This window comes from Silvanigrella aquatica, assembly GCF_001907975.1.
GTDB classification, from domain to species: domain Bacteria; phylum Bdellovibrionota_B; class Oligoflexia; order Silvanigrellales; family Silvanigrellaceae; genus Silvanigrella; species Silvanigrella aquatica.
Genome location: NZ_CP017834.1, coordinates 1988023 through 2045693 on the forward strand (window position 1 = coordinate 1988023; position 57671 = coordinate 2045693).

General features: G+C 33.8%; 52 protein-coding genes (2 of these 52 only partly in view). 30 read left to right on the forward strand and 22 right to left on the reverse strand.

Annotated elements, in window-relative coordinates:
• Positions 1-403, forward strand: the 3' portion of a protein-coding gene (locus tag AXG55_RS08205; protein ID WP_148697639.1) for a substrate-binding periplasmic protein. 386 nt of this gene lie to the left of the window's left edge; only the last 403 of its 789 coding nucleotides appear in the window; its start codon lies off the left edge, out of view; its stop codon occupies positions 401-403.
• 16 nt (positions 404-419) lie between these two features.
• Here the strand turns inward: AXG55_RS08205 and rlmN are convergent, their stop codons facing one another.
• The 6 genes from rlmN to lspA form a co-directional block, all read right to left on the reverse strand.
• Complete coding sequence (rlmN, locus tag AXG55_RS08210; protein WP_148697640.1) at positions 420-1541, reverse strand: dual-specificity RNA methyltransferase RlmN; 1122 nt, start codon at positions 1539-1541, stop codon at positions 420-422.
• 9 nt (positions 1542-1550) lie between these two features.
• On the reverse strand, positions 1551-2453 hold the full coding sequence (locus AXG55_RS08215) for an alpha/beta fold hydrolase (RefSeq protein ID WP_148697641.1): 903 nt from the start codon (positions 2451-2453) through the stop codon (positions 1551-1553).
• 13 nt (positions 2454-2466) lie between these two features.
• Positions 2467-3408 carry a ribose-phosphate diphosphokinase gene (locus tag AXG55_RS08220; RefSeq protein ID WP_148697642.1) on the reverse strand — a complete coding sequence of 314 codons (942 nt, stop codon included), beginning with the start codon at positions 3406-3408 and terminating at the stop codon, positions 2467-2469.
• A 308-nt stretch (positions 3409-3716) separates the two neighbouring features.
• Positions 3717-5216 (reverse strand): carboxypeptidase M32, encoded by a 1500-nt coding sequence (locus tag AXG55_RS08225; protein ID WP_148697643.1) that lies wholly within the window; start codon positions 5214-5216, stop codon positions 3717-3719.
• A 14-nt stretch (positions 5217-5230) separates the two neighbouring features.
• Positions 5231-7720 (reverse strand): ATP-dependent Clp protease ATP-binding subunit, encoded by a 2490-nt coding sequence (locus AXG55_RS08230; RefSeq protein WP_148697644.1) that lies wholly within the window; start codon positions 7718-7720, stop codon positions 5231-5233.
• Positions 7721-7784: 64 nt separating this feature from the next.
• Positions 7785-8411, reverse strand: a complete 627-nt coding sequence (gene lspA, locus AXG55_RS08235) for a signal peptidase II (RefSeq protein ID WP_148697645.1) — start codon at positions 8409-8411, stop codon at positions 7785-7787.
• A gap of 150 nt (positions 8412-8561) precedes the next feature.
• On the opposite strand from lspA, the gene AXG55_RS08240 reads away from it, so the two are divergent.
• The gene (locus tag AXG55_RS08240; RefSeq protein WP_148697646.1) at positions 8562-10637 is read left to right on the forward strand and encodes a hypothetical protein; all 2076 of its coding nucleotides are present in this window, start codon (positions 8562-8564) and stop codon (positions 10635-10637) included.
• A gap of 32 nt (positions 10638-10669) precedes the next feature.
• Positions 10670-11371 (forward strand): Crp/Fnr family transcriptional regulator, encoded by a 702-nt coding sequence (locus AXG55_RS08245; protein ID WP_148697647.1) that lies wholly within the window; start codon positions 10670-10672, stop codon positions 11369-11371.
• A 2-nt stretch (positions 11372-11373) separates the two neighbouring features.
• Here the strand turns inward: AXG55_RS08245 and AXG55_RS08250 are convergent, their stop codons facing one another.
• From AXG55_RS08250 to AXG55_RS08280, 7 genes are all read right to left on the reverse strand, one after another.
• Positions 11374-13440 carry an alkyl/aryl-sulfatase gene (locus AXG55_RS08250; RefSeq protein ID WP_148697648.1) on the reverse strand — a complete coding sequence of 689 codons (2067 nt, stop codon included), beginning with the start codon at positions 13438-13440 and terminating at the stop codon, positions 11374-11376.
• A gap of 272 nt (positions 13441-13712) precedes the next feature.
• On the reverse strand, positions 13713-14750 hold the full coding sequence (gene cheB, locus AXG55_RS08255; protein WP_148697649.1) for a chemotaxis-specific protein-glutamate methyltransferase CheB: 1038 nt from the start codon (positions 14748-14750) through the stop codon (positions 13713-13715).
• 15 nt (positions 14751-14765) lie between these two features.
• Complete coding sequence (locus AXG55_RS08260) at positions 14766-15845, reverse strand: chemotaxis protein (protein ID WP_148697650.1); 1080 nt, start codon at positions 15843-15845, stop codon at positions 14766-14768.
• Between the two features lie 32 nt (positions 15846-15877).
• Complete coding sequence (locus AXG55_RS08265) at positions 15878-18094, reverse strand: chemotaxis protein CheA (RefSeq protein ID WP_148697651.1); 2217 nt, start codon at positions 18092-18094, stop codon at positions 15878-15880.
• Positions 18095-18140: 46 nt separating this feature from the next.
• Positions 18141-18446: an STAS domain-containing protein gene (locus tag AXG55_RS08270; RefSeq protein WP_148697652.1), complete on the reverse strand. Its 306-nt coding sequence runs from the start codon at positions 18444-18446 to the stop codon at positions 18141-18143.
• A 14-nt stretch (positions 18447-18460) separates the two neighbouring features.
• The gene (locus AXG55_RS08275) at positions 18461-19021 is read right to left on the reverse strand and encodes a chemotaxis protein CheW (RefSeq protein WP_148697653.1); all 561 of its coding nucleotides are present in this window, start codon (positions 19019-19021) and stop codon (positions 18461-18463) included.
• Between the two features lie 15 nt (positions 19022-19036).
• Entirely contained in the window at positions 19037-19405 is a 369-nt protein-coding gene (locus AXG55_RS08280; RefSeq protein WP_148697654.1) for a response regulator, read from the reverse strand.
• Positions 19406-19553: 148 nt separating this feature from the next.
• Between AXG55_RS08280 and AXG55_RS08285 the strand changes: the two genes are divergently transcribed.
• The 4 genes from AXG55_RS08285 (at position 19554) to AXG55_RS08300 (ending at position 23623) form a co-directional block, all read left to right on the forward strand.
• Positions 19554-19898 carry a YhbY family RNA-binding protein gene (locus tag AXG55_RS08285; RefSeq protein ID WP_148697655.1) on the forward strand — a complete coding sequence of 115 codons (345 nt, stop codon included), beginning with the start codon at positions 19554-19556 and terminating at the stop codon, positions 19896-19898.
• An 11-nt stretch (positions 19899-19909) separates the two neighbouring features.
• Positions 19910-20506: a GTP cyclohydrolase I FolE gene (folE, locus tag AXG55_RS08290; protein WP_148697656.1), complete on the forward strand. Its 597-nt coding sequence runs from the start codon at positions 19910-19912 to the stop codon at positions 20504-20506.
• Between the two features lie 84 nt (positions 20507-20590).
• Positions 20591-22222, forward strand: a complete 1632-nt coding sequence (locus tag AXG55_RS08295) for a peptide ABC transporter substrate-binding protein (protein WP_148697657.1) — start codon at positions 20591-20593, stop codon at positions 22220-22222.
• A 204-nt stretch (positions 22223-22426) separates the two neighbouring features.
• Positions 22427-23623: a hypothetical protein gene (locus AXG55_RS08300; RefSeq protein ID WP_148697658.1), complete on the forward strand. Its 1197-nt coding sequence runs from the start codon at positions 22427-22429 to the stop codon at positions 23621-23623.
• Here the strand turns inward: AXG55_RS08300 and dapF are convergent.
• Positions 23589-24608, reverse strand: a complete 1020-nt coding sequence (gene dapF, locus AXG55_RS08305) for a diaminopimelate epimerase (protein ID WP_148697659.1) — start codon at positions 24606-24608, stop codon at positions 23589-23591. The genes AXG55_RS08300 and dapF overlap by 35 nt on opposite strands.
• 42 nt (positions 24609-24650) lie before the next feature.
• Positions 24651-24932, reverse strand: a complete 282-nt coding sequence (locus AXG55_RS08310) for a 2Fe-2S iron-sulfur cluster-binding protein (protein WP_148697660.1) — start codon at positions 24930-24932, stop codon at positions 24651-24653.
• Between the two features lie 153 nt (positions 24933-25085).
• Between AXG55_RS08310 and AXG55_RS08315 the strand changes: the two genes are divergently transcribed.
• The 4 genes from AXG55_RS08315 to AXG55_RS08330 all read left to right on the forward strand — a co-directional run bounded on the left by AXG55_RS08315 (position 25086) and on the right by AXG55_RS08330 (position 28236).
• Complete coding sequence (locus tag AXG55_RS08315) at positions 25086-25889, forward strand: hypothetical protein (protein ID WP_148697661.1); 804 nt, start codon at positions 25086-25088, stop codon at positions 25887-25889.
• A 72-nt stretch (positions 25890-25961) separates the two neighbouring features.
• Complete coding sequence (locus tag AXG55_RS08320; RefSeq protein ID WP_148697662.1) at positions 25962-26822, forward strand: lysophospholipid acyltransferase family protein; 861 nt, start codon at positions 25962-25964, stop codon at positions 26820-26822.
• A gap of 6 nt (positions 26823-26828) precedes the next feature.
• On the forward strand, positions 26829-27011 hold the full coding sequence (locus tag AXG55_RS08325; RefSeq protein WP_148697663.1) for a hypothetical protein: 183 nt from the start codon (positions 26829-26831) through the stop codon (positions 27009-27011).
• Positions 27012-27138: 127 nt separating this feature from the next.
• Positions 27139-28236 carry a transposase gene (locus AXG55_RS08330; protein ID WP_233231089.1) on the forward strand — a complete coding sequence of 366 codons (1098 nt, stop codon included), beginning with the start codon at positions 27139-27141 and terminating at the stop codon, positions 28234-28236.
• A 204-nt stretch (positions 28237-28440) separates the two neighbouring features.
• Here the strand turns inward: AXG55_RS08330 and AXG55_RS08335 are convergent, their stop codons facing one another.
• From AXG55_RS08335 to aspA, 3 genes are all read right to left on the reverse strand, one after another.
• Positions 28441-28956 carry a GNAT family N-acetyltransferase gene (locus AXG55_RS08335; RefSeq protein WP_148697664.1) on the reverse strand — a complete coding sequence of 172 codons (516 nt, stop codon included), beginning with the start codon at positions 28954-28956 and terminating at the stop codon, positions 28441-28443.
• A gap of 195 nt (positions 28957-29151) precedes the next feature.
• On the reverse strand, positions 29152-30531 hold the full coding sequence (locus AXG55_RS08340; protein ID WP_148697665.1) for a hypothetical protein: 1380 nt from the start codon (positions 30529-30531) through the stop codon (positions 29152-29154).
• Positions 30532-30589: 58 nt separating this feature from the next.
• Positions 30590-32437 (reverse strand): aspartate ammonia-lyase, encoded by a 1848-nt coding sequence (gene aspA / locus AXG55_RS08345; RefSeq protein WP_148697666.1) that lies wholly within the window; start codon positions 32435-32437, stop codon positions 30590-30592.
• Between the two features lie 142 nt (positions 32438-32579).
• Here aspA and AXG55_RS08350 point away from each other — a divergent pair, with 142 nt between their 5' ends.
• From AXG55_RS08350 to AXG55_RS08360, 3 genes are all read left to right on the forward strand, one after another.
• Positions 32580-33563 carry a hypothetical protein gene (locus tag AXG55_RS08350; protein WP_148697667.1) on the forward strand — a complete coding sequence of 328 codons (984 nt, stop codon included), beginning with the start codon at positions 32580-32582 and terminating at the stop codon, positions 33561-33563.
• A 127-nt stretch (positions 33564-33690) separates the two neighbouring features.
• Positions 33691-34719: a rod shape-determining protein gene (locus AXG55_RS08355; protein WP_148697668.1), complete on the forward strand. Its 1029-nt coding sequence runs from the start codon at positions 33691-33693 to the stop codon at positions 34717-34719.
• A gap of 346 nt (positions 34720-35065) precedes the next feature.
• Positions 35066-35923, forward strand: a complete 858-nt coding sequence (locus AXG55_RS08360; protein ID WP_148697669.1) for a follicular epithelium yolk protein subunit — start codon at positions 35066-35068, stop codon at positions 35921-35923.
• Positions 35924-36071: 148 nt separating this feature from the next.
• Here AXG55_RS08360 and AXG55_RS08365 read toward each other — a convergent pair whose 3' ends face one another.
• On the reverse strand, positions 36072-37496 hold the full coding sequence (locus AXG55_RS08365; protein ID WP_148697670.1) for an O-fucosyltransferase family protein: 1425 nt from the start codon (positions 37494-37496) through the stop codon (positions 36072-36074).
• A 332-nt stretch (positions 37497-37828) separates the two neighbouring features.
• On the opposite strand from AXG55_RS08365, the gene AXG55_RS08370 reads away from it, so the two are divergent.
• Together AXG55_RS08370 and AXG55_RS08375 are read left to right on the forward strand one after the other, a co-directional pair.
• Entirely contained in the window at positions 37829-38494 is a 666-nt protein-coding gene (locus tag AXG55_RS08370; RefSeq protein WP_148697671.1) for a hypothetical protein, read from the forward strand.
• A 73-nt stretch (positions 38495-38567) separates the two neighbouring features.
• The gene (locus AXG55_RS08375) at positions 38568-40574 is read left to right on the forward strand and encodes a glycosyltransferase family protein (protein ID WP_148697672.1); all 2007 of its coding nucleotides are present in this window, start codon (positions 38568-38570) and stop codon (positions 40572-40574) included.
• 26 nt (positions 40575-40600) lie between these two features.
• Here AXG55_RS08375 and AXG55_RS08380 read toward each other — a convergent pair whose 3' ends face one another.
• Together AXG55_RS08380 and AXG55_RS08385 are read right to left on the reverse strand one after the other, a co-directional pair.
• Entirely contained in the window at positions 40601-41638 is a 1038-nt protein-coding gene (locus AXG55_RS08380; RefSeq protein WP_148697673.1) for a radical SAM protein, read from the reverse strand.
• A gap of 12 nt (positions 41639-41650) precedes the next feature.
• Positions 41651-42313 (reverse strand): hypothetical protein, encoded by a 663-nt coding sequence (locus tag AXG55_RS08385; protein ID WP_148697674.1) that lies wholly within the window; start codon positions 42311-42313, stop codon positions 41651-41653.
• Between the two features lie 380 nt (positions 42314-42693).
• On the opposite strand from AXG55_RS08385, the gene AXG55_RS08390 reads away from it, so the two are divergent.
• The 12 genes from AXG55_RS08390 (at position 42694) to AXG55_RS08445 (ending at position 55233) form a co-directional block, all read left to right on the forward strand.
• A complete protein-coding gene (locus AXG55_RS08390) occupies positions 42694-43548 on the forward strand; it encodes an Rpn family recombination-promoting nuclease/putative transposase (protein WP_233231090.1) in 855 nt (284 codons plus the stop codon).
• 236 nt (positions 43549-43784) lie between these two features.
• Positions 43785-44117, forward strand: a complete 333-nt coding sequence (locus AXG55_RS08395) for a DUF2190 family protein (RefSeq protein WP_233231091.1) — start codon at positions 43785-43787, stop codon at positions 44115-44117.
• 42 nt (positions 44118-44159) lie between these two features.
• Entirely contained in the window at positions 44160-44639 is a 480-nt protein-coding gene (locus tag AXG55_RS08400) for a hypothetical protein (protein ID WP_148697677.1), read from the forward strand.
• Positions 44626-46086 (forward strand): phage tail sheath subtilisin-like domain-containing protein, encoded by a 1461-nt coding sequence (locus AXG55_RS08405; protein ID WP_148697678.1) that lies wholly within the window; start codon positions 44626-44628, stop codon positions 46084-46086. Before AXG55_RS08400 ends, AXG55_RS08405 begins: the two co-directional genes overlap by 14 nt.
• 13 nt (positions 46087-46099) lie before the next feature.
• Positions 46100-46474: a phage tail tube protein gene (locus tag AXG55_RS08410; RefSeq protein ID WP_148697679.1), complete on the forward strand. Its 375-nt coding sequence runs from the start codon at positions 46100-46102 to the stop codon at positions 46472-46474.
• Positions 46471-46791, forward strand: a complete 321-nt coding sequence (locus tag AXG55_RS08415) for a phage tail assembly protein (RefSeq protein ID WP_148697680.1) — start codon at positions 46471-46473, stop codon at positions 46789-46791. Before AXG55_RS08410 ends, AXG55_RS08415 begins: the two co-directional genes overlap by 4 nt.
• 220 nt (positions 46792-47011) lie before the next feature.
• Positions 47012-48010: a hypothetical protein gene (locus tag AXG55_RS08420; RefSeq protein ID WP_148697681.1), complete on the forward strand. Its 999-nt coding sequence runs from the start codon at positions 47012-47014 to the stop codon at positions 48008-48010.
• Positions 48011-48028: 18 nt separating this feature from the next.
• On the forward strand, positions 48029-49054 hold the full coding sequence (locus tag AXG55_RS08425) for a hypothetical protein (RefSeq protein WP_148697682.1): 1026 nt from the start codon (positions 48029-48031) through the stop codon (positions 49052-49054).
• A 15-nt stretch (positions 49055-49069) separates the two neighbouring features.
• Positions 49070-49939, forward strand: coding sequence for a hypothetical protein (locus tag AXG55_RS08430; protein WP_148697683.1), 870 nt, complete (start codon positions 49070-49072; stop codon positions 49937-49939).
• Between the two features lie 173 nt (positions 49940-50112).
• Positions 50113-52731, forward strand: a complete 2619-nt coding sequence (locus AXG55_RS08435) for a hypothetical protein (protein ID WP_148697684.1) — start codon at positions 50113-50115, stop codon at positions 52729-52731.
• Positions 52732-52858: 127 nt separating this feature from the next.
• Positions 52859-54205: a DNA circularization protein gene (locus AXG55_RS08440; protein WP_148697685.1), complete on the forward strand. Its 1347-nt coding sequence runs from the start codon at positions 52859-52861 to the stop codon at positions 54203-54205.
• On the forward strand, positions 54202-55233 hold the full coding sequence (locus tag AXG55_RS08445; protein WP_148697686.1) for a phage baseplate assembly protein: 1032 nt from the start codon (positions 54202-54204) through the stop codon (positions 55231-55233). Before AXG55_RS08440 ends, AXG55_RS08445 begins: the two co-directional genes overlap by 4 nt.
• Before the next feature lie 28 nt (positions 55234-55261).
• Here the strand turns inward: AXG55_RS08445 and AXG55_RS08450 are convergent, their stop codons facing one another.
• Positions 55262-55687, reverse strand: coding sequence for a hypothetical protein (locus AXG55_RS08450; RefSeq protein ID WP_148697687.1), 426 nt, complete (start codon positions 55685-55687; stop codon positions 55262-55264).
• Between the two features lie 681 nt (positions 55688-56368).
• On the opposite strand from AXG55_RS08450, the gene AXG55_RS08455 reads away from it, so the two are divergent.
• Positions 56369-57427, forward strand: a complete 1059-nt coding sequence (locus AXG55_RS08455) for a phage baseplate assembly protein (protein ID WP_148697688.1) — start codon at positions 56369-56371, stop codon at positions 57425-57427.
• 11 nt (positions 57428-57438) lie between these two features.
• A protein-coding gene (locus tag AXG55_RS08460) for a hypothetical protein (protein WP_148697689.1) crosses the window boundary here: on the forward strand, positions 57439-57671 show its 5' portion. Its footprint extends 112 nt past the window's final position; only the first 233 of its 345 coding nucleotides appear in the window; the start codon lies at positions 57439-57441; its stop codon lies off the right edge, out of view.

Consider the following 57671-nt stretch of genomic DNA (forward strand, 5'->3'; position numbering starts at 1 on the left):
TAAAGATCCCGAATCCCTCAAAAACATTACAGTAGGCCTGACACTCGGATATGTTTATGGCGGGGAAATAAATACGATAAATAAATATGCAAAGCAAGTTGTTCCAGCCGGTGGTGAATCTGTATTTGAAAAAAACATAAATAAAGTATTAAATAAACAAATAGATGCTACTATTGAAGAAAGCATCGTAGCAAATTATACTCTTAAGCAAATAAAGTTAAATGATAAAGTCAGAGAAGCAGGAAGCATAGGAAAGAAAACAGGAATTTATATAGGTTTCCCTAAAGTGTTACCTAACTCTGAAAAATATGCGAAAATGTTATCCGATGGCATTATTGAACTCAAAAAAACCGGAAGATTCAAACAAATATTGAAAAAATATGATATTAAAATTGAAAATTGATAAAATATTAAATTTTTTAATTTGAAGAATTGCGTTCCGCAAGGTATTCACGTCTTCGTGCTAAGGCCACTGTACGTGGTGGCAAATTGATTTCTTCTTTTCTTTTCGTAGCAAGTTGTCCACAGGCAGCACTGACATCTTGACCTCGGCTATAGCGCACGGGAGCGGGGATAGAGCGATCAGACAAATATTTTTGAAATTCGCGCATTTGATTAAAATCGGTTGCAACCATATTCACAGCGCCAGGGTGTGGATTCATGGGAATTAAATTGACTTTTGCTTTCAAGCCATGAAGAAATTTTACTAATTTTTTAGCATGAGCAATAGAATCATTAGTTCCTTGAATCATGACATATTCAAAAGTAATACCGTGTCTTGTTTGCACAGGGTAATTGAGTAACGCTTTTTTTAATTCCTCTAAGGAATATTTTTTATTTACAGGCATCATACCGGAGCGTTGCGCATCATCAGCGGTATGTAAAGAAATCGCTAAGGCAACTGGAACATCGTTACCTAAACGCATAATTTCAGGAACAAGTCCTGAAGTAGAAACAGTTACTTTATGTTTTGATAGAGCAAATAACTTAGGATCAATAAAGGCCTTACAAGCATTTATAACATTGTTATAATTATCGAGTGGTTCACCCATTCCCATAAAAACAATATTAGTCACTTTACGATTTAAAATATTTCTTTCAACCAGACGCATATTTGCAATAACAACTTGGACTAAAATTTCACCTGTTGTTAAGTTACGAGTTAAACCCATTTTCCCTGTTTGGCAAAATGTACAAGCCATTCGACAACCAACTTGACTGCTTACACATAAAGTAACGCGATTATCCGAAGGCATAAGAACACATTCCGCAAAAAGCCCGTCGTGTAACTTCAGTAATATTTTCTCACTGCCATCATCGGAAGGTAAAATGGTATCAATTTTTGGCAAAGACCAATTAAAATCAGCCGCTAATTTTTCACGCAAATGCTTGGGAATATTCGAAAACATTTCAGGAGAAAATTGATGACGAATATATAGCCAATCCATAATTTGACGACCACGAAATGGTTTATCACCCTGTGAAACAAACCAATCAGACCAATCTTTTTCATTTAAATGTAAAGCATTTGCTTGCGACATAACGACCTTTTACTTTAAAAACTCACAAATATCGTTTGCAAATTTTTCCGGTTCTTCGATTAAAATAAGATGACCCACTTCGGGGTAAACAACAAGAGAAGAATGAGCAATATTGTTACTTAAATAATGCGCGTTTTCAAGAGGAATGATTTGATCTTCATCGCCCGAAACAATTAATGTTTTTGCCTTAATTTTTGCAATATTTTCAACACCATCAAAGGTAGATGAAGCTAAAAATTGAGTTTTTGCGGACTCATTCATTTCGCCTGTATTCGATTTTACAAGTGTTTTACACATCATATCAAACAATAATGTGGATGATTTTAAAAACCGTGCACCAAAGTAACGTTCCATGTGTTTCTTTGTGGAATCTAAATTTTCATAATGATTTTTATATTCTAAGGAAGAAGGATCCTTAACTGCAACAGGCCAAGTTCTGCCCAGTCCACCTGCCGTAGTACTGACTAAAAACAGATTTTCCACGTTTTCATTACCTGCTGCCAAGGTTTGGGCAATCATACCCCCCATACTGATACCAAGTAGTGAAAAATCTTTTAAATTCAATATTTTACAATAGAATGCAGCCAATGCTGAAACATCTCTTGCCATACGAATCACAGTTAAAGGATTGGAAGAGCTTACGGTCGTCTGTCCACAATAGCGATTATCTAAAGCGAGGGTTGCCGTTTGAGGCGAAAGTTTTTCTATCTTTTTACGAAAAGCACGAAAATCCATGCGATTTCTTTGATATCCGTTGACTAAAACAAGAAGTTTTTCGCAGGGAGCCTTGGCGGATTGAAAATCGAAGGCAATTTGTGCGCCTTCGAAATCAAGAAACTGTACCCCTTCCCCTTGGTGCAGGGGCTGCTCAAAAAGAGAGGAAGGGAATGAAGAAAATTGAAGATTTTCCACTGTTTTGAGTGCCTTATATAAATAAAGAGCTAATGGAATCCGAGTTGTGAATACGACGGATGGCTTTTCCAAGCAACTCAGAGACACTTAAGACTTCAATTTTAGAACATTTTGAGGCTTCTTCAGAAATAGGAATGGTGTCTGTGATAAATAATTTTTCAATACAACTGTCATTAATACGATCTATAGCAGGCCCTGAAAGCACGCCATGAGTTGCGGCGGCATAAACTTTTAAAGCTCCATTGTCGCGTAAAACGGCAGCGGCAGAAGTCAATGAGCCTGCGGTATCGCAAATGTCATCAAACAAAATAGCGGTTTTCCCTTTAACATCTCCAATTAAATTCATAACTTTGGAGTCTCCTGGACGATCGCGGCGTTTATCGACTATGGCTAAACCACAACCTAGAAACTTCGCAACGGCACGCGCTCTTTCAACGCCTCCGGCATCGGGTGAAACCATAATCGGATTTTCAAAGTTCATTTTCGCAAAATGTTCTACAAACACAGGTTTGCTATATAAATGATCGACAGGAAGGTTAAAAAAACCTTGAATTGCACCCGTGTGAAGCTCAATGGTTAAAATGCGATTGACGCCTGAACTGACAAGTAGATCGGCGATTAATTTTGCTGTAATAGGTGTCCGAGGTGTGCTTTTCCGCTCTTGGCGGCTGTATCCATAGTAAGGAATGACTGCTGTAATTCGTTGCGCACTGGCACGTCTTAAAGCATCAATCATAATAAGGAGTTCCATGACATTTTGATTAGCGGGGCTACAGGTCGGCTGGATGATGAACACATCTCGTCCCCTCACATTGCTCTCAATTTCAATACGGGTTTCCCCGTCTGAAAAACGACCAATGAGAGCTGTCCCCAGGGGAGTATCAAGGTATTGACAAATTTTATTTGCTAAATCACGATTGGCATTACCGGAAAATATGAGAAGTTCGCTTTCCATAAGTTTAACCCATTAAAAAGAGTAAAAGGCCACAAGACCCTTTTTGTCTATCGAGAAAAACCCACAAAAGCAACCAGAAAACAAAAAAGCGCCACACAGCCCCTTTGTAAATTGCAACCATCGGTTCCGTCCTTAGAACCTAAACCCATCCCTAGGCAAACAGCTGAATTTAAGCGCTGTAGTCCAAAATGAGGTTTCTTTTTTCCCCCATCCATGGGGGTCATTTACAAATTGGGCTGTGTAACGCTGAACATTGTTTCGTCGCGATTGCAAATTTATAAACAAAGAAATTATTTCCAGAACGTCAATTATTTGATGGGAAATTTTTTCCTTAAATAGTTCATATAGGGCTCAATGGTGAGATCTTTTTGGGTTGCCCTTTTCAAAACCTCTAACCCTTTGAATTTTTTTCCATATTTATGAAGATTTTGCTCTAACCAGTTCTTTAAGGGCGAGAAATGCCCTTCTTTAAATTGGCTTGATAAATTGGGGATAGCCTTTTCCGCAGCCTCATAAAACTGCGCACTCATGATGTTACCTAATGTATAACCCTGAAATTGCCCCCCAATGAGACTGCCGTACCAATGTGTATCTTGCAGACAGCCTAAAGAATCACTTGGTACTTTAAGTCCTAAATCTTTTAAGTAATAAGCATTCCAAGCTTCGGGTAAATCTTTGACTTTTAATTTCCCTTCGAGCATTTCAAGTTCCAATTGAAAACGGATCATAACGTGAAGATTATATGTTAGTTCATCAGCATCAGTACGGATTAAATTTGCAGATACTTTATTAATAGCAAGATAAAATTCTTTTAAAGAAACAGAATTTAATTGCTCTGGAAATTCACTTTGCAAAAATGGATAAAAATATTCCCAAAACGCATAACTTCTTCCTACAATATTTTCCCAAAGTCTTGATTGACTTTCATGAACACCACTGGATGTTCCACCAAATAAAGGAGTACCATCTAAGGAAACATCGCATCCCATTTCATAAAAGGCATGACCTGTTTCATGAATGGTACTAAAAATACTTTCCGTTAAAAAATTTTCTTGATATCTTGTTGTAATACGCACATCACCATGGGAAAAAGTAATCATAAAAGGATGATGAGTAGTATCGAGTCGTCCTCTATTAAAATCATATCCTAATTTCTCAATAATTTTTTTGCTAAATTGTTCTTGCAATGAAATAGGATAATTTTTTCTGAGACAGGAATCATCAGGAGTTTTATTTAGTAAAACTCCTTTCACAAAAGGAACTAGTTCTTGGCGTAAATCTGAAAATATTTTTTGAACTGTTTCTGTAGTAAAACCAAAATCAGAATCTTCAATAAGAGGATCAGCAATATGTTTATATTCAAAAAAATCAGCATATTTTTTTGAATATTCTAATGTCTTTTCCAATAAAGGTTGCACTAATTTAAAATTATTTTCTTCTTTTGCTTTAATCCAGGCATCATAACAGACGGACTGATGTGTTAACATATCTGAAATAAATTGACCTGGAATTTTTAATGATCGATTGTAATTTCTCCGCACACAACGCAAAAAAGAGGATTCAAATGAAGAATAAGGAAGCTCCTCTTCATATTGCGTTAAATCATCTAATAAACGCCCCACCTCAGAACTTGTCATTTTTTCATGAGCAATTTTACCTAAGGTTGCAATTTGCCTCCCTCTACCAGCAACTCCTTGAGCGGGCATATATGTATTTTGATCCCAATATAGTACACAAGTCGCACCGTTAATATTTTCTACTTCAGAAATAAGTTCTGTTAATTTTGCAAATTGATTTGCCCTATTCATTTTTAATTTCCTAATTATTCTATTGTAACTTTAATTTGTGGTTGAGGATCTTTTACTAATTGGATGGATAATAATTTTCCATTTACCAATCCTGTGTCTTTATCTTTTCCTTTCACAATAATTTCTTGGGCAATTTTATTTTCCACTTCACTTTCTAATAATCTTCGTAAGGGTCGTGCTCCATTTAAAGGACTAAAACCTCTATCTGCTAAAAACTTTTTCGCATCTTCCGTTATTTTAAAAGAAAGTCCTTGTTTCGTTACTTTTTTTTCTAATTTTTCAAGATTTAATTCTAAAATTTGCTTTATTTCATCTGTACCTAACTTTTCAAAAACAATAATTTCATCAAGACGATTTAAAAATTCAGGTTTAAATGTTTTCTTTAATTCTCCCATAACGAGGTCACTGACTTCTTTGTGGGATAAATCTTTGTCTTTTCCACCTAAGCCAACACTTCTCTTATTTGAACTGATATACTCACTACCAAGATTACTTGTAAAAATAATAAGTGTATTTTCAAAACTAATTTTTTGGCCTTCAGCATCAGTTAAACGACCATCATCTAATATTTGTAAAAATAAATTAAAAATATCCTGATGCGCCTTTTCGGCTTCATCAAATAATAAAACGCTATATGGCTGTCTTTTTACTTTTTCTGTTAATTGACCTCCATCTCCATATCCTACATAACCTGGAGGGGAGCCAATTAATTTAGAAGTTTCATGACGCTCCATAAATTCTGTCATGTCAAAACGAATAATACGTTGCTCATCATTTAAAACATATTCAGCTAATGCTTTTGCTAATTCGGTTTTACCCACACCTGTAGGTCCTAAAAAGAAAAAACTTCCAATGGGTGCTTTGCGTTCCCTTAAGCCAATGCGATTTCTGCGCAATGCATTGGCCACAGCCGTAATCGCTTGTTTTTGACCAATAAGCCTTTTCGCTAATTCATCTTCAATATGCGCAAGCTTTTCAAGATCTTCTGCTTGCAAACGCTGCACAGGAATGCCCGTGGTTTTAGAAACAAGTAATGCAATATCTTCTACTGTGACAATGCGATCTTCTTGTTTCATTTCCGATTCCCACTGTTTCCTTCTTGCCGCAATTTTATTTTCTAACGCCAACAATTCCATTTGCGAGCTAGCCACCATAGCAAAATCTTGACGATTAAAATAATCGTTACGTTCAATGTCTTTTTTTGCTCTTTCTTGCTCAAGTTTTTGAATATCTGGTGGAATACTAACCACTTTAATTCTTTTTAAAGCACCTGCTTCATCGATCAAATCGATGGCTTTATCAGGGAGACTGCGACTGAAAATATATTTGTTACTTAATTCAACAGCAGCATCAAGACTTTCAGGACTGTATTTAATTTGATGATGCTTTTCATATTTCACAGCAATTGATTTTAAAATAAGTTTAGCATCGGCAATAGAAGGCTCTTCCACACGAATGGGTTGAAAACGGCGCTCTAAAGCTCTGTCACTTTCAATATATTGTTTATATTCCTTAAATGTAGTTGCGCCCACGCACTGTAGCTGTCCTGTTGCCAAGGAGCTTTTTAAAATATTAGAGGCATCCAGGGATCCTGTGGTACGCCCCGCACCTACGACGGTATGAATTTCATCGATAAATAATATGATTTGTCCTTCTAGCGCAATAATTTCTTCTTTTAATGCCTTGAGTCGCTCTTCAAATTCTCCGTGCATTTTGCTACCTGCGACAAGGTCGGCCATTTCCAAACTCAAAACACGTTTGCCGACCAGGTGATCGGGCACCTCAAGATCAACAATACGTTGCGCAAGTCCTTCAATAATAACCGTTTTCCCCACTCCCGGTTCCCCAATTAAAACGGGATTATTTTTTTTACGCCTTGATAAAACTTGAACAACACGCTCTATTTCCATATCGCGCGATGTCACGGGATCCAATTCACCGCGCCTTGCCATTGCCGTAATATCACGCGTGTATTGCGACAAAGCACTTTGCTTTGCTTCATCATCACGATTGGTCACACGATGATTTCCGCGCACATTTAATAATGCTTTTTTGGAGTCCTCATAATTTAGTCCTGAGCGGATGATAATGTCGCGACAAGTTAATCGGTTATCAAAAAATGCCAGAAGCAATGTCCCTGTGCTAATATAAGCATCACCAAAATTTTTACGTTCTAAATCGGCACGTTCCAATAAAAAAGCCACCTCAGGAGAACCATACATTCCCGTAGGATCGCGTGAATGGGTAAAATGCGTATCTTGTTTGCGCTGCAATTGATTGATGCTATCGTAAATTCCGTTGATAATTGTCGTCTTGACAAGGACTTCATCTAATTTACACTCATCAGCAATTTTTAAGGCAATAGAATCTTTTTGTTCTATAAGTGCAAATAATAAAAATTCAGGAATAAGCATTTTTACTTGAGCATTTAACGCTTCCGTAATTCCTGCCTGAAATATTTCATTGACACGATGTGTAGAGTTTTTAAGGAACTGTTGTGCCATATCCAAAATCTCCAATAAGTCTAGAACAAGAATATATAGGATCTTTTACGGCTAAATTCGACTGTCAAGCTTTAGAGTTTTTTTTAGCTTTCCGGTTCCTAATTTCATCAATGACGGCATCGATGATTAAGAGTACTACACCACAGGTAACAGCACAATCGGCAACATTAAACACGGGATAATCATAATTCCAACCTAATAAATCCCATCTAAAATGAATCCAATCAATGACATAGTGTAACCAAACACGATCGATAAAATTACCAGCAGCTCCAGAAAAAATAAAAGCAATACCTAATCGCGCCAGAGTTTGTTTTGGATTGGTTTTAAAAAAGAAAATTAAAATAACAAGCATGGCAACACTTGTTAAAATATAAAAGAAATAGGGACGAATATTTTCAGGTAAATTACCTAAAAATCCCCAGGCAGCTCCTGTATTTCGAATATAAGTTGTCTCAAACTGAATCCAATTTGAAGGAGATCCTATGGTAAAGATATGATCTGAAGTTTGAGAAAAAATGCGAATATCTGTGAGCGATGAACTCACCATATAAAGTTTTTCCGACCAAAATTTCGTTGCCTGATCAAGCAAAACGAAACCAATAAATAAAAAACTAAATCCAAGCATTGAAAGTTTATGATGCTTTGGCTTGTTACTCTGTAATACATCATGAGAAGAAGAGTTTTGCATTTATGACCCTTTTAAAAGAAACCGAACACGCATACAATTAAAACATATCAGATTTCTAAGCAAGCACCTGTTTAGAGTTCTGGAGAGGAAGTAATAGATATCCATTACTTCAATTTTTTTTTCAACTGTTTATATTAAAGTAGGTCTAATATGAAAGAGTTTCTCTCAACAGAAATTTTTAAAAGAATGCTAAAACAAAAACAAAGTTTGATTACTTTGAACCCTAAACTGATGAACTTTTTTACAGATATTTTTCTTCCCTTCTCTGAAGTAAAAAGCTCCATCCCCTTTTTGCCTATACGCTGTTTTCGCGATTTTTTACTTTTTACAGAAAAATCCTCTCCCACAGACACCACTTTTCTATCGAGCGGCAGTACTAACAACATTCAAGCAAGACATATTTTTACAAAAGAACGGTTGGAACTTTATGAAACAAAAACAAGCGAAGGTTTTGAAAGATTTTTAAAGTTACATCATTTTAAACGAGACACTCCCATCATAAGCCTCATTCCTCCACGCGATGTCTGGCCGAAAAGCTCTTTGGCAGCTATGATAGGAATGCTAAAAAATTCAGCATTTGACATCCATTATTGCGATGTCGAAAGCAATCCCGAAAATGTCGCAACAATGTTATCAGACCCGCGTTTTCAAAATGATGTTATCGTATTTGGGACAACTTTTCATCATATTTTAGTTGCCGAATATGTACAACGTAACAATATCCCAAAATTATTTAAAGGACAAAAACTTTCCATTATTGATACCGGAGGTACGAAAGGAAGAACACAAAGTTTTTCATTGGAAGAATGCATAAAAATATTTCAAGTTTCCTATGGGAATCCGATGGAATTTTTGTTTTTATCAGAATATGGTATGTGCGAATTAGCGTCACAAGCCTGGTCTTTAAAAAATATTCATGATGGTACTTTTAAATGTAACGAAACATTGACTCCCATTGTCATTAATTTGCGCGAAATGAAAGCACTACGAGAAGGTGAATATGGCTTTCTTGCCTTCTTCGATCTTTTAAATATGGACTCTTGGCCTACTATAATTACAGAAGATATTGCTTGTATTGTTGATCAAGATGAAGGAATTTTTCAACTTAAGGGTCGTGCGCCCGATGCTACTTTAAAAGGATGTAGTTTAAATGTAAAAGATTCTTTCTTTTTCATAAATACACCAAATATTTCTAATCCTGTAAATAAACCTCTTGAGAATATAACAAAAGTAAAGGAATTTAAATCAACCGAAGACATTCACACGTTTATCGAATCCTTAAGTCCTGAAATTTGGACGCCTCAATGTTGGGCGGATCTGAATGAAACCTTATTGTCATGGAATGATATTAAAATAAAAAATCCTGAAAAATTAAAAGAAAAAAATGTACTTATTATTTCCTCTGCAAATATTCCCATTGCATGGCTCTACCCCACACGTATAGCCTCACTTTTAGGCGCAAAATCAGTGCATATTAAGTTACCCTCATTGCGAAATGATGATCCCTTATCAAATCGAATCCGCGCAAAAATTGAAGATTTGGTTGACAAATTAGCGCCCTATTTTTATCCTACGGAAATTATTTTAGAGAAATCGCGATCCTTATCAAAAGAATATGCTGAATTTGATTCTGTCATCGTTTTTGGTACTGACACGACTATCAGTACATTTAAAAAAATGTTAGCAGGAACGAATACACACTTAATTCCGCAAGGAGACGTAAAAAATAGCTTAAAAATTGATCTGCACTATTCTTCAGATGAGGTAGCGAAACTTTGTAGTTTATGGCATGGAAGAGGATGTCTCACTCCTATTTGTTTATTTATGTCGGGGAGAGATCAAAATCAAGCTATTGATTGGATCCAAGAATTCCAACTCATACTAGAGAATAATTTTACTGATCGCTTTCATAAAGAAGGAGTTATGTCTCGCTTTATGCATGAAACACAGTTGCTTTATACCACTGCCATTGTGAAAAATCTTGGACTTGAAATCAGTAAAACCATTTTTTCAGGCAAAATGACTCATGTGTTCAACTTGACCAAGCTCACCGCTGATGAAATTTTGCGCAGCCGACTTGATTTTTCATTTGGTGGAAGCGGTTTGGTTTTTATTTTAGATGAATCTGTAAAAGCTTCATTTCCACAACTTTCCAGTGAAAAAATTATTCCATCACTTCAGGATAAGCATGGAGGAAAAACCTGGGAAGAATGGTTTGATTATTAAAATGAAGTAAAAGATAATTTAAGGAATTTCTAGTGAAAAAAAGTGAAGCGCTCAATTCAGTTAAAAAGTTTTCCGGATTTTTTCCCTCATTAAATAACGAAGAGCTAGAAATTTTATATCAAAGCTCAACTGAATTAAGGGTAAAAAAGGAACAAAATATTTTTATTACTGGAGAAAAAGCTTATTCTGTTTACTTACTGTCATCAGGATGTGTTAAATTTTCAAAAGAGTTTGAAAAAAATAAATCAATTATAAGCTCACTGGCAAAAGAAGGTGATTGTTTTGGAATTTTTGAAATGTTTTCAAAATCTCCTTACTACGAAAGAACATGCACTGCTATAACAAATTGTGAATATATTTCTGTTCCCAATATTGCTATTTCGGGAATTGGCGAAAAAAATCCTTCTATTTATCTGGATTTTTTAAAGAGAATTTGTCGTCACTCCTCAACTCTTTATAACCGCATTGAAGGTGTCCGTTATAAATCGGCAAGACAACGGCTAGCGGCTTGTTTTTTAGAAGTCTATCCTTATTTTACCAATCGTGATTCAAACAAAAAAGCATTATTAAGCCGCAGTGATTTTGCCGATTTATCAGATATGACCCCTGAAACCGTAAGCCGTGTCTTCGCTGAATTAAAAAAAATGGGCGCTGTGGATGGTAATATTTCTGATTTTCAAATTGCCGATATCCAAATGTTAAAAGAAATTTCTGAAGAAAAATATTTTAATTAATTTTAGATAGAAGATACTGCTTTTGTTCCAGGTAAAATTTCAAAATTTAAGCTAAAATTATCTATCATTTCTTTTAATTGGGCTAAAATAGTTGCATCTCCTATTAATTTTATTTTTCCTTGATTTATTTTTTCTTCAAAAGAACTCTTGCCCATTATAATTTCTTCTAATTCTGTTCTGTTCACTTTTATAGATAAATTTGCTTTATCTGATTGAAAGCCTTTTATATTTGTCATAGAAGCATTGCTCAATTCAATAACATATTTTTCATAATTATCAGGGGTTTCTAAATTGATTATAAAATTATTTCCATCAGCTTTTTCACTATTTAAGCGAATTGCTAAATAATCAAGCCATAAATTTGTGGGCATAGCAGACACTAAATCTGACCCTAAAGATTTGACAACATTTCCTGCAGGAATTCCAGAACGCAATTCTAAGGCTCCCGCTAAAAAACTATTTCTTAAACTAGTACTTTCCTTTTGATATCCAATTTGTTCAAAAACATCGGCTAATAAATATTTTGCTTCTGTATTGTGTGGCTGTGCATAAATTAATTTATTTAATATTTCTATAGCATAAAGATATTTTCCTTCATTATATAATTGATTTGCTTTCGCAAGAATTTTTTCAGAACCTCCCATCATTTCGACATATAAGGGAGCCGACTCCTGTGGTGATAAGGGAATTAAGGTCGCTGGATTGGAATCCCAATAGCCAAGGTAACGATTGATCACCGCACGACTGTTGTGCTCTACAGAACCATGATAACTTCGCGCTGCCCATTGATTTTGCAAGCTTTTAGGAGGTTGATAGACATTATGAATTTCATTTATGGTAACACCTTTGTTTGCTAAATTTAACACACCATTATTCAAATTTGCATAAACATCTCTTTGGGCACGCATGACTTCTTGTATTCTATTATTTCCCCAACGCGGCCATGTATGTGATGAAAACATGACACGTGCTTTGTTACCATAACGGTATAAAGATTCATTAATATGCTTAGACCATACTAACGCATCGCGCACCAAGGCTCCCCTTAAAGTATAAATATTATGCACTGAACTTGTGATATTTTCCGCAGCCCAAAAAGCTTTTAATTCGGGAAAATAAATATTCATTTCTGAAGGAGCTTCTGTACCTGGTGTGTTTTGAAATTCCAATTTAACTCCATCAATCACTAATTTTTCAAAGTCTTTTTTAATATAATAATTAGGAGCTATGAGTCCTACAGTACCAGAGGAAACATTTTTCCCAATAGCTTGGTCGACATGACCATAGGCATTGCGCGGGAGGAGAAGGCCATATTGATAAAACATTCTTCTATTCATTGCATTTCCCGCATAAATATTTTCGGAAACAGCGGCTTCCATAAATCCCACAGGAGCAATGACTTTAATTTTCCCATTTTTTGCATCGACTTCATTCATAACCCCATGCGCACCCCCAAAGTGATCTCCATGAGAATGAGAATAAATCACGGCGATTACAGCGCGCTTCCCTAATTTTTGATTTGCAAAGGCAAGTGCCGCTTTAGCTGTTTCCTTAGAGGTTAAAACATCTATTAAAATCCAACCTGTGGCACTTTTAATCAGAGTCATATTCGCAATGTCAAACCCTCGAATTTGATATATTTTATCCGGCAATACTTCAAATAATCCATAACCCATATTCAAAATTGCTTGTCGGCTTAAGGATGGATGAATGCTATTAAAATCATTATCCGTTAAAAGAAAATCATAGCTGCTCATATCCCAAGCAACCGTTCCTTTTTCTGACATTATAGTTTTGTAAGGGGGAGCAGCGATAAAGCCTTTTTTTACTTCTTCAAAATCTCTTTTATCTTCAAAAGGTAATTTTTTGACCTGTTCTTTTTGATAATTTAATGTAAAAAGAGAGGGAAGTTTTCCTTGGGGATGAAAATGATTGTTTGCATTTTCAACTGCTCCATTTGAGGTGTTCGAATTTTGTGAAGCTGATGCAGCTTGAACTTCGTATATAAAAGCATTCTGGCAAAAGAAAAAAACTAAAAAATAAAATACAATATTATTTTTATAAAGCATACTATCTCCTTATTTATTTTTTAAAGATTAATTTTATTTGTAAGTAAAAAGTAATATAAATTTAAGGAAATTACAAAGGAAATTTGATATTTTTATTTGGGAATCTTATTGAAAGAATTATTTAATTTTTCATTTTACAAGCATTTTTTGAACTTCAAACTTACCATTTTCTTCCAAATTGATAATTAAATTTATTAATGAATAATAAAAAACCACCCTGCTTAACATGGTGGTCTTATATCCATTAGGAAAAAAACTATCAATAAAAACGCTTAAGTTGGTGGGATTAATTTTCCAGTTACGATTTTTGTAATAGCAGCGGCCATATCTTGAAGGTCAAATTCAAAGTTTGCCGTTCTCGCTTCAATGGCAGCTTTGGGCATACCATACACCACACAAGAACTCTTACTTTCAGCTAAAACCATGCCACCCCGTGTGCGGACAGTTTTGCCACCATCAGCGCCATCTCTTCCCATTCCTGTTAAAATAACCGCAAGAAGTTCTTTGCCTAAGACCTCAGCAGCGGATTGAAATAAAACGTCTGCCGAAGGTTTGTGCAAAATATTTTTAGGTTCTTCACTCAATCCACAATAAAGTCTAGCGCCCATTTTTTTAACAAGAACATGCAAGTCACCGGGAGCAAAACAGACTTCTCCTGGAGCTAACGTGTGATCTTCCTTTGCCACGCATGTTTTGTGCTTCGTCTGTTGTGCAATGCGCTCTGCTAATGATGCCACAAAGGCTGCTGGCATGTGTTGAACAACCACAATCGGAATAGGCATAACGGGCAAGGCATTAAATAGCTTATGTAGAGCCGCAGGACCTCCTGTTGAAACACCAATAACAATGGCTTTTAAATTCTGATGAGGAAGTGATGCAATAGGAACGCTGGGTTTATAATTACTTTCGCCTTTTCTTTTCGAAGTAACAAAGGCATAAGCGTTATTTACCCGATCCTTTAAATTATCTAATGTAAATGTTTTACCAATTTCTGTTTTAGGGATGTAGTCAAAAGCACCTTTTTCAAGGGATTGTAAGGTTGCTGTGGCTGCTTGGTTTGTTAAAGTAGAGCACATGATAATAGCAGCATCACATGTTTTTTGAATGAGAGGGAGCGCTTGTAGACCACTTTTTCCAGGCATTTCGATATCGAGCGTGATCACATCTGGTTTTAGTTTCCCTGCTAATTCGAGTCCTTCTTCCGCTGATTTTCCAATCCCAACAACGTTAAAACCAGCACTTGTCATCATTTGCGAAAGCATAGCACACACAGAAGGTGAGTCATCTATAATCAACACATTAATTGGCATAAGAACTCCATTAAACTATGATGCTTCTTGATCTTCTTCTTCATCGTTCATATCACTTGTTCTATTTGCTTCTTTTTTGTCCATCAATTTACGCCATACACGATTCACAGTAGCAATCAGGGCATCGCCATTAAATTTCACAACATACTCATCGGCAAGTGACTTCACCGCATCTTGGTTGGCACGTCCTGAAAGCGAAGTATGCATAATAACGGGAATAGCACTGAGTTTAGGATCTTTTTTAATGGATTGTGTAAAAGCATGACCGTCCATACGAGGCATTTCCACATCAGAAACAACCACTTGAACCATGTCCGTAATGTCTTTGTTTTCCTGTTTTGCCTGATCAAGTAAGGCCTGAAGAGTGAACAAGCCCTCTTCTCCATCGGTTGCTGTAATCACACGGAAACCATGTTGTGTGAGGAAAAGCTCGACCTGCGTTCTTGCTGTTAAACTATCATCTACGACAAGGACTGTGCGTGTGTCATCAGTAGAAGTTGCAACTTTATTGTTTTGTTTATCTTCCGCAAATTTATTAAGTGCGTAAGTTTCTCCATTAATTTCAGCAACAATTTTTTCAAAGTCCAAAATTAAGAGCATCAAATCACGCTCATTGTCAGGACCTTTTACCAATTTATGCATTCCAGTAACACAGCCCCCTTCGCGACCAATAAGACGCGTTGGCGGTAAAATCGCTTCCCAAGAAATGCGACGGATGCGCATAGCTTGGTGCACCACGAATCCTGTAACTAAACCATTAAACTCACAAATGATAATATTATCAGTAGGTCTAAGAGCGTGATTATGATAACCCAAGTATTTTGCTAGGTTCACAATAGGAATCGCTTCTTCACGGAGTTCAAGAAGACCTTCAATACATTCATGGCAATTGGGCATTTTTGTAAACTGGCTTATTTTATTAATCTCTCTTACTTTTGCTATGTTAATTCCATATATACCCTCATAAGCTTGAGGGTGGGACATATCCGCACCAACAGGAAAGTCCTTCAACCTGAAGTCAACAAGCTCAAACTTGTTGCTTCCGATTTGAAGCATTCGCTCTTCTTTTTTGCTTTTGGCAATATAAATAGCCATTTAACCTCTCCTATACCGTGCTGGTACCTGAATTACGCAGCTGCCTTATCATCGTCATGACAAGCCGCATAATAAAGCTCTTTCGGTTCAAGAACCAACACAACAGAACCATTCCCCATTATACAAGCGCCTGTAAATACAGGTATATTAGCCAAAAACCCACCCAAAGGTTTGATCATAATTTGTTCCTGCCAGTACAAAATATCGACAAGAATCCCAACTTTAAGACCATCAATTTGGACAATAACAACAGGGTTTGTAAGACCATCGTCCATGTCTTTTGACGCTGAACGGGAATCCGTATTTTCTTCTTCCGTTTGATTTAACCGTTTCTTTTCTTGATGAATAAAATCATCCAAAATGGATTTTCTCAAGTTAACAACTTCATTAAGGCGCAGTAACGGTATAACTTCTCCACGAAGATTTATGCTGGGTTGATTATTTAAGTTAACAACATCTTTTCTCTCAGCGCGTACGGTTTCAGTAATCACTTCTTGAGGAAGCGCATATGTTTCACCATCAACTCCAATTAAAAGAGCTTCAATTACCGCTAAGCTAAGAGGCAAAATAATTTTAAATTCTGTTCCTTGGCCTGGATTTGTATCGACAAGAATAGAACCACTAGATTTTCTAATGTTGTTACGCACAACATCCATACCCACACCACGACCACTCACATCTGTAATTTCAGCCGCAGTAGAGAAACCACTGTGGAAAATAAATTCAATAATGTCTTTTTTGCTTAATAGATCAGCTTGTTCTTGAGTAATAATGCCAAGATTAATTGCTTTATTTTTAACTCTATCTAAGTCAATACCATTTCCGTCATCTCTAACGATAATTTTAACGTTGTTACCTTCATAACCCGCTTTTAAAAGTAACGTACCTGTTTCAGGTTTTCCTCTTTCTTTACGAACTTCAGACAATTCAATACCATGGTCAATCGAGTTACGAATGAGGTGCATAATCGGGTCAGAAATCGCTTCACTTACTGTTTTATCGAGTTCAGTATCTTCACCTTCTATAACAAGATTTATTTTTTTATTAAGTTTTTTAGCAACATCACGAACAAGTCTCGTATATTTTGTAAATACACTGCCCACAGGAACCATACGTGCATTCATCACACTTTCTTGTAACCTTGCTGAAAGCCTTGTGACGTGCCCTGTTCCTTCTTTAAAGCCTTTTGTTATTTCATTCTCAGGTAAAACTTCTTCAAGACGATTTGCTAAGTGAACAAAAAGGTTTTTCACCGTAATTAATTCACCCACCAAGTTCATTAATTGATCGAGTTTTTCTTTTTTAAGGCGCACAAAGTCATTGGCATCACCACCACCATGAGCCGCATCTGCCTTGGCAGCAGGAGCAGGAGCTCCCGGTTTTGCCGCTCCCGCGGCAGCAGGAGCAGCGACTGCTGCAGGTTTCGCAGCTGCTGCAGGTACGGCTGCTGCGGGTTTTGCAGCAGGAGCAGGAGCGGACGCAGGGGCTGCTGCGGCTCCTGGTTTTTGCCCATCCATTTCAATTTTTACGTTGCTTGAACCTATAGCGAACTCGAAAATATCTTGAACTGTTTTAAACTCTGCCATTGAAACAAAATTAAATGTAAATTCAAAGTAACAGCGTTCTGCTTCAATATCTTGTAACGAAGGAACTCTGGTAATATTTGTATATAAAGAAAATGCTCCAGAAGAAATATCACGACAATTTAAAATTAGAGTGATGGGATCAATACCTGTTAAGAAAAATTGATCGGCACCTGTAATGGATATATGGAAAGGACATTCACCTGGTTTGATATTTTCATTTGTAGGTGGAGGAGCTACTTCTCCTGCTGCCACTTTTTCTTGTAATTGCTCACCGGTAATTTCTTTAAAGTCACAGAGCTGACGTACAATATCCGCATTATCAAAGGATGCTAAATTTTGTTTCTTTTGCGCACCATCCATCATTTCTTTTAAACGGTCGAAACAACGTAACAATGCGGAAAAAACTTCTTCCGTTGGTTCCAATTTTCCTTCACGCATACGGTCGAGCAAGTCTTCTGCATGGTGAGTTAAATCGGCGATTTCACGTAAACCAAAAACACCGCTAGATCCTTTTAATGTATGAACTTCACGGAATAGATTTTTAATAATTTCAAGATCGCCAGGAGTTTTTTCGAGGACAAGAATGCAACTATCAATATGCTCGAATACTTCTCGCATTTCCTGAAAGAATATTTCTTGCATTTGCTCTTCATTATAGGCCACAGTTCAGCACCTCATATCCAGAAAATAAGACTCCATCAAGGTTTATTTAACCCTTTGGAAATGTATCTGCAGGCATACCAAAAACTTCTAATAAAGAATCAAAAGGTTGGCAGCTTACCTTAAGTTTTAAATTTCCTTTACCATTTTTAACCAATGTTTTAAGCGCAATTAATAATTGAAGAACAGCTCCATCAATTGATTCAGCGGCAGATAAATCTAGAAAAAAATCACCGTCTTTTTTGGCTTCACCATTATATCCTTCGAGAAGTTTATTTTTCAACTCTGAAACCTTATATATAGTAAGCTTTCCAGTTAGTTTAAAAGTTCTATTTTCGTAGGCCATAATTGCCATAAGTAAATCCTTTTTTAAGCGGCAGCTGCTTTTTTCTCATTTTGCGCACTAAACTCAGAGTAAATTGCAGCACAATCGAGCCACAAAATATTTCTATGTTTGTGAGGTTTAATAATTCCTTTTAAAAATTTCGATCTTTCTCCAGCAACAATATCTGGAGTTTGTTGCACAGCTTCTTTTTCCACTTCAATAACTTCACTCACAGAATCAACAATAATAGCTGCTAATACATTTTTATCATCTAAAACAATAATGCGACTTCTTTCAGAAATAGGTAAATTATCAAGTCCCATAATTTTATGAAAGTTAACAACTTGTAAAATATCACCGCGCAAATTCGCAACACCTTCCACAAAATGAGGAGCTTTAGAAACGCGTGTTACCAATGGTACTTTAACAATTTCTTTAACTCTTTCTATTTCAATTACAAATTCTTCATCATTTAATTTAAAACCAATAAGTTTATACGTTTCAATTTTAGGTGCAATTCTTTTACGAATACCTGTAGTATCATGTTTTAATTTATATAAAGCATCTAGTTTGGCTCCTTTACCAGAGCCGTCATTCCCCGACATGAGTGTATCCTTTCATTATCGAGCTAATTTCTTAACCGCACCAACAAGTTGTTCAGGATTAAATGGTTTCACTAACCAACCACTTGCACCTGCTTTTTTTGCGCGTTCCACTTTATCCCCACTGCTTTCTGTTGTAAGCATTATTATAGGAATAAACTTGAACTCTTCTATCTTTCGGATGGTTTCAATCATGACCAAGCCATCCATATTAGGCATGTTTACATCGGAGATGATCATGCTTATATCAGGCGTTCCCTGTAGCTTATTTATGCCGTCTTGACCATCTTCTGCCTCAACCACCTCAAAGCCTTCCTTTGACAAGGTAAAGCCCACCTGCTGGCGAATCGTACGAGAGTCATCAACGATGAGTATTTTCTTGGCCATTGCCATCCTCCCTGTTGCAGTGGCGTTATCGACACTATTTTTGGCAAATTAAGTCTTTTATCCACAGTGAAGCCATGCAAAAAGTATGGCATCTCCCTGAAATTTGGTGCAAGGTATTTTTTTTACGTCGATTAAGGAGCGTTACAGAATGGCCACAGAGAAAAAAGTTCATAAATATTCGGAAGTTCTAACCAGTGAACAAAAGGCTAAGCTGAAAGGACTCGCTCATCACCTCAAACCTGTGGTCCAAGTTGGTTCTCAAGGTTTTTCGGAAACAGTGGGAAAAGAAATTGCTTTAGCGCTTGAAAAGCATGAGCTTATTAAAATACAACTTCCAGGTAATTCGGATGCAGACGCCAAAAAAAGCCAAGAAAAGGAATTAAACGATATTCTCCCTGTTCATTCCCATCTCGTAGGTCGCATTGGCAGAAGCGTTATACTTTATTTTGAAAAAGAGCCTGGGGATGCCAAAATCACCCTAAAAAGCTTGTAAGGAGTGAATGAATGAGTTCCAATTTCAAAAAAGCCGTGAGTGCTAATAATGTGAGTGCGGAAGCCGCTACAGAAGCTGTGAAAACCCTTTTACGTTATATCGGTGAAAATCCCAAACGGGATGGTTTGCTCGATACTCCTGACAGATTTTGTCGCTCCCTTATAGAAATGACCGAAGGATATGCTTTAAATCCTGAAGAAATCCTGGCCACAACTTTTGAATCTGATTCCGATGAAATGGTGCTATTAAAAGACATCGAATTTAATTCTTTATGCGAGCATCATTTGCTGAGTTTTGCAGGAAAAGCCCATATTGCCTATCTCCCTTCAGGGGGGCGTATTGTAGGGCTGTCTAAACTCGCCCGCATTGTTGATGTGTATGCCCAGCGCCTTCAAGTTCAAGAACGCCTCACCCAACAAATTGCCAATGCTATAAATAAATATTTAAAACCCGATGGTGTTGCCGTCGTCGTTGAAGGGATTCACAGTTGCATGTGCGTCCGCGGTGTGCGCAAACAAAATTCAACCATGATTACAAGCTCTATGTTAGGACAATTTCGTGAGTCTATGGCATCACGAAATGAATTCATGTCACTTATTACAAAATAATTTTATTAACTTGACAAATTACCTCCTGCTGACTTACTAAATTAAAAGAAAACAAATTTTATAATTAGTTATGCAGGAGTAACCATGCAAAAAAAACTATTTAAAACAGTTACGTTATTAACTGTTTCATTTGGCATTCTTTCTGCAGCTCAAGCAGCTGTTGTCCCCAACGGAACAAAATTAGCTAAAAATCAAATATTAAATAAAGATAATTCAAGCGAACCCTCCTCACTCGATCCTTCGCGCGTCCGCGATAATTTGGGTGCCAATGTTGTAATGGATCTTTTTGAAAGTCTTGTCATTGATGATCCTATGGGAAATATTATTCCTGCAGGAGCAACTCATTGGGATATTAATAAAGGCGGAACAAAGTATACATTTCATTTGAGAAAAAATGCCAAATGGTCCGATGGCTCTCCTGTTTTAGCGGACGATTATGTCTACAGTTTTAAAAGATTTGTGAATCCAAATACGGCTTCTGAAATGGCTTATTTAGCAAATATGATTAAAAATGCGCAAACTATTGTGGATGGAAAAGCAAATCCTGAAACATTAGGAGTAAAAGCCCTTGATAACTTCACACTTGAAATTACTTTAGAACAACCTACTCCTTATTTTTTAAGCGTTCTTACCGGTGTTAACTTTGTTCCCTTAAAAAAAGATGTGGTGGAAAAATATAAATCTGATTGGACACAATCATTGCATATTGTAGGCAACGGTGCTTATAAATTAAAATCTTGGAAAATTGGCGATCACATTTCTTTAGAAAAAAATCCAAATTATTGGGATAGCAAAAATACTGTTATTAATACCGTGAATTTTTATGCAACCCAAGATAAAACAACATCTTTAAGAATGTTCCAAGCAGGACAGCTCGACTGGACTTATGGAATTCCTCCTGGTCAATTAGAAAGTATAAAAAAACAATATCCAAAAGAACTTAGAAATGCTCCACAACTTGCCTCAAATTACATAAGTTTTAATACTGAAAAGCCTCCTTTTAACAATAAAAAATTACGCGAAGCTCTTTCGCTTGTAGTAAACAGAGAATCCTTTACAAAATATATCTCAGGTAAAAATGAAACTCCTCTTTACGATATTGTTCCCTATGGTATTGCGAATTACACGCCTTATGTTCCTACATGGTCGAAGATGAGTGATAAAGAATTGCTTGCAAAAGCACAACAACTTTACAAAGAAGCGGGATATTCTAAAGAAAATCCTGCCCGCATTAAGTTTACTTATGCAACCAACGAAACCGATCGCAAATACGCCACCGCTTTGGCTTCTATTTGGGAAAAAGCATTGGGCACGAAAACAGAATTGATTAGTGAAGAATGGAAAGTTCATTTAAGTTATTTAACCAGCAAAAATTATCAAGTCACACTTCAATTATATGGCGCAGATTATAACGATGCACAAAACTTTATTGGCTTATTAGAAAATGGAAATGCGCAAAATATTACAGGGTATAATAAGAAAGAATTTAACGTATTATTGCATGAATCTTCTAAAGAAATGAATCCTGAAAAAAGAAAGCAAATCCTTTCCAGTGCTGCTAAAATGGCTATGGATGATTTTCCTGTGTCACCCTTATTTTCCAGTAAAATTTATCGACTCATAAAAACCTATGTTCAAGGCGTTACCTTCGTCAGTCCGCAAGACAACTATAGAACAAAAGATTTGTACATTGTTTCCCACGACGGAAATAGTTAAATTTAATTAATAAAACTCATTAAATGATTTTTTTGCATCTGGTAACAAATATCAATAATATTTATAATATCTCTGAAATGATTTTCAAATGATATAATATAATGACAAATTTGATGAAAATATGATAATGTCTTCATGCTCAAAAAATTTGAGCCTTATTATTTTATTTTGAAATATCATAAAGCATCAGGGAAAATGAATTTAATGAAAAGAAAAGCTATATTGTTAATTACTAGTTTCGTTTTTTCGTTTGCATTATACTCAATTGGTATGCTATTTCTGCAATATAAAATATCCCATGAAGTTCAAAAAAACTTTAAACAAATTATTAAAAACTCTTCATATATTAAAGACATTGAATTCAGAAGAATTACTTTATCACCTTTGTTTTTTATTAACAAAAAATATGAAATAAATGATGTTTTTTTAACTTTTAACAAATTACACGGCGATATTTTTATTCGAAAAATAACAATCGAAGATTTTATATTAGAAAAATCTAAAATTATTCCCAAATTCGTCAAAGCAGACTGCATAGAGTTTTTGAGTTTGAATAAATTGAAACAGCAAATTATTCAACAACTTCCAGAAATAAACAACTCTACAGAAACTGTAAACTATTTTTTGAACTCCCCTACTGCTTCCTTTAAAGCAGACTATCAATATGGACAATATACTGCTGAGTTTAATATTTTTCTAAACAAAAAAATCATTTTATACACTAGTTATAATTTAAAAAACCTCATCCCCGATGAGGAACAAAATCAAGTGCTTTTAAATCTGAAGTCATTTAAACTAAATCTAGATGACCTTCCTATTGATTCCAAAAAAATGTTCTCAAAAAATGAGGCTTTACACGAAATCTTAGGACAAGAATATAATAATTTATTACTGAACTTAAATATAAACTATCAAAAAACAAATCAAAGTAATGAAGATAAATCATTACTTGAATCAAATATTAGCATTAAAAATATTATCAATATCAAACTCAGTAGCAAATTTTATATTGATAATATTTTAAACCCTGAAAAATCAATTATTCAAGATTCTTATATACAAATATTTGATCAGGACTTTTTAAACAAGTACTTTCAAAAAGAGGCTATTAAAAAAAATACAACTCTTGAAGAAATCAAAAAAAACGCTATTCAACAAAACGAATTTTTACTATTATTTATTGAAAAAACGCCGCTTGAAGCAGCTCTTCATGAGTTTAACAAATATATATTAAATCCAAATAAATTTACCATTAAAATTCATCCCGAACATGCTATCACCTGTGAAATGTTTTATTCGCTTTTTAAAGAAGATTATTTTGGATTGTTACGTTTGTTAAATATAAAATTTAAGGCAAATAGTGACATTATTGATTGGGACGATGAAGTCCATTTCCCTTAAAAACCCAATGTGCAGGCCCCTTTAAAACTCTTTGTGCTGTTTCATCACCTCTATTTAAAGGTTTAGAAATAGAAACCAAACCGCCTGGCATTTGAAAAGAAACATCTGAAACTTCTTGAGAAACAAAACCTGAATATTCTAGGGCAATACGCGCTGCCACAGCACCTGAACCACAACATTGCGTTAATCCCGCTCCTCTTTCGAACACAACCAAATTCCATTGCAATGAATTTTTTTGTTGTAGCGTTATCATTCCAATATTTGCTAAAGGAACTTCTCCTTCCAACGACTTAGATCGCAATTCACCTTGGGCAAATAAGCCAAATTCTTTGAATTCTCTTCGATTAAAATGTTGAAAATTTGGTGAAATAAATATCCAATGCGGATTAGAGAGTTCAACATAAATGGGAGTTAGAAAATCTAAAGTATTTCCAAATTGAGCAAGGGCATTTTCTAAAATTGGCGTAGCTTTTGTATTTACTTCTTTACCCATAGCAACATGAACTGTAGCTGTTATCACGGAATCTAAAGTCGCATTATTTAAAATAGCAAAAGAATTTGTTTGTAAAACAAAGCTTTCATCTGAAGAAATTAAATTCAGATTCTGTGAAAAATGTTTTGGAAATAAACGATAAATAGGTAATTCAGTTTTCCCATCCCATTCTTTATCACGTAATAATTTAAATCCTAAGCAGCGCAAAGCATTGCCACAGGTTCCTGCATAACTGCCATCGGAATTAACAATGAAAATTTTTATTTGATTTAAATTTTCATTGCTTTTATTTTTAGATTTATCTTTGCCTAAATCATAAAAAACAACGCCATCGGCACCAATTCCTTGATTGCGATGACATATATTTTTCACAAAATTTTTAAGTTCGAGTTGACTCTTAAAATTTATTAAAATGGGATGAGGTATAAAAATAAAATCGTTAGATGCGCCATGTAGTTTTTCAAAATCAAATTCGAAATCGGGTTGATCCACAAGACACCTACTTCCTTATGTAATGTGTTAGAAAAACATTATTTATTCAGAAACTTCGATTGTCACATCACCTAAAACTTTACATTGGCAAGCCAAGCGCTCGTCTTCACGTGCTGCCATTGTTTCTAAAAAGTCACGTTCGTGCTCTTCTATCGTGCTTAAATGTTGAGGATTTTCTACAACACGAATCATACAAGCACCACAGGCGCCATCACGACAACCAAATAAAATGCTTGTTTCTTCGGTTTCACACACATCAATGATAGAAGCGCCGTTCTCTACGGTTATATTCTTTTTATCGGTTTTCACTGTTAATACTGGCATGATTCTTCCCTTCTTTTACGACCCCATGGGTTCCGCACATTCCTATCTAAGTTCAAGCTGAATCGCAATATTTACTTTTAAAACAATACGGCCGATAAGGCTACAGAGTTGTTTGCTAAGAGGCTCTATCTATTCAGATGCTCGAAAGATTTTATGGAAATACCTAAGAATATAAAATCACTACTAAAAGCACCAGGACTTAAAAACTCCCCTATGCATAGACTTTGTAGGGTACTCAAAGGTCCGGGATGCTACATTTGTGGTTTATGCGGCAAACGATATAATAATCCTAATGATGCTTGGAGATGTCTCACCAGCAATGGGCTTTCTTTAACATCATTGCCTGTTATTGCTACTAAAAATAACACTCAAACCTATCTTTGCATTCTTTGTGGGAAGACCTACGCAACACAGCCCGATGCCGCTTTATGCGTTATGAGAGACTTGCGTACGGCGCGCTTTCCCAGGGCACTAGGGGAGCATCTCAACTCCTTATTTGCAGGTTTGGCAGAACAAGCAGAAAAAACTCGGCGAGACAAACTTGTGAGCCGTCCTGGAATTTTAGGAAGCCCTCTTCCTAAAAATCAAGCTGCATATAGACCCCCCGAAAAAAAAGGACCGTCGGAGCCGACTCCTTCACTTCCTGAACTGAGCGACGATGACAGTGGCGGCGCCGAGCAAGATCTCATGGTCGCACAAGAGCCCTCTATAGACGCTGCGCCTCCTGAACAAGCCCCTGAAGAACCCGGAACTTCAGGAGATCCCATGGATCATGAGGCCGATATCCTAACGAGACCTGCCGAAATTGAAAAACCCATTTTATATCGCAAACCAGGCCAAAAACCTTTTACCCGTGATAATGCTCAATACCGCTGCTCCGTATGCAATGAGAAGTTCTTCACAAAAATGGAAGTGGAAACCCACTTTGAAGAACACCCCCTTATGGATACTGTGTAGACGAATCCACAATTTATCGCTAAGCTAGCCCATCCAAAAAAACCTTTTTTGGATTTTATTTTGAGGAAAAGTATGTTTTTAAAAGTTTTCTTAAATTGTTTGTCATATTGCTTAAATATTTTAGGTCATAGAGGCATTTACATTTTATCTTTAATTTTAGCAATTCTTATGTTCGATATCCTAAAAATTAGAAGAAAAGTTATTCTAAAAAACTTAAATATTGCTTTCGGAGAAACAAAATCTCTTCAAGAAAAAATAAAAATTGGCAGGAAATCAACAATTAGTTTTTTACAAACAGCACTTGAATTATTTACCGCAAAAAAACTTTTTGCACGAACAAAATTTATATTAAATAACGAAAATATAGCAAACGAATTATTTTCTCAAAATTTGGGAATTTACACACTTTGCATTCATATGGGAAATTGGGAATATCTTTGCCATATTGGTTCCGTTAAGTTTGCTCCCGTGCATGTCGTTGTCAAGCCTATTGGCAAAGGAACATTGGCAAAATGGGTTGAAGATATGCGTTCTTCCATTGGATATCGCCTTATCGACAGAAAATCAGTAGAGACTCCCACAACTCAAATTTTTAATGCTCTCTCAAAACAAGAAGTGATTGGGTTTATTGTCGATCAAAAGCGCCCTAGGGGTGAAGTCGTTCCTTTTTTTGGTAAAGATGCCTCTACAAATAATAGCCTTGCCAAGCTTTGGTTAAGAAAAAAAGCACCTATTATTCCCGTTATTATTAAAAGAACAAAAATAGATACTCATGAAATCACTTTTTTACCTGAATTTAAAATGACAGAAGATAAAAACCTGAGTTTTGAAGAAAATGTCACACAAAATACCATTCAAATGAACCTTCTTGTTGAAGAAATGATACGACAAAACCCTGAAGAATATTTTTGGATGCACAATCGTTGGGAATAATAAATTATGAATTTAAAATTAAATTCAAACAAAAAGAAAATTCATGATTTGCATGCTGCAATTCGTTTTCTTGATAATCTTTACAATGAAATAAATATTGCAAAATCTTTAGAAGAGATTCAAGATCCCCTGATTTTAAAAAAATTACATGAAGTTATTCATACTCTTAAGAATGAGATAGGTTATTAAATTATACTTATGAGGCAATTTAAAAATTCAGTGGATGAGTAATTTTCTTCGCTAGAAAAGCGAAAAGGTGTTTCTTCTGTGTTAATTATAGTTTTGCGTAAACAAATTAATGCAGGAGAAACATTGCATGGATATCACGATTTCTAAATATTGGCAAAGATTTAAAGACAAATTATTTCCGGAACCAGAGATTTATCTTGGTAATCCTACAGAAAGCCATCTTGAGCTGATGCTGATTTTGGATACAATTAAGATTGCTGATTTTTTTAATGATTACGCTTCCTGTCCTGGAAGAGGTCGTCCATCTTTGGATAGAGAATGTTTTGCAAAAGCATTTATTGCAAAATCAGTATTAAATTTACCAACTACAGTTTCATTAATTGATCGATTAAAAGTAGATATTGTTTTGAGAAGAATTTGTGGTTTTATTAACAAAAATAAACTCCCTTGCGAAGCCTCATTTAGCAATGCTTTTAAGGAGTTTTCTAAAACAAAATTGGCTGAAAAAATACATGAAGTAATAATAAAAAAATATCATAAGGGAGTTCTGGTTCACCATATTTCCAGGGATTCAACCGCCATTGAAGTGAGAGAAAAGCCAGAGAAAAAAGAAGCAAAAATTGAATTAAAGAAACGGGCAAGAGGGCGGCCTCGCAAAGGTGAATTCATTCTAAAAAAGGAACCTTCAATTTTAGAAAAGCAAAAAAATAAAAATTTAAATGAAATGCTTTTGGAGTTACCTGTAAATTGCAATATTGGATCTAAAAAAAATTCTAAAGGCTATAGTTATTCATGGATTGGCTATAAATTGCATATCGATACAGGGGATTATGGAATTCCAATAAGCTGTTTATTAACTTCAGCCTCGGTTCATGACAACAATGTTTCTTTACCACTTGAAATGATCACTGGTAATAGAATATCGAGCTTATATACCCTTATGGATTCAGCATATGATTCTAGCATAATAAAAGAAGATATTATTGCGAGAGGAAAAGTTCATGTTATTGAGCATAATCCTCGCAGAGGAGAAAAAATTGAATTCGACCCTCCAAAATCTGAACGCTATAAGTTTAGAGCAGGAGCAGAAAGAACAAATGCGCTTCTAAAAGATAGTTACGGTGGAAATTCAATAATGGTAAAAAGCCCATCTAAAGTAATGTGCCATTTAATGTTTGGTATTATTTGTATTTCAGCGATGCAAATAGCAAGAGCCATAATTTAAATTGATCAAATAAACTCTAAAATACAGATTACTCTTTTAAGAAATTTAGAGGAGTAAATTTATTTGCAATAAATAAGGAACTATTTATAAAAATACATTTATCAAATTTCTTTCAATTTATTTTGCATTATATTTGAACAAAAAAATATTTTTATTCAATTTTGCTAGGGGCATTTTTAGGAATTTTTAAATTGCCTCCTTATTTTATTGAATTTTAATATTCTCTATTTTAGAATCGAGTTTGCTTTCATATATTGCTTTTAAATCTTGCATTACATTTTTTTCAAGATTTTTTGTGAACATTTTTTCGTCTTTTAAATTTAAGTAACCACATTTTATATAAAAATTGTGAGCATCCTCACGCATTAATTTTGAATATAAAAAGATATCCTTAAATCCACAGTTCTTTGTCCAATTTTCGGCATAAGCAAGAAATTTTTTTCCAATACCTAAGCCTCTCATCTTTTCATCAACCATAAGAGCCGAAATTTCGACCTTAAAAGAAGAGACAAGAAGGTAACGAATTTCAAGGTGCATCCAAGCAACCACCGTCTTATCAACGAGAGATTCAGCTACGACAAGATGATGATGAGGTAACTTATTAATTAAAGAAAACCGTTTATCAAAATCGGCAAGATTGTCATGATACCCCATTTGAAGGGTTAAGTCTTTACACCTTAAACAATCAAACTTGTTCATTTCGCGTATGATAATATCCACTTTTATTTTCCAATATTTATAGTAAATAAAGATTCATTAGTACACACACCAAGAAATTTACTTATAAAATTATAATAATATAAATTCCTTGTTACTAAATATAGAACGAAGCAAGAAGAAAATCAACTCACGTTATAAATTGCTACCTTCACATACATTTTCTGGCATTTTTGACTCAAGGCTAAAGAATTACTTTTAAAAGAAAAAAGGTTCTCCGGACATGATATTGGATTTGCCTTTTTCAATGGTCGAATCGGGAAAGAAAAAATGATAGGTATATTTTTCCTGATCAGTAACCAATCTATCCACAATTTGAATTAATATTTTTTCTTTAAGATCTTGCCATGGCATACGCTGATGTTTAACTGAGTTTAAATAATTTTTAAAAATATTAATTTCAGTAATCCGATGTTCCAGTACTTGTCTCACCAAATCAAACCCTTGTAAAGCAACAATACAACGACTCAGCTCATTTTGAATTGCTTTAAATTCCTGCTTTACTTCTTCTAAAGTTTCAATCCATGTTAAATTGGTATAAATATCCATTTTTAATTTTCTACGAATGGATGTGATGTTTTTTTCGGTTAAATTCTTTCCATTAAAAGTTTCAAATGTCTTTTCAAGGACATCGAATTCTCCGTATTTTAGCGTATTGCTACCTAATTCAACACCAACATCTTCTAAACTTTTGGCAATAGGAACGAGTTGATCGGTAAAATTTATGAAAAACTCCATTTGATCAAATATCTCATTTGCAACAGATCTATCGCTCATATATAATGCTTCAAATGTCTGCACCACAGCTTCAAAAGTTGTGCTACTTAAATTAATTCCAATCACAACAGATTTAGAAATGTCATGAATTTGTGGAAGCATAGACATAAGTAAACGTGATTTATAATGAGAAAATTTTGGATCGAGTGTCTTCACACAAAACTCTAAATTTGACACACGTGTACAGATATTTTGCAAAGACTCTTCTATTAAGCGTGAAGTGGAATCCTGTGCTAAGGAGCAAATTTCTAAAATCACCCTTGTAAAACAAGCATATTCATAAAAAAAAGTGCACAGTTCTTCGTTTTCAACACACCATTTTGAGACATAATTTTTTTTAGGAATTTTAAAGTCATTAAAATGAGGACGACATAAATGATGTAAAGATCCGCAAACCTTTTGTCCCTCAGGAAGCTTAACGAAACAACCCTGTGCTTTGCCAAACTCTGCAAGTTTTTCAATAGTCATGGAGTGCTTTTTTTTATCTTGTCCCGGAGAAAATATTTCTACTTGAAAACTTTTAATTCCAATTTTTTTTCCGAACTCAGGCAAAAGAATTAAAATACGATAGATATGAGGCGGAATATTGGAAATTTGCACTGAATTTGTCAGTTTATTGAGGCATTCGTAAAATCGCTGTAATCCCAACCAACTCACCGAATATAGCTGTCCTAAACTGATTTCTTTAGATTTCGAAAAGGTTTCTTTCATAAATTCGAGATCGGTGGAATCGACAAGATGCCCCTTTAGAGTACAAACTCCATTTTCAAAAAGCACTTCAAAATCGTTGTCAATTTCCATCCCCGACCCCTAATATTTTGAAATATCCTAAGGATTTTCGGAGTTCAAAGGAAAATCTTTAACGGGCACTCAGCATGTTTTCAGGTTTTAAAGCTTCTTCCAGTTGCTCCTTCGTAAGCAGCTTATGTTTTAAAACCAAGTTAAAAACACTTTCTCCCGATTCCAAAGCTTCTTTTGCAATCATAGTTGAGTTTTCATAACCAATTAAGGGATTTAATGCCGTAACGAGCCCAATGCTGTGTTCCACTGCGCGACGACACGCTTCACGATTAGCTGTAATTCCTTTTACACAAAGGCGGGTTAATGTCCGCATAGCACGGCTTAACATGTTTACACTTTGGAAAATATTAAAGACCATAACAGGCTCAAAAGCGTTTAGCTGCAACTGCCCCCCTTCCGAACCCATGGTCACCGTTAAATCGTTTCCAATCACCTGAAAAGCAACTTGATTCACCACTTCGGGGATAACAGGGTTTACTTTTCCAGGCATAATACTGGAACCAGGTTGCATGGGCGGCAAATTGATATCGCCAAATCCGCAACGAGGACCGCTGGAAAGCAGGCGCAAATCATTACAAGTTTTGCTTAACTTCACAGCCAAACGTTTTAAAATACCAGAGAACATCACAAAAGCACCCGTATCAGGAGTGGCTTCAATTAAATTAGGAGCAGCAACGACATTCAATCCTGTAATTTCTTTTATTTTTTTAATAGCTGTCGCCGCGTATTTAGGATGCGAATTGATTCCTGTACCAATAGCAGTGCCACCAATACTCAATTCTAAAAACAATTTTGAACCTTCACGCAGACGTTCAATATCTTCGCTCAGCATGACAGAAAAAGCTTCAAATTCTTGACCAAGTGTCATGGGAACAGCATCTTGCAACTGTGTTCGACCCATTTTTATAACATCAGAGAACTCTTTGCCCTTTTCTGAAAGAGTGGCGCATAACTCTTCCAAAGCTTCGACAATGCCAGGAACCGATTGCAAAGCAGCTAAGCGGATGGCTGTAGGATAAGCATCATTAGTCGACTGCCCTAAATTCACATGATTATTAGGATGAATAAAATTGTATTGCCCCTTTTCTTTACCCCAAAGCTCAAGAGCACGGTTGGCAATCACTTCATTGGCATTCATATTCGTCGAAGTGCCTGCCCCTCCTTGAATCATATCTACCAAAAACTGATCATGCCAATGACCCGCAATAATCTCATCACAGGCCATGACGATATGTTCACATATTTCCTTATCTAATATGCCTATTTCACAATTTGCCAATGCGGCGGCTTTTTTTACTTGAGCAAGACCTTTGATAAATATAGGAAAGTCTCTTAAAGTAACACCCGTAATATTAAAGTTTTCAAGGGCACGTAAAGTTTGCACACCATAATAAACTTCATCAGGAAGCTCTCTATCTCCTAAAAGATCGTGTTCATGGCGTTTTTTTCCTGAGCCATAGCCTGAAAACTGCACATTATTATGGCTTGAACCACGAGATAATTTGCTAAAGACATAACTGCCAATATTCAATTGAATTTTACATGAAATTTCTTGATGCTCTTTCATCAGTTTTAAAAAATTTTGCCGAGTAAGAACAATCATTTCTACATTGGTAACAGCAACTGCTTTAGCTTTATGAAGAGTGCCTTCTTGCAATAACGCAGCTTCGCCTAAAAACTGCTTAGGACCGTAAATTGTCGTGGGCTCTTCAAAATCATTGGTTTCGGCAGCAACTTCAATACGCCCTTTAATAATGAGACGGAGCTTGTCTCGTGTCTGCCCCGATGTATAAATGATATCGCCCTTTTTATAGGATATTTTATCAAAGTACTGTGATAGGGTTTTAATTTCTTGTTCAGTGAGGTTAGAAAATAAGGTAAAATGTGGAAAAAACGCTAGATCCATGGCAATAATTCCTCCATATATGGACTTAATTTGTGTTACACCTTATTTATAACGGTGACAATGGGAGGGAAAGTTCCTCAACATTTATCGCTGAAAATGACGCACACTTTTTTATTACGGAAAGGTGAGAGGGCATATAGAATTGGCTTATCGCGAAACTGAAATTCATTATTCCATATGGCTTTATTCAAAGAAGCAGAATCATACGATTTATGTTGTCTTGATTTCTCTCCTATTCCATGTCATAGGCTTTTACACACTTAAACTTATAGAAATTGATATTACAAAATCGCGATCAGATATTGTGCCTCTGAAAGCTCAAAAAGATCCCATTAAATTCCGTTTTACCGACGGACAAACAGGAAATTCTTCTCCAGACACTCATAAAAAAAAGAAAAAAGAAACAGATATCAATATACCTCAAAACAATACAGGCAGTGTGCTGACAGACAACAATCCCAATTCAAAAAGTAAAACCCTTATTCCAGATAAATTTTATTCTCCAGATATGGAAGCACGAAAAAATCCTTTTGTATCGAAACAACTTCCCCAGGAAAAGAAAAAAAACGCTCCCGTTGCCTTGCCCACACACCCCAAAAAAACAGAATCATCGGGAATGGATGCTTTTTTACCCCATTCCAGCTCCTCCTATATTGACAAACTGCGCAAGGACTCCCATAAACAACAACAAATTGAAGGAGATGCTGGAGACATTCCGTTTGAGGGATCCGATCTCACTCCTTACAATAAACCTCGTATTCAAGAACGTTATGCTGTCAAAGATATGAGCTTGTACCAATTTAGCCAAGAATTTAAGAATCGCTTTTCTGGAATTTGGAAATCACAAGAACGCTGGGTGCCACCAAGCTCCCCTCTAAGACCAGGAGATATTGTGTATTATAAACTCTATATAAAAGGAGATGGCTCTCTCCAAAAATTTGAAAATCTTTCGCATAAAACACAACCTGAAAAGGATTTTTCTGCTGTTGATAATATTGTAAACGAAGTCTTTGCAAAGGTGTTTCCCATGACAGTACCCGCTCGCTTTGCACAAATTCTCGTGACAGAGATTGTGGCAATTCAAGTGGTTGGAGCCAATAGTCCTGTCCAATATTCTTTTCAATAGGTTAAAAATTGGTTTCATTTGATAGAATAACGATTCTCAAAGTGATACCTTTTTTATATCGCATTAAATGAAACTTTTGAATGCACTTTAAACTGTTCATTCTCTCCAATTTCCTTAGGGAGGATCCATGTTCGATTGGTTTTTTAGGCTACTTTCCCACGATTTGGCAATTGATTTAGGAACTGCAAACACGTTAGTTTATGTGAAAAACAGAGGAATCGTGGCAAATGAGCCCTCTGTTGTTGCTGTCCAACGAGACTCCCGAGGTCTCCGAACTGTAAAGGCCGTGGGAAGAGCTGCAAAAGAAATGCTCGGAAGAACTCCAGGAACGATTGAAGCCGTTCGTCCTATGAAAGACGGTGTCATTGCCGACTTTGAACTGACTGAAAAAATGCTCAGTTACTTTATTGGCGTGGCACACAACCACCGTTCCCTAGTACGTCCTCGTGCTGTTATTTGTATCCCCTACGGCATAACCGAAGTGGAAAAAAGAGCCGTGCGTGAATCGGCCGAATCCGCCGGATGCTCTTCTGTTTACTTAATTGAAGAACCCATGGCGGCATCCATTGGTGCCGACTTGCCTATCCACGAAGCAAGTGGAAATATGATTGTAGATATTGGTGGGGGAACAACGGAAGTTGCTGTTATTTCTTTGCTTGGTATTGTTTATTCTAAAAGCGTCCGCGTTGGTGGCGATAAAATGGATGAATCCATAGTTAACTATCTAAAGCGCCGCTTTAACGTTTTAATCGGGGAACGAACCGCAGAGCAAATTAAAATTGCCATTGGTTCTGCTTATCCCGAAGAAGAAATCCGCACCATGCAAGTCAAAGGCCGCGACCTCGTTGCCGGTATTCCAAAAACAATCGAAGTCACCAGTGAAGAAATTCGCGAAGCCATGCAAGAACCTGTCAATGCTATTGTCGAAGCTGTTCGCCTCGCTCTTGAAAAAACACCTCCCGAACTCGCTGCCGACATTGTAGACAAAGGTATTGTTCTTGTAGGCGGTGGAGCCTTAATTCGTAATTTAGATGTCTTACTGCGCGAAGAAACAGGCCTTCCTATTGTTGTAGCTGAAAACCCATTAACAGCTGTGGTTTTAGGCTCGGGACGTGTGCTTGATAATCCTGAGCTATTAAGAGAAGTTACTTTTTAATTTAAAATAAGACTCTCCCTAAATTCCTCTCCAAAAAAATCATACTCAATAGCAACTAAATCTTTTTTCATTCCTCCTGCAAATCTAATTTTTATAAAATATATTCCAAAACACTTTCAATAAATAAACACATAACATTAATAAAAAATTAATTATTTCGTAATCATGTTTAAACTATATTTATATTCAGAATAGCATTCATAAAAGAATCTATCTCGATAAGTATTTTAAATTATTAATAACTATTTTCAAAATAAAATCGAAATATTTTTTTAATTGAACTCATTAAAATCAGAAGTAATTATTAAAAAAAATTCCTTATAAATCATCATTGGGAGAATTTCTTATGTCTATTTTATTGTCTGTTATTGCTGGAATGAGTGCGGATCATTCATCTGCATCCGGATCGGGTCAGGAAATTCATATCATTACGGATAAAGAAAGAGAATCATTTGGTATAGGAAATGACCAAGTTTTAAAAAAGGCGGTGGAAGCTTATTTTGGAAAATCTCCTGATGATGTTTATTTAAAAAGTGACACTCCATGGGACGATCTTTATAAAACATACAACTGGTCACAAGTACAGACAAATTATAGAGTAAGAGATGTTCAAATTCTTGAAATAACATCCCAACCAGAAATTCTTGCAAAGAAAACCTTTGAAAATAAAAGTAGCAAGAGTGTTACCTATAATGCTTCTATTTCAGATACCAGAGCAAATACTCTTGAAACTCATTGGTCACAATCCACAAATAAATCTGTTGGATTTTCTATAAAAGCCAGCTTTTCCGTTCCCGGAGTTTTCGGATTTGAGGGAGGCAGCACCTTTAATTTTGATAGCACTTGGGGCGAAGGTGGTTTTCAATCAACCACAACGACTGTGGGCACAACCACAGGTATTATTGTAACCTTAGACCCTGGAGAAAAAGTCGAAGCCCACTTAAATGCCACACGAGGCCATCTGAAAGTGAGAGTCAATTACGATACCTATTTAACCGGCATTACAGCAGTAAATTATGCTCAAACATATAAAGAACATCACTTTTGGGGATTGCCTATTGATAAAGTTCTTAAATCATCAGGAATAAACAACAATCAAATTGTGACTCAGGATCTCAACTTTAGCTACTATTCCGATGCCCATGTGGTCGTTTACGATCAAAAAGGAAGAGAAAAAAGAACAATTAATGCTTCATTTAATTGAAACGAAAAACGAAATAAAAATGTCTCCTATAAATATTTTTAAAATAAGAATTCAATTTTTATAGCAGCAGTTAAAAATTTAATGACTATTTTATTGCAAAATAATTTTTACTACTGTCAATAATACTAACATTTTTATCCTATTAAATTTAATTATCATCATTATCAGGTCTTGCTGGATAAATATTCCATGGATTAAATTGAATCATAGAGTTAGCAACAAAATTCCACTTTCCGTCAACATAGGAATGAGGTAAAGTATAAGGCCTATAAAATGCAGGGATTCCTGTTTCATTTTGATTTTTTTCTGCAGTATCATTTAATAAAGCAGCAGCATTAGAAAAAGTACTTACGGATGTCGCTAAAAAATCGGCTTTTGTTAAGATATAAAAATCAAAAAAGTAAGCATGACCAGAATCTTTACCCTTTAAATACTCTGGATTTAATAAATTTAAAAAATCATTCTCGGTATATACTTTATATTTATTACGAAAATCAGGAAAATGAATATCTAATTTATTCATTACTTGATTCAATCCGTCACTGGCTAAATATATGACAGGATTCCCTAATTTTTCATAGTTATTTTTCACAAAATCAACATATAAATTAAGAGGAGTTTGAACCCCATCATCTCTTCTCATATGTATCGCGAGAATTTTCTTACCATGACTCCGCATTGCAATTAATGCTTTATTAAAATCATTTTGAATTTCAGGTTTTACTTGAAATAAAGTTCGAATATATTCTTTATGTTCTTTATGATGTGAATTATGAAATAAAAAGTACCCTCTAATGTCATGAGAATTAAATGGTGAAATATTTAAATCAGTATATGATTTTGTCAAATTTTCATTATAGTCACAAACAGACCATTCCATATCACTCACAGGTGGTAAATGCAAATTAGCTTTAGCATCAGTCAAATTATAAAAAAAGTTTCCATCCCAAGGTCTTGTTCTCACTTCATAGCCATGTTTAAGAGCATAAACTTTTAAAAATAAATATTGAAATATTTGATTTCCAAAGCGGCCAAAATTTTTGTAATCTCCTATTGTCGAGTTTTGCACGATATTTATATTTTCTAAATAAAAACTTGAATTTTTAAAACTTAAGCTATCTGTCTGTATAAGTTCACCATTTGCATTTATCGAAAGGTAGGTATTATGAAATGTTTTGAAAGCATATAAGCCATTTTCCAATTGAACGGAAATAAAATTTTCCCAACCCGCTGCTGTTGGCATTTTTTCAACCATATTATTATTTGCAGCTGAGACATAGCTTCCATCAGTAGCACTTCTAATTCTATATTGTCCTTCAATGCTGTAAAAACAAAAAAGGGAGTTATCACTTTTAGGAAACTCCTCACGAAAAGAAGTTTTTTCCAAAGATATATATTTATTATTACTCGTTTTAATATAAAAACAGGCATTAGATTTCAGAGCTGTAGGCTGATGACTCAAATTAACTGAATTATGAGTATTTAAAGAATTATCCAAACCATTTACTAAATTTTTATTACAAGATGAAAAAGATAATAAAAAAAACAAACCTAAATAAACTTTAAATTTCATTGAGATAAACCTATTAAGACAGAAAAGAACAAAAAATAGTAAATATAATTTAACCATTTTAAAACAGCTTATCTCTGTACAATTATTTAAAATAAAATTCAACAATTGAAATATTTATTATTACATAATTTTAAAATTTTACAAAAAACATAATGAAAAATAAAAATATTTATATTTTTAAAAATATAATAAAAAATTTAAAAAAAATAAATTTAACTCTTATATAATAATTATTTATTTTTTATTTTTAAATAATTATATTAAATATATTTACAAATTTAATTTAATCAAATAAGAGACACACTCTGTCTATTTTTATAGGAGCTAAAATCATGACAAGTAAATACAGATTTTTATTATCACTAACTGCTTTTTCATTTGTTGGCACGGCTTGTAAGGAATCACCTAAAAATAAAAATATAGATCAAAATGATATCTATCATTCATGGACCTTAAGTAAGGCAACGTGTCAGGACGGTACTGAAAGAAAATTTAATATGACAGATGGTTCAAAAGTGGAATATATTTTTAGTAAAGAAAACAATTCTAAAATCAATATATTTACTAAAGCACTTGAAGATGCAAGTGGCAATTTAAATTTTGTTACTTCAAATATGCCATATGGATCATTTGGTTATAATACCTATAATGCTTCTTTGCCTTTAAATCCAGAATATGGAACCCCTAACAATCCAAATAACTTAGTAAATATATCTATTTCATCAAATGCAATTCTAACAATTACCGATAATAAAATAAATTTTATTCATAATGCAGAAAATCAACTAGAATGGCGCGATTCCGTATATACAGCTCGTAAATTTGCACACAGTATCGATGAAAAAGCACTTTTAAGCACATATAACTTAGATGGTGAATTTGTCAAAACCGATAAAAACACACTTGTAATCAAAGGCACATTTTCAAAAGACTTAGTAAATTGCTCAAATGATCCAAACAATTTTGAATCAGCAGTTTCTTTAACTCTAAGTAAATAATTATTATTAAATAAAAATTGAATTATTTTAGCTAATATTTTTAGCTAAAATATTTTTTATAAAGAATTTTAAAATGTCAAAAAAAATAATAGCAACGTTAATTATTATTTTAATATATTCATGCAATATTAATTCAACTGAATCCGATATTAATTCAATAAAAAACCCAGATATATTTACTGTAGATTTACCTAATCCAGGTAAATTTATAAATAACAATTTATGGATTGAAAATAAATTATTAGACTCTAAAAAACTTTATGAAAAATACAAATCAAAATATAATTCTTATGGTATTTTTCTTGAGTTCGATCAAGAAAATAACATTATAGCTCAAGATAAAAAATCATACCCCTTATTTAAATACAATTCCTTTTTAGAAAAAGAATTATCATTACATTATAATGATTACGATAGAGGTAAAATAGTTGCGGCTTCTTATTATAAAAACATTTACCCCATTATTCAATCAAATCAAAAAATTATAAATTCTTTTGAGTGGTTTTTGTATAGATATTCTAACTATTTAAATATGGAATCAGAAGAAATATTAAAAAAAATAGAAATATATTCTATATTATATCATTTTTTTACAAAGGACTCTCATAATAAAGAAAAATTTATTGCATTTATTCATGACATAAATATTCATTACAAAAATCCGCCAAAATCAGTTCAAAAAATCAAAAAAATTGCTATTATTTCTGGCCCATATGGGGGAGGACACCATTCTACAGCAGAAATAATTAAGAAAACAATTCAAGAAAAAGATAATTATCAATTTTATAGCGTCGATGAATGTAACGACTTTCCAGATACATTATACATTATGACAAGACACCTTCGGAACGAAAGTGAACAGGGCTATCATGCCTGCCGCATTTACAATGACGTCTTTGTTAACGAAGGTAATTTTGAGAAAAATGATTTGCTATATTTATTAAGTTATAAATTAACAGATTATTTACCATATAATCGCTACGGTGAATTATATAAAAAATTAAAAAAAGCAGAAGTTGATATTATTATTTCAACAGTTCACCATATCTCACAAATTACTGCTTTCTCATATATGCTTAAAGTACCTATGAGAATTCTTATAACTGATTATGAATTTCCTCAAAATCAATGGTTTGATTTAAATTTAATAGACTCCAAATTAGTGAAATATTGGATTCCAACAATTGATTATAGAGGCTTCTTTAGAACTATGGTTCATGATAATGACAAAAAAGACAATTGGGAAGCAAAAATTTACAACAGAAGATCTGAAATAATTAAAAGAAAATTATTTCAAAATCATTCACAATTAAAAATTGCAAACATTTTAGATGAGCTTGAAGTATTTGACTATCTCCCCTTTCCTTCATCTCATGATTTCACACCACCGAAAAATGTTTCCGATTCTTTTGAAAGCAGAAAAACTTTAGGTCTGTCTTTAGCAAGCAATAGAAAAGTTATTACAATAGCTATGGGCGGCTCACCTAATGTCCAATCCATGCTAAATTTAGTCAAACAACTTATAAATATTTCAAATCAAATAGACCACAATGTAGAATTTAGTATTCTCACTTCTGGAAAAGAAAATGTGATTGATGAAATTAAAAATCACATATTGCCAATGAATGAATTATTGATATCTGAAGATCAGATGAATACAGAAAGTAATGAAAATATCTTTCCAAATAAAATTACGTTTAAACTTCTTCCTAAACTCAATTATGAATCTGAAATGCCTCATGTTTATAAAAGTTCAGACATTATTATTTCAAAATCAGGGGGTGCTACAACAACTGAAATAATGAATTCTTCAACTCCTTTTATAAGGGGCTTTGGTCTCTATCCTTGGGAAGTTGAAAACGTAAATTTACTCGAAATGATCGGTTTAGCTTATCATGAAAAAGATATTCCAACTAACAGTTCAGAATTCTTACATGAGAATTTAAGTGAATACTTATTATCTCCTTCAAATAGAAAATTAATTCAACAAATTAATTATTTTTTAAATAGACCTAGACCAAAATATCAGTCCCATAAATTTGATGAAATTTATTTATTTAAATATTTAGATGAAATTTAATATTTTTTTATTATTTTTTCTTATAATTAAAAGGAAAGATTATTGATAACATTGCGATCAAAAATTTGCAATGTTATTTTATTCCTATATCTTTCCATAATTTCTTTTTCGTTTCTTTTAACAACTTTCTGAATAGCACTAAAAGCCTCTTTATTTTTATATAAACTCAAGCATGTTTCACAAGGGTGAGTAGAAGATAAAGGTAATGAAATAGAAGGATCTTCTTTTTGGGCTTGTAAGTAAACTTCTTCCACTCCATCTAGGTGTATCCAAATTTTTAGTAAGTCATCTTGCGTATTTTTTAACACATCCATAATAGAACTGTTTGATAAATTTCCTAAATGCAATTCATCTATTTTTTCTAAATGAAGACCACAGCAAGCAATAAGATCTTGAGTTGGCGTAACAGAAAGAACATTTAAAACCGTTCTACAGGCACTTTTATTACTAGGATTAAAACGAGATCTATTTTCGGGATGACTTAATGACGCATTACCATCGGATTCAATCCACACTGTACGTTGAATTAAAATTTTCTTAGCATTATGAAGCTCTATTAATTTTTCATTTTTTAATATAATATTATTTTTTATTTCATCACTTTGATCACATATTTCCATATTTATAACAACAAAAATTCCCGCTTCAGCAGCAGCAAGTGTTCCATTTAAAATGCGCTCAATGGGAACATATTTTTGATGAAATGTTCCCGTACTAAAATTAATTTCTTTTAAGCCACTTTCTTTTGCTTTTTTCATTCTTCTTCTTGCATGTTCTAAAGATATTGCCCAATATCCATTTGTAATACACCTTGTAATTAATCCAAATTTCGTAGCTTGTGCTATATGCTCATCCAATTCGTTACCTAAAGTAAAACATTCTCCACCTGTAAAGCATACCAATTTCATAGTTGGAATTCTTTGCGCCTCATTAATAAGAGATGTGATTTTTTCTTTTGGAATTCGTGTTGTTATTTTAGGGCTGCAAGAAAAACAACAATGATCACATGCAGCCGTACAATGGTGTGTAGTAATTAATGAAAGGGAATGTGGTAATACTAACATTTTATCGTTTCCTTATATTACAAAAGCGGCGATAACTATAAAAACCTCAGCAGCAACAAAGCCCGTCGTCGCTACAACCGCATTTGACGCAACCACAGCATTGGCAACAGCTTCCGCATTTGCATAGACATTTGTATTTACTGCTGCACTGTCATTTAAAGGTGAATTTAAAAAAGAATTCATACTTGGAATACTTTTTAATAAATTTGAACTTTCTTTATCATTTTTAAATTTTTCAAGAGAAATGTATGCTTCTGGATATTTTTCTTTAATATAATTTTGCATAGCAAGTGAATCTACTTTCAATTGATAATAATCAGATGAATTTTTATCAATTTTTTTATTATTTCTTTGAGCGTTACTTATGACAATATTTAATTCAACTTGAATACGGGAAGCTTGATCTTTAAAATATTCGTCTTGTGATAAATTAACTAATTCTTGAGTTGTTTTATCAATATTTACAATACTAGAATTGTCAATTATATTATTATTATAGTTTTTTAAAAATTGCACATAGTCAAAGGTTTTACTTTCTGTCTTTTTTGAAGGAGAAATTATGAGATTTTGTTTTGGTGAAGGTGTTATTGGCTCTGGAATATTTTCAGAATAAGCTTCCAAGTTTGAAATAGCCGCTAAAAAAAGCGCAATAAGACCTATTCTAGAATTTTTCATAAAAAATTTCCTATATTTTATAAGCATATTTATTAAAGATGTATTAGTATGATATTATTTAGATTTTTTTCTGACGTGCTTTTTATAGTGTAATATTTTTTTTAATGCATAAGAATTCACTCTTTAACTCCTTTTAAAAATAGGAAAAGCAATGAGCCCATTGAGATCTATAAAAAAATTTTTGGGTATCTAAAACAAAGAAAAATAATGTCAATTTTTTAGACATAAATTTATCTTCAAATTCTTGATAATTTAAAATGAACTGCATTTCACAACAATGTTCAGTTTCTGATCACCCCCCTTTTTTATTTAAATATTTATATTATCTGTTTCTTTATGAGCTTAAATTTCTTATGTTTTTGTAAATAAAGGAACAAAATTTGGAACAGGAATTAGATTTATTAGATGTTAAAATTGACTATGCTTTTAAACGTATTTTTGGAGAAAATGAAGATATTTTTATTAACTTTACAAATAGTATTTTAAATCAACCACATAATAAAAAAATAAAATCGGTGCAGTTTTTAAATACCGAAGTAAATCAGGAAAGTGCCTTCGACAAAGAAAGCCGCTTCGACGTCTTAGCCCAGCTCAACGATGGCAGCTTTGTAAATATGGAAATGCAAATGTCCTATACCTCGGAATATGAGAAAAGATGCTTATATTATTGGACTAAATTATATGAACAGCAAATGTTTAAAGGGGATCGGTATAAAAATTTACAACCAGCTATTTGTATTAACATTCTTAACTATAAATATTTTAAGGAAAAAGAAAATTATATTACCGAACTACGCGTTGTTGACATAGAAACTAAAAATATTTTTACCCAAGATTTTCAAATTTTTCTTATTGAAGTTCCCAAAGCTTTAAAAGAATCGTATACTGAACTTAGCAAATGGATGCGCTTTTTAAAAGGCGCGAGCAGAGAGGAGATTTTTTCTATGGACAACCCTTTTATCTTAAAAGCACAAGAAAAATTAGAATACCTTAGCCAAGACTTCCAAGCCCGTATTCAATATAATTCCAGACAGAAATATTTGCATGATTATATGTCAGATACCGCTAGTAAATTTGAGGAAGGGATGGAAAAGGGAATTAATATTGGTGTTGAAAAAGGTGAATATAAAAACAAACTAGAAAATGCTAAAAATTTCTTACAACTTGGTGTGTCAATAGACATTATTAGCAAAGCCACAGGCCTCACCAAAGAAGAAATTGAGAAACTCGCATAATCCCACTTTCCCCACCCTTCTGCAAAATTGCAAATTTTAAAACAAAATAATTTTCACCATGTATTTTGACCCTGCTGCTTGTGAACAGCAACAGCCATTTATTTTCTTCCAATTTAAATGAAATAAAAATAATTTATAAAAGGATATGTTTGAAACTTTAAAAATAAATTTTTGTTGTCAATTTCATTATTTTTTTGGCTTCAGCTTATCTTTTTATGCCACAAAGGAAACAGCGCATGAGAATTAGCAATTATATTTCTCCTTCCGACATTATTCTTGCCAAGCCACCTTACGATGTGACAGCAGGACAGCTTTTTAACATTGAAAAACTTGTTTTAGTGGCCATGACAGATGGTCAAAGCAAATGGCCTATTAGTGCCTACACACAGGGTTGTTTTGAATTTGCAGTTACAGGCGAAGTGAAAGCAGGCTCCCCTGTTTATTACCTCGACGGCAGCTTAACCACAGATTCCAGCGATGAAAAAGCCATTCCTTGTGGCGTGGCTTACTCCCAAGTAAACGGCCTAATTTGGGAAGTGATGTTAATGAACATGCCAAAACACGCCTAAAAATAAATAAACACTCTGTTACTTTTATTAGAAAGATAACATATGCCACATAGACGTGATGAAATTAAAAACATAATTCACAGTTTATTATTCAAAAAAACCATTGCAGGTGAAAATATATTTACACCTTATATCCCTGCTCAAGACATAGAAATGAATAATAAATTAGCAGTTGGAATTCATTGTTTAAAAGAAACTGTAGAGCAAACATACGGCAATATTAATTATAAAAGAAAAGCGGAATTTAAAATTAGCATTATTTCTCCGCACATTCAAAATGCCGAAAATCAAACAGATGTCTTAACGAAACAAATTGAAACAGAAATTGCAAATTTTAAAACAAAGGAATTTGAATTCACCTATGTTGGCATGGAGGCACAAGAGTTTCACGAACAGAAAACCTTGAATCACATTATCACTTCACTGTTATTTTTTGTTACGTATGAAACTTACGAAAACACAAATAACGAATTAGACGACTTACTCATAACACATATTGAGGTACAAAATGGTATCATTTAATGAAATTGGACACTCCCGTTTGCCATGGATGTGGGTTGAATTTGACAATTCTTTAGCAGTTAAATCAACACCACAATGGAAAACATTAATTTTAGGAACAAAAAAACTCAAAGGCTCAGCCGAATTTGAAAAACCATATTTGGTAACATCGACTTCTTCCGCTGTAGAGTTATTTGGTGAAAATTCCTTGCTACATACGCAAATTGAATCTTATAAGGCCAATGACTCCCTTAACGAAACATGGGCTTATGCATTTCCACGTTCCAATACCGTAGCCCCTGCTGTGGGTAAATTACGCATTCATGTTAAAAATGGCATTGCCGAAAGCAGCCAATACGAAGGTAATTTTGAAATTAATATTGGGGGCACAGTGCTTTCAGTGGCGGCAGCAAAAACCGGTGAAGCGACAAGAAAAGCCATTGCCGATGCCATTAAAGCAAATACAGAACTTGGTCTCAGCGCCGAAGTAGAAAAAATAGGCGAAGAACACTTTGTCAAACTGACTTCACTGCACGCCGAAGATTTTTACGACAACACCTATTTAGGAATTGAAAAATGTCCCGCAGGATATGAAGTGCAAGTGACACCTTTTTCAAGCGGTGTGAACACCTTTAATTTCAAAAAATTATTTGAAGTCATGGGCGATGAAAAATTCAATTGCCTTGTGTGCCCTTTCACAGAAACACAAATTTTAAAATCTTTGTCCGACGAAATGGACAAACGTTGGGGTGCGCAAACACAAAATGATGGATTTGTCTGTCTCACAACAAATAGCAATCCTCAAAATGCCATTTCCATGGGACAAAATCTCAATTCACAATGTATGACATTGTTTAGTTCCTTTGGCATTCCCGATAGCACATCGAAAATTAATGCGGCTATTGCAGGACAAATTTCACGCAGTGCTTCCATTGACCCTGCCATGCCTTTGCAAACATTACCTTTACGCGGCATTCACGCGCCTTGCCTTGGCAAAAGAACCCGTTTTGAAGAACGTAACACATTATTAAACAATGGCATTTCCACTTTAACGTGCGTGGCAAATTTAGTGCAAATTGAACGCGCCTTAACCACATACAAAAAAGGAAAATCGGGATTAAATGATGAAAGTTACCTTTCCTTAGAACACGTTTTAACTCTCTCTTACATTCGTAACGATTTCAGAAATTATTTTTGGAATAAATACGCACGCTATAAATTAGCCGACGATGGCACTCATTTTAGAGCGGGACAAAAAGTCATGACACCTAAGCTTGCTAAAGCCGAAGCCATTTCACGCTTTAACGAATGGGAAGCCGATGGCCTTGTGCAAAATGCCGCCGACTTTACCAAAAATTTAATTGTAGAACGTAACACACAAAACAGAAACCGTCTGGATTTCTTGTTACCTCCTACAGTTATGAGTCAACTTGTTCAAGTTGCAGCGCAAATTCAATTTAGAATATAAAGGATATTAAACAATGAGCAATAATATTAAAGGTGGCCGCATTACATTTCGTATAGATGGAAAATCTTACGACTGCTTGGGCGATTTCAAATACGGCATTGGCGCCGACAAACGTGAATCCATCGTGGGAACAAGTGGCGTCATTGGTTACTCCACCATTGCACAAATTCCCTTTATTGAAGGTGACATTGTCAAAGGTCATTTATTAAGCGGCATTGATCTCTCCGAAATTGATGGCTCCACCATCACTCTCGATCTCGCCGACGGCACCACATTTGCACTGTACAATGCTTGGTGTGTCAACGACAAAGGCATGGAATTAGAAACAAAACAAGGCAAAATTACCCTTAGGTTTGAAGGCACTAAAGGCTTGGAGATTGGCGCATGAGTTTAACGACAAAAGAACCTAAAGAAGAAAAAAAAGCAAAGGTGAAATACGCAAAAGTTATTAAGTTAACAAAACCTTTAAAAGACCTCGACGAAACCATCACCGAACTCAAGTTTGTCGAAATGACTTTAGACGACATTATGGACTACAGCATTACAGACTTGCAAAAAAATAAAGTAATTCTTTCCCTCACCGCAAGTTTAACCGGCAATCGCGTGGAAGTGATTAAAAAAATGTGCTTTGCCGATTACTTTAAATGCATTGAGGTCATAACCAATTTTTTTATGAGTTCCCAAGCAACTTCAGACAACTCTTAATGGGGTTGGCTTATCATCTGCATTGGCAACCCCATGCGCTCTTGCAGATGAACGCCAAGCAACTCAAATTTTGGGTGACAGAACTGCACGAATATTTTGAAAAAGAATAACATAAATTATTTAATATGAAACTTCTTTAAAATTTAAAAAACACTTCACAGCATACTTAATTGTTTACTTAATTAAGTATGTTCTCTTTTCTCGAAAATTGGAGAACTTTATGTCCGACGCGGCAATTAAATTGACTGAAAATATGGTTCTTACCGAAGATATTTTAAAAGCCATTCACAAACAAATATTAGATGGCAAAACAGAAACCAGCCTTACCCTTCCCCGTGAAGCCGATTTAAAAACCGAAATGGATAAAAAAATTGCCGCCCTTATGCTTGATTCCAAAAAAAGCGCCGACAATTTAAAAAAAGAATTAGATAAAGTAAAATTAAACATTAGCCAATTTGCAAAAAACCTCGACATTGAAAAAAGAATTCGAAAACTCGACAACTTCAATGGCAAAGACAAAGACGACATTGTTTCCGCCTTTCAACAATTTAATGAAAATCATTTCATATTAATTGATAAATTTTATTCCGGTTTAGACTCCCTTGAAAAAAATTATTTATTGCAAGATAAACGCTTTACCGAAATTTTAAATGCCTATGGGTTGTATTCCATAAAAAGCAATAACGACTTGCGAACAAAAGTGGATGGTACTTTAACCTCTTCTCTTGAAACCATGAACACAACTTTAGATCAACAAAAAAATCATAATCATGATGGGAAATATGCTCCTGTTCAGCACACTCACGATGAATATTCTAGGCAAGTGACAAGGCATTTTCATAGAAATCTAGGAGGTGCACATGAGATTTACAATGTAAATGTATCCATTCCTTTTGGTGGGAAAATGCTGCAAAGTGGAACATCGCCCTGGAGCAGTGATAATACAATTTATACTTGTCCAGAAGATGCTATTTATCAGTTTCAAATTTATTTTACAGGATGTAGCAACAGTAGTAATAATTGTATTAAATCAGTATTAAATAATAAAGATCATAAAAATAATATTCAATATATTAATTCAAATTGGAGTTCACATCATATATTATACTGCGATGAAATGAAAAAAAACGACAAACTTTCTTTTCAAGTTATATCGACCAATCTAATTATTATTAATTATTACCAAATCTTCACCGTAGTCACCTACTGGCCTAAATAATATCAAGGAAAAAAATAAATGGATAAAATTCAAGGCGCCACAGCAACACGTGACCGAAAATTTACCAAAGGTATAACAACCACAGGTTCCGACGGCACAATTGTTTCAGCCGAATGGTTAAACAATGTGCAGGAAGAAATTTGTAACGTCATTGCGGCCGAAAAAATTCAGCTCGATGAAGGCAATGTTCATCAATTAAATACGGCAATTAATAAAAAAATAGAGACGTTAAAAAGTAACACTCAAGTTCAATTGTCGGGCTTAAGTACAGAGCTTGAAAAATGGAAAATACAAATTAACAATACCATTTTAACTTTAGCCAAGGAACAAGAACTTAAAAATTTAAAAGTCTCTACAGATATAGACAAAACAAACTTACTCAGTTTATTTGAAATATTAAATAAATTTAATAACGAATTTGTCACAAAAATTTCTGAAATTATTGAAAATTTGCAAAGAGATTATAACCTCCAAGACAACCGCTTTACCGAAATATTTAATGCTTATGCTGCTTATATTATTAAAAATATGTCGGGAAAATTAAATGAGTCTACTTTTCATAATTTTGTAGAAAAAAACTTTAATAGCTTTGTCGAAAATGTTTTTAAACCACACAAACATCCTGAGTATGAAGTTAAAAAAGGGTATTTTTTTGATCAAAAGCCCCTTCATCTTAAAAATGCAGACCTAAGTTCTAAAAAAATTGAATTTTCAGATATAAACTGTAAAAATTTTCAAATTATAAAAACCTGTCATGCGCACAATTTATTAAGAGCAAAAGAATCTGGTTTTTACAATATTACCATTCGTATTTCAGAAGTAAATTATGAAAAATTGGAAAACCTAAAACTTGCATTTGCCACCATAAGCAATGGATTGTTAGTTATTTTAAATAATTATGAATTTATTAAAGACAATAAAAACTCTTATATAAATTATTCCTTTGTAAATTTAATTCAAGAAAAGCAGGAAATATTTTTTAATATTTTTTCTACTCAAAATTTGTACGTAAAATATTATGCTGTAAAAATTGCAGATATTTAAATAAGGAATTAAAGCATGCCACTAACCACGACAAATCGAGACAATACCCTTGCCTACTGGTGGGGTCTAGAGGAACATAAAAATACTTTAATAAAATGGCAAAAAGAAAATACAAGGGAAGTTTTAATTGCAAATAGATCGAGAGTATATTCAAATAGGCAAGAAATTATAAATGGAATTATAAAAGTCTCTAGTTGTGCAAGTGAAATTCAATATAATAATATAGTAATGTCATCTTTATCACATAGCAATCAAAATGTTGTAGAGAATTTTCAAAAATTCATTCAACTTAATTTACCTCATTCAGTATTTATTGAATGGCTAAAGAAGCATCCTCATAGTAATGATTCTCATGCTAGTTGCAGAAGTCAGCCAATTACTTTAGCAACTTATTATCAAACAAATCATAGCACTATTCCCTTCATCCCCGAATATGTCACGCTCCCCGATATTTCAAGTATACAAGTTAGTGAATTGAAAGAAGCAATCACCCCAATTTCGTCATCAAAAAAAATATTTACTATATATAAAATTAATGAAAGTCATACTTTTACAAAACAATTGACTCACTTTAACTTTTCTACTCTTAATACTGTAAAAGACTATACCTATAAAGGAAAAATATTAAATAACAATATTACAAAGGAAGACTGTGATAAATATTATATAAAAACAACCACTCCAAATAAAAAAGTTTATGCCAGACAAAAATATAGTGTTTCACAATTGCTTGAAGTTTTAAAACACCCCTTTTACGACGACAACACTCCCCTCAGTGAATTTTTTGTCGTCGCCGACTATATGCTAGAAGGTTGTTACGATGACTACTATCCAGAACCTGGCGATGTTGTACTAGAAATTACGATTACTGCAAATTCAAAATAATAATTATAATATTTTTTAAATCCCCTCTTTACTATTCATAATAAATTATAAGTTTTTGCAAAAATAAAAAAATTAATTTTAATTAAGAGTAAAATAAAATTTTAATTTTGAAAAATAAGAATTGTTTTTCATCATAAAATAAAATTTAATAATTTTAAATTAGGAAAATAATCGTGAGCCAAATTTCACAAAATACAATTGAGCAAAAAAAAGTTGAAATAGTAAATATTTCATTAAATTTAAATAAAATTCAGACAAATTTCTTATCTACCATGAGTTCATTTGAATTTTTGGAAAACAGCGTTCTACAATTTACAGAGGCAATAGCTAAAAGTACAGCATCTCTTCAGAAATTTGCGAAGCAATGGCAAGGAATACCATTAAAAAATAATTCTAATTCATTAAATAAACATGCGGAAGGCAAAGAACACAGTATTGAAATTGCCATATTCAAATTATCTGAAAAAATGGTACAAGGACACGATAAATTAAATCAAACCTTACAGAATATTTCAGGTAATGAAAGCTCTTCCAGTGAAAATTTTTTAAAAAATATTTTTAGCAGTTATTTAAAAGGAGGCGATACTCAAAAAAATATTTCACTTGCCATGCAGGGTGCCAATATTGATGACAAAAAAAATAATGAAATGCGTTCCTTTATTGAGAAAATAGCCAATCAAGCAGGGGTAACACACGGTGATGCATCGCAAATTGTTTTACAAACAATTCAAAAAAATACGCAACTCAGGGAAGAAAATTCATTTGAAAATAAGATAAAAAGTTTAGAAAAGCTCATCGATCCTGCTATAAAGTTGAGTCAAGTACAAAATCTGAGCTATAAAGAAGCACAAGAGTTGCTTGCAAAATATCATGCCTTTACAAAACAAGGTCATACAGAAAATAATATTGACAAAAGCATTTATGCCTTTCAGGAGCAATTCCCAAACCTAAATCAAGTAAACAGAGAGCAGTTAGCACAACAAACAGGAAAAGTCGCCGCGGGCTCAGGAATTCCAATTACGGATTACCATGCTATTCTTGGCAAGCTGCACAGTGCTGGTGTTCCCTTAACAGAAATAGCCCAATCTATGGAGAGCATCAGTTTAGGATTATTGCCCTTAAATAAACAGCAACAAGCAAATATAATAAATAACAAAGTACCAGTAACACCACAACTGCTGACTGTAGCACAACAAAATCTAACTCCTAAACAAGTTGCGGGACAGGAAAAATCTTTACAAAGTTTAGGCATAGATAAATTGCAATTATTTTCTGAAACAGGCCAGGTAAATATGGCTTATTTTGTAGAAAAAATTCAGCAAAGTTTGCAACAAATGCCAAAGGCTGCGGTGGAAAAAAATCTAAATCAGATAATGCCACAAAAAAGTGTGGAGTCTATTTTATTACTAACACAAGGTGCAAATGAGCAAAATAGTTTTCAAAATATTTATAAACAATTGCAAGTAAAAGAATCGGAAAAGTCTTTAGATAAAGCATATGATACTCACGTAAACACCAATGAGGCAAAGTGGGATACCTTACTATCGCAGGTAGAAAGTTTAAAGGAAAAGTCTTTTAACCAAGGTATTGAAAAAGTGGCAAACTCAGGAATTGATCATGCCACAAAATTATTTGAAAAATTAAATTCTCTGGATGGAACCATATTGACTGTGGGAGCGAGCCTTCTTGCGGTATTGTCAGCCATTTTAGCTGGTTTTGCTATAAAAAAAGGAGTGTCGGAAGGGTTTAAAAAAATATTTGGCAAGGAAGAAAAAGAAACAGGATCTCATGCTTTGTTTCATAAATCTGTATTGATATTTGCTAAAGCGGTAAATAAATTCTCTGGAAATTCATCATTCAAAAAAGGAAAATACTCTCTTCCTAATAAAACAAAATCAAGAAAAATATTTGATAAAATTAAAAGTCCCATAAAAAAATTACCGGGCTTAAGAATGCTTTCAAAAGCTTCGGGTGCTATGGGAGGAATTAAAAATTCTTTTGCCAAGAAATTTCCAAAATTTAAAAACCCTTTAAATTCCGGTGGTGGCAGTAAGGCAGGATCTTTTTTAAGTAAATTAAAGAATCCATTAGGTATGGTTACGAAAATATTACCACATTTAGGGTCAATTTTTAGAGTTATTGGAAATATTGCAAAAGTGGTCCTTCGCGTTGTTTCAAGATTAATTCCGGGATTAGGTTGGATTCTATTAATTGGTGATGTACTCATAAACCATTGGGATACAATTATGTCCTATTTACCAGAATCCTTTCAAAAAACCATAAATAATGCTCTGAATTATTGTAAAGAAAAATTATTGAACTTGTGGGAAAACACAAAAAGCTTTTTAGGTTTTGGGTCTAAAAAAGGAGAGCCTGTTGCCTTACCACCGAAGCAACCTGCGCCTGCGGTTCCTGAAATTTCGTTGCCCCAAGGCCCTGTGCCACCCAAATTATTAGCAAATGAAACCATGCCGTTAGGCAAAGCCACAGTGCCACCGCTCATGCCAATTTTACCTATGGAAGCAAAGCCCCTGCCCTTGGGACCTGTCGTGCCGCACAGTGAAAATTCGTTAAATTTAAATATCCCAAAACAGCACGAAGCTATGCCTGTGCCACATCAAAAATTAACTTCTGTCCGAGGGAAAGACATGAGTCCTTATCAAGAAAATGCAAAAAATCATATTGTGGTCGATTTTAAAAATACGCCTAAAGGAACAGCGGTCATTGCCAAAGCAAATCATAATACAAAAATAGATTGCCATATGGGATATAACAATTTGGCCTACGAATAAAATAACAAGACAAATTTTGCAAAAATAAATTCTATGAAATGAAATTTAATTTAAAAAAATGAATTTAAGTCTATTTTCAAAATTATTTTTTGAAAAGGACTTAAATAAATTGAGGAGAATATTATAAATGAACAGTTTAAAAAGTTGGGTGCAGAATTTAAAAAAGGCCAGTTTTAAAGGAATTCCTTTTGAAGTGGAATCGCATCAGAGTGAATTTGGCCGCCGCATTGTTTCTCATTCTTTTCCTTATAAAGACAAACCTTATAATGAAGATTTAGGAAAAAAGCAGCGTTCTCTCCAAATTACAGGGTTTTTAGTAGGGGACAATTATTTTGCCAAAAGAGACAAACTCATTGAAGCTGTAGAAAAAGGCAAAAGTGGGGAATTAATTCATCCCTATTTAGGTTCGATGGAAGTCGAATGTGCTAGCATTTCTGTTTCCGAATCCCATACAAAAGGACGCTTTTGTTCTATTCAATTTACCTTTTTAGAAACAGGGACTCAGCTCCCTTTAAAAGTAACAGAAAATAAAATTGCGAAAGTATTTTCGGCTTGTGCCCAGTTAACAGAGAAATCACAAAAATCTTTTGAAAATAAATTTTCTGCGCTTAATGCTTCTTCAAAATATCTGCATAAAATGCAAGATGCTATAAAGTCGAGCATGAGTGGTATTAAAAATGCTGAAAAATTTGTCTCGTCCGTAACACAATTGGCAACGGATTTAAGCTATGTGGTACGTAATGTGAACAGTTCCATTCATAAAACAACAATGTTTACAGGTAACATCAGTTCATTAATTTATGGTGCTTTTTGTGCTTTAGACTCTTGTATAAAAGGATCGTTAAGTGATAAAAATAAAAAAGCCATGGCGAAATTAATTCCGACGTATGCTATGCCCGGAATGTTTCAAATGCTATTTAAAAATGATCATAAAAACGATTCCGCTACCTATACAAAAGTGCAACTTGCGGAGCAGTCTTACAAAAAAATTCTTGCCTATAAAAGCATGTTTAAAATGCGGCTGTTTTTTTTAATGCAAAATAGAAAAAGATCACCCGATGAAATAAAAGTCGATCAAAATATTTATGAGCTTGAAATATTAATTAAAATTTTTACCATTTGCGCTTGGTGTGAAATGGTAACAACAGCAACTTTTTTAAGTGTCAATGACATCAATAAAGCACGTGATGACATTGCCGAAGCCATTGATAGCCTCATGCACAATAAAACCATTGATGATGAAGTTTACGACATGCTGTACCAATTACGCTCTCGTATTTATGACAATTTAAACTCCATTGCCAATAAATTACCTGTTATTTACAAAGTGAAAATACGATATCGCCAAACACTTTTAAATTTTTGTTTTGAACAGTTTGGGAACTTAGATAAGGAAAATGAAATTTTATATTTAAATAATATTAAAAATCCAGAATATTTATTTAAAGGACAAATATTAAAGGTGATCGCATGATTCAATTAAAAGCAAATGGCAAAATTTTTGAAGGCTGGCTCACCGCTCATGTCACACGCTCTCTTGCGGCAATAAGTGGGAGCTTTGAAATTTCCTACACCGACCGCTGGAGCGGACAAGGTGAAAAATGGCAATTAAAAGCAGGAGATGAATGCGAATTAAGCTATAAAGGTCAGCCTATTATTAAAGGTTATATTGATGCCATTTCCACCAGTTATACGGGAACATCACGTTCCCTTTCGGTACGAGGCCGCGATAAAACCGGCGATCTTGTCGACTCCAGCAATTTATCTGACGCCAAAGAATTTAAAGGAAAATCCTTAAAGGACATGGCCAGCACCTTGGCATCTCCCTTTGGCGTTTCCGTGGCCGCACGCTGCTCCGGTGCCAGTGCTCCCATCGAAAAAGTAAGCATTCAACAAAACGAAACAGTTTGGGAAACCATCGATAGACTTGCGAAATACCAAGGTGTGTTAGCCTACCCCGACGCCAAAGGAGGACTTATTTTAAATGAAGTGAGCTCCGAAGTCAGTGAATCCCTTGTGGAAGGCGAAAATATTTTATCGTGTAGTGTTGAACAAAACGAAACAGAAAAGTTTAATACCTACATGGTGATTGCGAGCACTAGCGATCCCGACGAAAAACACAAAACCGCTATTGCTAAAGTAACAGATAGCAGCGTCAAACGCCCGCGCTTAAAAACTCTGCTCACCCACAAAGCCATTACAAAAGACGAAGCCCTCGAAAGAGCAAAATGGGAAATGGCGCAAAAAATTTCAAAGTCGTTAAATATAAATATCTCCTGCAGTGATTGGATTCATAGCCGTAAAAAAATTTGGGAAATAAATAGTATTGTTTCTGTTAAAGCCCCTGCTTGCGGTGTAAATGGATTATTTTTAATAGAAGAAACGAAATTCGTTTGCGATGAAAATGGTTTAAAAACAGAATTAAAATTAGTGCTTAAAGAAGCTTATAAACCCAAACCCGATCGCAGTAAGGAAACATTAGGTGAATTTGGTGGGGTTTGAGTAGCTCTGATTGCCTTTTAAACCAAAATCAAACCCTGGGTTCTTTACTCAAAAAATATTTTTTAACTGTCTTTCCTAAAAAAATCTTTCCTTTGCAATCGCGCCGTTGATGTGGAATTTCTTTTTCATTAAATATTTTCGAGCAATTTTTATAACTTATTTCAAATAATTGAGCGAGATCCTTTAATTTGTATTCCGCATGATCGCTCAGTACGTCTACAAGCTTTGGATTGACTTCGGCAGTCACCTCTTCTTCCTGAGGCAACAGATTCAAAATTCCTGTTTTAGCAAATTTATAACTGGCTTGAATTTGCATAAGAAGGGCTTCCTGCTGCTGCTGTATTATTTGTTTGCTTTCATTAACGACTTTTTTATTTTGGGAAATAACCTTAATTAAAAAATCCTTAGGTATATCTTTTTCAATAGCTTCTATGAGTAGATCGTGCATATCCATTGCAATCCTTCAAAATATATATGTTATAAAAAAAATTTAATAATAAAAAATAAATCATCCTTAATTTATTTTTTATTAAGTAAAAATAAAATGCGCTAAAATTTAGCGCGACAATAAATCAAATAAAAAAGTCCTCCTGTTTAGAAAATAAAAAACATTTAAATACTAATTCATAAAATTAAGTTTAATATTAATGATTTTTTTAAAATATTTAAAAAAATCAAAAAAGCAATACATAAGTAAAATTAAATTGTCAAATAATAAACAATAATTATTAAAGTTATTACTAAAATATTGTTATAATAATTGAATACAATAAATTTAAATTAAATTTAAATTATAAAGTAATTTAAACAAATAAGACTTTTAAAAAAAGGGAAATTATATTAAAAAATACTACCTTAAAAATCTTTAAATTTAAAGTAAAAAATTAATTTAAAAAAATATGAAATGAGAAAGCAAATATATTTAAATTATAATTTAAAAGTCAGTTTTTTAGACTACCAAATTAATTTTTTGAGGGGTAAAATTAAAAATTGCAAATTTTAAAACAAAAAAAAATATTTTATTTAAGATGGCTTTCGCCCAAAATGAAATTGTATCACTTTTAGGCAAAATAAATAAATAAAAAAATATCTGTTTATTTACAATACTTTATATTTTTAAAATGGATGCCTTAACATGCAGCAATTAATACAGGCCATGGTAAATCCTATTGCCCGAAAACTTAATCTCATCATTTCAAAATGCACAATTAAAATGGTGGACGATAAAACCAAAACACAAACCATACAATCTGAAATTATTACAGGTGAAATTCGAGAAAAAATAGAGCGGTGGCAAGAGTATGGCTATACCAGCCACCCTCCCTTAGAAAGTGAAGGACTTTGTGTTTTTTTAGGAGGAGAGCGCGATAGAGGATACATTATTGCCACGGAAAATAAAAAAACACGAAAAAATGAGATAAAAGAAGGTGAAGTCTGCATTTATACAAATGAAAAAGATTTTCTTCATTTTCAAAACAAAAATAAAGTTTTATTAAAAACCCATGAATATACTATTGAAGATAAAAAAAGTTTTATCCGAAGTGAAGAACTTATAGATATCATCACCAAAGATTTTAAAATCAAAGATGAAAATTTATACATTACATCGGATAAATTGATTGATACAAAAACAAAAGATTATAACATCAAAGATGAGAATTTTAAGTTAGAATCGGAAAAACTTATCGATATTAAGACAAAAGACTTCAATATCAAAGATGAGAATCTAAAAATTGATTCGGAAAAACTTATCGATTTCAAAACAAAAGATTTTAATATCAAGGATGAGAATTTTAAGTTAGATTCGGAGAAACTTATCGATTTCAAAACAAAAGACTTCAATATTAAAAATGAAAATATAAAAATCGAGTCCGATAAAAGTACAGATATTAAAACAAAAGAATTCAATATCAAAGATGAGAATCTAAAAATTGATTCGGAAAAACTTATCGATATTAAAACAAAAGAATTCAATATTAAAAATGAAAAATTAAGCATTAATTCCAGTAACTCAACCGAAATTAAAACACAAAAATTTTCGGTTTCAAACGGCGGTGCCGAATTAATAGATATTCTTTCTAAAACATTAGAAGCATTAGTTCAAGCAAATGTAACAACATTAGCAGGTGCTATGCCTTTAAATAATGCTGCAATTTTTGCAGAATTAAAAATAAAAATTGAAACATTTAAATAACAAGGAGTCTTATGTCAACCGGAAAGCAATTAGGTTCAGAATTATGGCAAGTGGTAAATACTGTCAGCAATAAAAAAGACAGCGAATATATTTGGCAAAAAATTGGTGAAACCATTGTAAAGCATATTAATAATCAGGTTATTTCTTTGTTGAGAGAAAGCATTTCTCCACATAAAAGTAATTCTTTATGGCAAACAATGAAAAACTTCAAAGATAAAAAAGAAGGTGAACAATATTGGCAAAA

Bases quoted from the DNA above. Each gene is read 5' to 3' on its own strand.
- rlmN (WP_148697640.1), bottom strand. From the start codon at position 1,541: ATGTCGCAAGCAAATGCTTTACATTTAAATGAAAAAGATTGGTCTGAT.
- AXG55_RS08220 (WP_148697642.1), bottom strand. From the start codon at position 3,408: ATGGAAAGCGAACTTCTCATATTTTCCGGTAATGCCAATCGTGATTTA.
- AXG55_RS08225 (WP_148697643.1), bottom strand. From the start codon at position 5,216: ATGAATAGGGCAAATCAATTTGCAAAATTAACAGAACTTATTTCTGAA.
- AXG55_RS08230 (WP_148697644.1), bottom strand. From the start codon at position 7,720: ATGGCACAACAGTTCCTTAAAAACTCTACACATCGTGTCAATGAAATA.
- lspA (WP_148697645.1), bottom strand. From the start codon at position 8,411: ATGCAAAACTCTTCTTCTCATGATGTATTACAGAGTAACAAGCCAAAG.
- AXG55_RS08240 (WP_148697646.1), top strand. From the start codon at position 8,562: ATGAAAGAGTTTCTCTCAACAGAAATTTTTAAAAGAATGCTAAAACAA.
- AXG55_RS08250 (WP_148697648.1), bottom strand. From the start codon at position 13,440: ATGCTTTATAAAAATAATATTGTATTTTATTTTTTAGTTTTTTTCTTT.
- cheB (WP_148697649.1), bottom strand. From the start codon at position 14,750: ATGCCAATTAATGTGTTGATTATAGATGACTCACCTTCTGTGTGTGCT.
- AXG55_RS08260 (WP_148697650.1), bottom strand. From the start codon at position 15,845: ATGGCTATTTATATTGCCAAAAGCAAAAAAGAAGAGCGAATGCTTCAA.
- AXG55_RS08270 (WP_148697652.1), bottom strand. From the start codon at position 18,446: ATGGCAATTATGGCCTACGAAAATAGAACTTTTAAACTAACTGGAAAG.
- AXG55_RS08275 (WP_148697653.1), bottom strand. From the start codon at position 19,021: ATGTCGGGGAATGACGGCTCTGGTAAAGGAGCCAAACTAGATGCTTTA.
- AXG55_RS08280 (WP_148697654.1), bottom strand. From the start codon at position 19,405: ATGGCCAAGAAAATACTCATCGTTGATGACTCTCGTACGATTCGCCAG.
- AXG55_RS08285 (WP_148697655.1), top strand. From the start codon at position 19,554: ATGGCCACAGAGAAAAAAGTTCATAAATATTCGGAAGTTCTAACCAGT.
- folE (WP_148697656.1), top strand. From the start codon at position 19,910: ATGAGTTCCAATTTCAAAAAAGCCGTGAGTGCTAATAATGTGAGTGCG.
- AXG55_RS08295 (WP_148697657.1), top strand. From the start codon at position 20,591: ATGCAAAAAAAACTATTTAAAACAGTTACGTTATTAACTGTTTCATTT.
- AXG55_RS08300 (WP_148697658.1), top strand. From the start codon at position 22,427: ATGAAAAGAAAAGCTATATTGTTAATTACTAGTTTCGTTTTTTCGTTT.
- AXG55_RS08310 (WP_148697660.1), bottom strand. From the start codon at position 24,932: ATGCCAGTATTAACAGTGAAAACCGATAAAAAGAATATAACCGTAGAG.
- AXG55_RS08315 (WP_148697661.1), top strand. From the start codon at position 25,086: ATGGAAATACCTAAGAATATAAAATCACTACTAAAAGCACCAGGACTT.
- AXG55_RS08320 (WP_148697662.1), top strand. From the start codon at position 25,962: ATGTTTTTAAAAGTTTTCTTAAATTGTTTGTCATATTGCTTAAATATT.
- AXG55_RS08325 (WP_148697663.1), top strand. From the start codon at position 26,829: ATGAATTTAAAATTAAATTCAAACAAAAAGAAAATTCATGATTTGCAT.
- AXG55_RS08330 (WP_233231089.1), top strand. From the start codon at position 27,139: ATGGATATCACGATTTCTAAATATTGGCAAAGATTTAAAGACAAATTA.
- AXG55_RS08340 (WP_148697665.1), bottom strand. From the start codon at position 30,531: ATGGAAATTGACAACGATTTTGAAGTGCTTTTTGAAAATGGAGTTTGT.
- aspA (WP_148697666.1), bottom strand. From the start codon at position 32,437: ATGGATCTAGCGTTTTTTCCACATTTTACCTTATTTTCTAACCTCACT.
- AXG55_RS08355 (WP_148697668.1), top strand. From the start codon at position 33,691: ATGTTCGATTGGTTTTTTAGGCTACTTTCCCACGATTTGGCAATTGAT.
- AXG55_RS08360 (WP_148697669.1), top strand. From the start codon at position 35,066: ATGTCTATTTTATTGTCTGTTATTGCTGGAATGAGTGCGGATCATTCA.
- AXG55_RS08365 (WP_148697670.1), bottom strand. From the start codon at position 37,496: ATGAAATTTAAAGTTTATTTAGGTTTGTTTTTTTTATTATCTTTTTCA.
- AXG55_RS08370 (WP_148697671.1), top strand. From the start codon at position 37,829: ATGACAAGTAAATACAGATTTTTATTATCACTAACTGCTTTTTCATTT.
- AXG55_RS08375 (WP_148697672.1), top strand. From the start codon at position 38,568: ATGTCAAAAAAAATAATAGCAACGTTAATTATTATTTTAATATATTCA.
- AXG55_RS08380 (WP_148697673.1), bottom strand. From the start codon at position 41,638: ATGTTAGTATTACCACATTCCCTTTCATTAATTACTACACACCATTGT.
- AXG55_RS08385 (WP_148697674.1), bottom strand. From the start codon at position 42,313: ATGAAAAATTCTAGAATAGGTCTTATTGCGCTTTTTTTAGCGGCTATT.
- AXG55_RS08395 (WP_233231091.1), top strand. From the start codon at position 43,785: ATGAGAATTAGCAATTATATTTCTCCTTCCGACATTATTCTTGCCAAG.
- AXG55_RS08400 (WP_148697677.1), top strand. From the start codon at position 44,160: ATGCCACATAGACGTGATGAAATTAAAAACATAATTCACAGTTTATTA.
- AXG55_RS08405 (WP_148697678.1), top strand. From the start codon at position 44,626: ATGGTATCATTTAATGAAATTGGACACTCCCGTTTGCCATGGATGTGG.
- AXG55_RS08410 (WP_148697679.1), top strand. From the start codon at position 46,100: ATGAGCAATAATATTAAAGGTGGCCGCATTACATTTCGTATAGATGGA.
- AXG55_RS08415 (WP_148697680.1), top strand. From the start codon at position 46,471: ATGAGTTTAACGACAAAAGAACCTAAAGAAGAAAAAAAAGCAAAGGTG.
- AXG55_RS08420 (WP_148697681.1), top strand. From the start codon at position 47,012: ATGTCCGACGCGGCAATTAAATTGACTGAAAATATGGTTCTTACCGAA.
- AXG55_RS08425 (WP_148697682.1), top strand. From the start codon at position 48,029: ATGGATAAAATTCAAGGCGCCACAGCAACACGTGACCGAAAATTTACC.
- AXG55_RS08430 (WP_148697683.1), top strand. From the start codon at position 49,070: ATGCCACTAACCACGACAAATCGAGACAATACCCTTGCCTACTGGTGG.
- AXG55_RS08440 (WP_148697685.1), top strand. From the start codon at position 52,859: ATGAACAGTTTAAAAAGTTGGGTGCAGAATTTAAAAAAGGCCAGTTTT.
- AXG55_RS08445 (WP_148697686.1), top strand. From the start codon at position 54,202: ATGATTCAATTAAAAGCAAATGGCAAAATTTTTGAAGGCTGGCTCACC.
- AXG55_RS08450 (WP_148697687.1), bottom strand. From the start codon at position 55,687: ATGGATATGCACGATCTACTCATAGAAGCTATTGAAAAAGATATACCT.
- AXG55_RS08455 (WP_148697688.1), top strand. From the start codon at position 56,369: ATGCAGCAATTAATACAGGCCATGGTAAATCCTATTGCCCGAAAACTT.